This window comes from Runella limosa DSM 17973 (assembly GCF_000482465.1).
GTDB lineage: Bacteria > Bacteroidota > Bacteroidia > Cytophagales > Spirosomataceae > Runella > Runella limosa.
Genome location: NZ_AXVJ01000042.1, coordinates 115344 through 156367, shown reverse-complemented (window position 1 = coordinate 156367; position 41024 = coordinate 115344). Strand labels below are relative to the sequence as shown.

The window sequence follows — 41024 nt, the reverse complement described above, 5'->3', positions numbered from 1 at the left end:
AAAATAGCCCTGTTTAGGAAGCCAAGAAGGAGCACCAACCATCGTTTTTTTTTCAGGAAGCAGTTCAACTAAAGATGCCCAATCAATAGTTTGATAAATAGCTCCTAAATCAGTACAATTCTTGAAAATGTACAATTGGGAAGAGTTTGCAGAATTAACGTCGAAAAGTGTATCTTGCACCTGTATTTCAGTTTTGTGGTAAAAACAAAATACACAAAAACCCCGAAAATTGCCAATTTTGGTTCTTTTTCGGGGTTAATTTATTTGCAAATAAACTGTATATCAACAAGTTAAGCCTATAAAGGGAAGCCTACATAATTCGTAATTTTTCATCACAGCCTCACCACTTCTCCCACACCTGCTAATTGAATAAACCCCTGATTTTCTGGCTTTTTCTGTAATTCTTGCAACACCCGATAAGGATCACCCAGCGGCTCGTCTGATAGGTCAAACGTTCCGTAGTGCATTGGAATAAAGCGTTTTGCTTTGAGTTCATGGGCTGACTTGACGGCATCTTTAGGGCCCATGTGGCTGGCCGACATAAACCATTCGGGTTTGTACGCACCTACGCCCAACAGCGCTACGTCAACGCCTCCAAACAGTTGACCTAACTCTTGGTAATGCACCCCGTAGCCCGAATCTGACCCAAAATACACACTTTTTCCGTTAGCCCGAATCAAGTACGAACCCCAAAGGTTTTTATTGGTATCGTTGAAATAGCGTCGCCCCCAGTGACGAGTAGGCAAATAAATGACTTCAATTTTTGTGGAATCGGTTTGATACGCCTGAAACCAACCCGCCGACTGAATTTTTGCACTTTTTACCCAATCTCCAAATACCGTTTCTACCCCCAAACCCGTCAAATAAACCGCATTGGGGTTTTGAGGAGCCAGCGCTTTCAGGCTTTGCTCGTCGCAGTGGTCGCGGTGATCGTGCGAAACGATGATGTAATCCAAATTTTTGAGGTCTGAAATAGCCACGGGAAGTTCGCTAAAACGTTTCATCAAAAACGAAGGACTGTCGAGGACAGGGTCGGTCAAAAAAGTGACCCCATTGAGTCGGATAAAAAACGTAGCATGCCCGAGCCATACCACACAATCTTCGTTTGAATGTAGGAAATCCGAATTTTTGGTAACGCTCAGGCGAAACGTATCCGTTTTCTTTTCCTGTTTTTGTGGGTTTGTTTCCGTTTGCCAACGCCAAAGTTCACTAAAGGAAGGTAGCGGATTGAACGGGTCGTTCAAAAAACGCCCTTGAGGATTGATAGGATTTCCTTTCCAATCGGCTCGAATAGTTTTCAAGTTTGGATTTGAACGAAAACCTGCGACTTTCCAGTCAAATTTTTCGTACATAAAAAAATAAAATACGCTCCCCAAGGAAGCCACAACCACCAAGGTAACTAGCATTTTTTTTGACCGAAGAAAAGGTATCAAAGTACAAAGAATTAGTAGTATCAGAAACACCCTTGATAAGTTCATAGTTCGCCAAGGTTATAAAACTCTTTGCATTACCTTTTTGCACCAAATCCTTTTCTCTCTCATGGCACAAACTATACCTAACCGAATTTCGTCCGTTGACGCGTATCGGGGCTTTGTGATGTTCTTGATGATGGCCGAAGTTCTCGAATTTGGGCACATTTCCAAAGCCCTTCCCGAAAGCTCTTTTTGGGCTTTTTTAGCCTTTAACCAAGACCACGTCGAGTGGGTCGGCTGCTCGTTGCACGACCTTATCCAGCCGTCGTTTTCATTTTTGGTGGGCGTGGCGTTGCCCTACTCCGTCGCGAGTCGGGTGGCCAAAGGGCAGGTCTTCCGCGATATGTTTGGCCATACGCTTCAGCGGTCGCTTATTCTTATTTTCTTGGGGGTGTTTTTACGCTCCATGCACCGTGAGCAAACCAACTTTACCTTTGAAGATACCCTTTCACAAATCGGGATGGGCTACCCATTTTTGTTTTGGTTTGGCTTCAAGTCGGTTCGTACCCAGTTGACTGCATTGGCTACTATTTTAGTAGGCTATTGGCTCTTTTTTGTCCTGTATCCACTACCCGATGCCAATTTTGACTACGCTGCCGTAGGCGTCACTCCCGACTGGGAACACCACTTGAAAGGATTGGCCGCTCATTGGAACAAAAACACCAATGCCGCTTGGGCATTTGATCAATGGTTTATGAACCTTTTCCCGCGTGAAAAACCCTTTATTCGTAACGGTGGGGGGTATTCTACGCTAAGTTTTATTCCTACCCTTGGTACTATGACGCTGGGGCTATTGGCAGGACAATGGCTCAAAGACGAAACAAGCCCCAAAGAAAAAGCCCTGAAATTTGTGGCCATGGGTGTTAGTTTGTTAGTCATTGCACTAACCCTCAACTGGTTGGGTATTTGCCCCAATGTAAAACGCATCTGGACGCCCACATGGGTATTATTCAGTGGTGGCTGGTGCTTTATTTTATTGGCTGCTTTCTTTTGGTTGGTCGATATTCAGGGTTATCGAAAGGCTTTCTTTTGGTTAATTGTGATTGGAATGAACTCCATTGCGGCCTACGTAATCTCCCACACCATAGTAGAGTTTATTCATCACTCTATTCAAATTCACATCTCAAAAACGTACGACCAAGCCTTTGGAACGACCTACGAATCGCTCGTTCGAGGTGGGCTTATTCTTTTTGTAGAGTGGTCAATTTTGTACTGGATGTATAAAAATCGGATTTTTGTAAGAATTTAATCAGATTTTCACACCCTTTTTTGGACTATTCAAATAGAGCACCTACTTTTGTGATGCCGTTCCGAAAGGGCGGCATTTAATTTATGCAAAAAAGTCTATATAGATTATATACCATATCTGGAATTAGGATTATTAGTTTTATTGTCCTTCAGGCAGTAGGTTATAAAACGATAGCACAGCAAAAAGAAGTAACCCGTCAAACTTTGTACTGGACGCGCTACTATAATCAGTTGAATTTTCACCCAAGATGGGCTTGGCACAATGAAATCGACAATCGTAGGTTTTTACAGGCCAACACCCAACATCACTTGATTATACACAGCCATCTTCATTATAAAGTTTTGCCTAATATTGACATGGCAGCGGGTTTTACGTATTCGCGGCAAAGTCCCCAAAATCCTGACGCAACGGTACATTTGGTAGTCCCTGAGCTTCGGCCTTTTCAGGAAATAAACCTAACAATGCCCTTTGGAAAACGGCTGGTATTGGCCCAGCGGCTAAGAGTTGACGAGCGGTTTATTCATAGAAATAACGGAAAGCAATTGTTGGATGGCTATGATTTCAATTTTAGGATACGACTACGGGCGCAAGCCATTGTGTCATTGTCGAAGCAAAGTGCCGACCATAATACCTATCTTAAAATAGCCAACGAATTGATGGTCAATGCTGGAAAGAACATTACCCTCAACCAATTTGATCAAAACCGAATTTACGTTGGGCTTGAACAAAACCTTGGAAAAAAGTTAGCCGTCGAACTAGGCTATTTACACTGGTACCAGCAACGAAGCAGTGGGTACCAGTTCTTTAATCGAGACATTACGAGAGTTACGATATACCACCGAATTAACATAAAATCCTGATGAACCCAGCCACAAAAACGGCCCCTATTTCAGAAAAAAAGCCCCAATTCGACTCCGAAAAGTGGATGTGGATTGGAATTCCTGTGACATTGCTGACCCTCACCTTTGGGTATCTTCTCATCAAACACGGGTCTGACTTTTCTATCGAGAATTTAAAGGCGGGATTTAACTCTGACTTTGCTTTTTTCCTTCTTGTGGGGATTTTCGCCCAGCTCGTGGATGGAGCATTAGGCATGGGTTACGGAGCCAGTGCTACCTCTTTCTTACTAACATTAGGAGTGCCTCCCGCCGTGAGCAGTACCAGTGTTCACTTATCAGAAATGTTCACCACGGGTGCATCGGCTATCTCGCATTTTAAGTTTAAAAACATCAATAAAAAGCTCTTTCGCACGCTTTTGATTCCTGGCGTAATTGGCTCAATAACAGGCGCTTATTTATTGTCAGACGTTATCGACGGGAACGTCATTAAGCCGTATATCTCCGCCTATATGGTCGTGCTTGGCTGTATCATCGTCAGCAAAGGGTTGAAGAAAACAACCGTTAAAAAACCAACCAAACGCCTTGGTGGATTGGCGCTTTTTGGCGGGTTTATGGACGCCGTTGGCGGTGGCGGGTGGGGGCCTATCGTTACCTCTACACTTATCGGTCGCGGACGTGACCCTCGCTACACCATTGGCTCGGTCAATGCAGCCGAATTTGCCGTTGCATTCGCAAGTGGCATTACTTTCTTGCTCTTTGAAGGAATCAACAGCTGGCAAGTGGTGTTAGGTTTAGTATTAGGAGGGGTTTTAGCTGCGCCTTTTGGGGCCTATTTGGTCAACAAAGTCAACCGTAAACCGCTGATGGTCATTGTAGGTTGTTTGGTCATCTTCTTGGGCTTACGCGTAGTTTTAAAAGCGATATTGTAGTATAATGTGTAATTTTGCGACCTCATTCAAAAAGGTCTTTGTACTGGTAGCCAAACACCCACTTGTTTTGCTACCCTAATTTCTAAGAAAATCATGAAACGTCAGACGAAAGCGATTCGTACGCAAACGAAAAAAACGCAGTACCGCGAACATTCAACGCCCCTTTTTCTAACCTCAAGTTTTTCATTTGAGTCGGCAGAACAAGGTAAGGCATTGTTTGACGAAACAGAAGAAGGCAATATCTACAGCCGCTTCTCCAACCCTAGCGTGCAAGAATTTGTGGACAAAGTGTGTATGCTCGAAGGAGCGGAAGACGGCCTTGCCACTGCTACGGGTATGGCAGCCGTTTTTGCGAGTATGGCGGGTATCCTAAAGTCTGGCGATCATATTATTGCCTGTCGCGCCTTGTTTGGGTCAGCGCACCAAATTATTACCCAAATTTTTGCCAAATGGGGTATTACCTATACCTATTTGGACGCCGACGCTACCGAAGCACAGTGGGAAGCGGCTGTTCAGCCCAATAGCCGCATGGTGTACCTCGAAACGCCTTCTAACCCAGGGTTGGAGTTGGTGGATTTAGCGATGATTGGCCGTTTGTGCAAAAAACACAATTTGATATTCAACGTTGACAACTGTTTTGCGACTCCTATCATCCAAACGCCGATTGATTTTGGTGCCGATTTAGTGGTTCACTCCGCTACCAAATTCATGGACGGACAAGGCCGTGTATTGGGAGGGGTCGTGGTTGGTAAAGCCGAATACATCGCTCCAATTCGTTTCTTCTGCCGTCACACGGGGCCGTCGATGTCGCCATTTAACGCGTGGACATTGAGCAAGAGCCTCGAAACGTTGGAGCTTCGCATGGAGAAACACAGCCAAAATGCGCTGAAATTGGCGCAGGCGTTGGAAGCATTGCCTGAAGTCAAAAAAGTAAACTATCCTTTCTTGCCAAGTCATGCCCAATACGAGCTTGCGAAAGAGCAAATGAACGCAGGGGGAGCCATTGTAACGATAGAATTGGAAGGTGGTTTTGAACGCGTAAGCGCCTTTATGAAAGCACTCCAAATTCCGACTTTGTCATCCAATTTAGGAGATACCCGTACCATCATTACCAATCCATTTACGACCACTCACTCAAAATTGAAACCCGACGAAAAAGCGGCGTTGGGAATCACCGAAGGGTTGATTCGGATTTCTGTTGGGTTGGAGTCGATAGAAGATTTGATTGAAGACTTTTCACAAGCAGCAGTAGTAAGTGCAGAAGTACTGGCTGAAAAAATATAGTTATTACCATGACCCTCACCGAAACACATAGTACCGAATCGTTGCTACACCAAATTGAAGGCAAAACAGAAGTCGAAGCTCTTCGCCTTTTGTCGGAGCTTTTTCCTGGACAAGTGGCGTTTTCAAGTAGCTTAGGCTACGAAGACCAAGTCATTACCGACATGATTTTGGCCAATGGCATCGACATTCGCATTTTTACCCTCGATACGGGGCGGATGTTTCCTGAAAGCTACACGACCCTGCAAAAAACCAACAATCGCTACGATACCAAGCTAGAGGTGTTTTTTCCTCAGAGCGCAGGTGTTGAAAAATTACTCACCGAAAAAGGACCACTTAGCTTCTACGAATCCGTCGAAAACCGCAAAGAGTGCTGTTTTATTCGTAAAGTTGAACCCCTTAATCGTGCGCTCAAAGGCGTAAAAGTGTGGGTAACGGGTATCCGTGCCGAGCAGTCAAACAACCGTACAGGAATGCAAGCCATCGAGTGGGATGGAGGACATGACTTGTTCAAATATAACCCTTTGCTTGCTTGGAGTTTTGACGAGGTAAAACAATACGTAAAAGCTCACAATGTTCCCTATAACCCGCTGCACGACAAAGGGTTTGTGAGCATTGGCTGTGCCCCTTGTACCCGTGCTGTTCTCGAAGGAGAAGACTTCCGCGCTGGCCGTTGGTGGTGGGAAGATGAAAGTAAAAAAGAGTGTGGGTTACACGCCAGATAACCAAGCGCTCTTCGATTTAAACGTAAATTATCCAATTCAGACACGATACATCATGTCAAATATTCAAAGTCTATCCTCCGACGCACAACGTCAGGATTACCTAGACCAACTCGAATCGGAAGCCATCTACATCATGCGCGAAGTAGCGGGGCAATTTGAGCGTCCAGCATTGTTGTTTTCAGGCGGTAAAGATTCGATTACGCTGGTACGTCTTGCCCAAAAGGCGTTTGCACCAGGCAAAATCCCTTTTCCATTGGTTCATATCGATACAGGCCACAACTTCCCCGAAGCAACTCAATACCGCGATTGGATGGCCAATGAAGTGGGAGCAAAGTTGATTGTTCGCCAAGTAGAAGATACTATCAAAGCCAAAGGCTTAAAAGAACCAACGGGTAAAAACGCCAGCCGCAACTGGCTTCAAACGTTTACGCTGCTTGATACCATCGAAGAATTTGAATTCGACGCTTGTATCGGTGGTGCTCGCCGCGACGAAGAAAAAGCCCGCGCCAAAGAGCGTATTTTCTCCTTCCGCGATGAGTTTGGACAGTGGGATCCAAAACGTCAACGTCCTGAACTTTGGAATTTGTTCAACGGAAAAATTAGCAAAGGTGAAAACGTTCGTTGTTTCCCGATTTCTAACTGGACTGAACTAGACGTATGGGCGTACATTGAGCGCGAAAAAATTCCGCTACCAAGCATCTATTTCTCGCACCAACGTGAAATGATTTTGCGCGACGGGAACTTGCTCGCCAACGCCGATTTTATCTACAAAGACGACTCCGACGTGATTGTTAACAAAACCGTTCGCTTCCGTACCGTAGGTGACATGACTTGTACGGCTGCCGTTGAATCAGAAGCTAGTACCATTGAACAAGTGGTGGCCGAAATTAAGGCTACGCGCATCAGCGAACGCGGCGAAACGCGTATCGACGACCAGCAGACCGAAGCAGCGATGGAAGACCGTAAAAAGGGAGGATATTTTTAATAATGTCGAATGTCGAGTGCAGAATGTCGAATGAAAAAAACTTATTCGACATTCTGCACTCGACATTCGACACTCAACTTTGATACTATGGATATTTTAAGATTTATAACCGCAGGTAGTGTTGACGACGGGAAAAGTACCCTCATCGGACGCTTGCTTTACGATACAAAAAGTATTTTGGCTGACCAACTGGAGGCCGTGGAAAAAGCCAGCAAAACGCGGGGCGATGGCGAAATCGACCTTGCGCTGTTGACCGATGGCTTGCGCTCGGAACGCGAACAAGGCATTACCATTGACGTGGCTTACAAGTACTTCCAAACGCCTAACCGTAAGTTTATCAGCATTGATGCCCCTGGGCATATTCAATACACCCGCAACATGGTGACGGGTGCGTCCAATGCCGATTTGGCGATTATTTTGATTGACGCCCGCCAAGGAGTGGTAGAGCAAACACGCCGCCACTCGTTGATTACATCGATGTTGGGGATTCCTCACATCGTCGTGGCCGTCAATAAAATGGACTTGGTGGGTTATTCGGAAGATACGTTCTTGCAAATTGCGCAAGAATACCAAAAACTCGCCGACAAGTTGGCTATTAAAGACCTGAAAATCATTCCTGTAAGCGCTTTGGCGGGGGATAACATCGTGGACAAGTCAGAGGCGATGCCTTGGTACACGGGCGAAACCATGCTGCATTTTTTGGAAAATGTGGATGTGCAGCACGATTTGAACCTCAACGACGCTCGTTTCTCGGTACAATACGTGATTCGCCCTCAAACGGAAGAATTGCACGATTACCGTGGCTACGCAGGACGTGTACAGAGTGGCGTATTCCGCAAAGGGGATACCATCACTGTTTTTCCATCAGAGCAAACGTCTAAAATCGCTAAAATTGAAGTATATGGTCAAGAAGTAGAGGAAGTTTCGGCGCCTCAATCTGCGACGATATTGCTTGAAACCGACGTTGACATTAGCCGTGGAGACTTGATCAGTGGTACGGGCAACTCTCCCGTCCTTAGTCAGGACGTGGAGGCAACTATTTGCTGGATGGACGACCGCAAAGAGCTAAAAGTTGGCAATAAATATACCCTTCAACACGGTACTACTCGCGTTCGTTGTTCGGTAAAAGGCATCGAATACCGCGTGGATATTAGCAACTATGAGCAATTGGAAGACATCGAAAGCCTCAAGCTAAACGATGTTGCAAAGATTGTTCTTCGTACGGCCAAACCTATCGCTTATGACGCCTACCAAACCAACCGCGCCAACGGTGCGGCGATTTTGATTGACGAAACCTCTAACGTAACCGTAGGGGCTTGCATGGTGGAAGCGTAAGCATTTTTTCCTTATTTCATAAACCCTCAGCTTTTGCAAGTTGGGGGTTTATTTTTGTCAGTAAAATCAACTGCCGTATATCTTCTGGTACATATATTCTTCCCATATCTTTTTCTTTCACAGGTGGGTACGGGAATGTTACGTAGTCGAATATCTCCAATTTTGTACCAAACCTATCATTGAATATGAAACCTTCTATCTTCCACTCGCTTGCCGCTTCTACGCTCCTTGCGGCTTGTTTTTCGATAACTGCATCGGCCCAACGTAACGTAACCAACGCCAACGACTCCAACACGCCTTTGCATTTGCTTCAACCCGACTACCCTGTGCCTTATGGAATCTCAAAAGTCAACGACATCAAGGCAACGTTAGACCGTATCCATGGGTATTTGAATAACGTCACTCCTACTGCGTTTGTCAACTCCAAAACGGGCGAAACCGTCAGTGATTTGTCCAAAATTGATGAAAATACTGCCTTACAAAAAGGAGACTTTCGTTTGGTTAGCTACGAGTGGGGTGTCACTTACGGTGCTATGCTTTTGGCTAGCCAAATCACGGGCGACGGCCGCTATAAAGAGTACGCGGACAAACGCTTGGAGTTTATCGCCAATGCCGCGCCTTATTTTAAAAAAACGACCGAAGAACACGCTGACTGGGGAACAAAAGGGCCGTTGCGCGGTTTGTTAACCCCACATGCCCTCGACGATTGCGGTGCCATGTGTGCAGCCATGATTAAAGCCACGCGCGGAGGAAACACGTCTAAGCTACGTCCACTCATCGACAATCACATCAATTATATTTTAACCAAAGAACACCGCCTCAGCGACGGTACGCTAGCTCGAAACCGTCCTCAACCCAATACCCTTTGGCTCGACGATTTGTTTATGGGAGTACCTGCCCTAGCCCAAATGGGAAAACTCACGGGCGATAAAAAATACTACGACGAAGCCGCCAAACAGATTTTGCAGTTTGCGAAACGGATGTTCAATAAAGAAAAAGGCGTATATATGCACGGCTGGGTCGAAGGTATGACCGAGCATCCACAATTCCACTGGGCAAGGGCAAACGGCTGGGGGCTTCTCACCAAAGTAGAAGTACTCGATGTTCTTCCTGAAAATCACCCTGCTCGCCCTGAAATCATCGCTTTGTTAAAAGCCCACGTCAAAGGCTTGGCCTCCTACCAATCGGGTTCTGGGTTTTGGCACCAATTGCTCGACCGTGAAGATTCTTACTTAGAAACTTCAGCGACGGCTATTTACACGTATGCCATCGCTCACGCCATCAACAAAGGCTGGATTGACGGCCTTGCCTATGCTCCCATGGCCTTGCTAGGCTGGAATGCCGTTTCGACCAAAGTCAACGAAAAGGGTCAGGTAGAAGGCACTTGTGTAGGGACAGGCATGGGCTTTGATCCCGCATTTTACTATCACCGCCCCATCAGTCCATTTGCCGCTCACGGCTATGGCCCCGTAATTTTGGCTGGGGCAGAGGTTATCAATCTACTGAAAAACAAACAGTTTGAGATTAACGACAGTTCGGTACAGTTGTTACAGAAGAAGTAATGCTGATAAGAACTTGTCCAATGGAGGCTTATCTATAAAAAGGCCACAAACGGCAACAAAACTAATTTTGAGAAATTCATTTCTTTGCAGATTGAGAATTGAAATACCAAATTACAAAAATGACTGTAACAACTTAACATACAGACAATATCATGAAGTTTTTAAAGACGTTTATTGGCATTTTCATTTTTACGACCACTGTTTTTGCCCAAAAACTACCCAAAAAGAAAGACGTCTTAAAAGCCATGACCTCGGCCAATGTGTATTTTATGAACAAATGGTCGGATGTGGGCAAACCTATTGTGGGTAAAGACCGTACCCGCCCCAGCAATATCTGGACCCGTGGCGTTTACTACGAAGGACTAATGGCGCTTTACCAAATTGATCCTCAAAAACAGTACCTCGACTATGCTATTTCGTGGGGAGAAGCCCATAAATGGGGACTTCGGAATGGCATTACCACCCGCAATGGCGACGACCAATGCTGCGGACAAACGTACATTGACCTTTACCTCATGGATAAAAAAGAGGAACGTATCCGCGACATCAAAGCGTGCATGGACAACATGGTCAATAGCGAAAAGAAAGACGACTGGTCGTGGGTGGATGCCCTGCAAATGGCGATGCCCGTTTTTGCCAAGTTGGGGGTAATTTATAACGACAATCGCTACTACGAAAAAATGTACGACATGTACCTCTTCACCAAAAACCAGCACGGCGATAAGGGGCTTTACAATCCTGCCGAAGGGCTTTGGTGGCGCGACAAAGATTTTGACCCACCCTACAAAACCCCCGCAAATAAAAACTGCTATTGGTCGCGTGGGAATGGCTGGGTGGTAGCGGCACTGGTACGGGTGCTTGACATTATGCCCAAAAACGCCCCTCACCGCGAAGAATATCAGAAGACTTACCTCGAAATGATGAAAGCCCTCCCTGCCCTTCAACGCCCCGATGGTTACTGGAATGTAAGCCTAACCGACGAAACGGATTTTGGAGGAAAAGAACTCACTGGTACGGCGCTTTTTGTGTATGGAATGGCTTGGGGAATGCGTAACGGTCTTTTGGATAAGAAAACATACCAGCCCATCGTTGCCAAAGCCATGAATGCCATGCTGAAAGAATGCGTACACCCCAACGGCTTTTTAGGCTGGGTACAAGGCACAGGAAAAGAGCCCAAAGATGGCCAGCCCCTCAGCTACGAAAAACAACCCGACTACGAAGATTTTGGCTTAGGCTGTTTTCTTTTGGCAGGCACCGAAGTTGTGAAATTGTAACAACTAACTGCAAATCAAGCTTGTTAGCAACCAACGCTGTTTATGGGCCACGCTACCATTTTAAGTAAAAAAACAGCCCGTAAAATTTTACGGGCTGTTTAAAAACCATCTGTTCCTCTCAGTAAAAATTCTTATTCTCTCTCCAGGCGGGTTGTGAGCAACCCTCATCCAAACACTCGACGCTCTGCATCACACAGGCGCCCCCGTCGCCCTTCGACACTCCTCCCGAATCGGGTTGTGAGCAACCCTCTACACTCAAAGTGACCCCCTCCGAATCATGTAAAATGGGTTCTTTACTTTTATTCGTTGTTTGTTCAACAAAAGCGATGCCGCCGTACGCCCCATGGTCTCAAAATCGGTACTGACGACTGTGATTCCTAGCAACTCCTTGAGTGTTGTTTCATTAAACGAAATCAACCCAATTTCTTTGCCCAGCGTATATCCTGCCTGTTTTACTTTTTTGGCCAACTCCGCCAAGTCATTTTCTTCTACGACGATGTAGGCCGTTTTTGTCTCCAGTATTTCGTCGTTAATGGTATCCTTTACTTCAAACTTTTTATGGTAATTGATGCAGAAATTTCGCACGCCCTGCACAATTTCCACGGGATAATTTCCATCCGACGGAAAAACCAAGGCTATTTTTGAGTATTTCGAAAGCAAATCATTGGCACTTTCCAATGCTTCAAAAATATCCTTATCAAAACGCTGATAAATGCTTAATGGATTAGAGGTCAGTTCAGGAATATCACGGTCTAACAACACTAACTCATTCTTTGGAATGCTTTTCAACGTATCCAAATAATCGGCTTTTTCGAGGTCTTGGGTAAAATGCGGCATGACTACATAATAGTTGTAAGCCCCCAAATTTTGCTCGATGATTTCCTGAAAACGACTTGCACTGTAATGATGTACCTGCAAATCCACAATCGCAGTGTCACCAAGCGCTTTTAAAAATGAGTAATAAATTATCTTTTTGTAAGAACTTAATTTATTGAAAATCAGCAATATTTTAATTTTCTTATCACTATCCGACTGCACATAATACCCTTTTCCTTGTACCGATATAATGAGCCCTTTCGCCCTCAGCTCGCGGTACGCTTTTTCTACAGTGTCGCGAGCCAGCAAATACTCAATGCTCAGTTCGCTTATCGAAGGAAGCTGATCTCCTTTTTTCAAAACCCCTCTCTCGATATCCCGCATCACCGATTGCACAATTTGCTTGTACTTCGGCACTTTATCAAAAGGATTAATTGAAATTAGGGCACTGTTCATCTTATTTCCTATTTACAATTGTCTTTTTTTGAGAAATACTAAAAGACGTATTTTTTGGGTAGTTGACTTGGTAATTGAAATATAGGAAGTTGCTATTAAATTTTTGATTGCTTTTTACGTATTTTTTTATGCAATCGTTATCGGGAACGTTACCAAAATAGTAGGTTTTGAAGAAATAGTTGTAATTTTAACTATCAGGCACGTACCAAACACTTGTTTGTAGTGCAGAAGTAATGGTCAAAAGAAATTGTACTTTATACATATATCATCAACAAATACGGCTTTTGTAACGCTTTTTTCTGAACCAAACCAGTTGCTGAGGCGTTTTGGCTTTACGTCAGAATAAAGATAGTTTTGTATTCTAAATCCATCTGTTTGTGAATTATTTTTCGTCGTTTACGCTCGTAGCGTTCGTTGGTCTATTATTTGTTGGTTGCAATATGGAAAGACGTGTCAATGGCTCCAAAGAAGCCGTTGAGAAGGTAAAAAGTATGCAAATCAAACGAGTAACCACGCAACAAGTCGTGACTATTGTGGATGACTGGGGCCAGAGAATTGTAAAACAAGCACAAGCAAACCTCGAAAACTCCCTAGCGAAGTCCCCTTCAGATGCTGCGGCTTTGTGCCAATTGCAAAAATTACCACAACTAGATTCGTTGGAAAAGTTATATACCGCAGAAATCAACCTCTTAGGCACAAAAGACCTCAAAAACCCCACATTGTCGGCCAAAGAGCAAGAAATCCTTGATGCTTACGTATATAATGCCGAAAATAAACTCTCTCAAATCCCTAATATCCAAAAATTAGGCGACTCTGCACTGGTGTATAATGCACCCGTTTCGCTGCAAAGTAGCATTTGTCACAAATGTTTTGGGGAAGATGCCACACATTTGGCCGTTTGGCGCGTAAAGTTTAAACGAAACGAAGTCATACGAAAAGTAAACGCCAAGTCGTTGCAAAAAATTAAATAAAACTAACCGTTATCTATAACGTACTTTATGAAAAGTGTAATCAGTGCTCTCTTAGTACTCTTGACCCTAACAACCTTTGGGCAAGTCCAAAATCACGCAAAATGGAATGTCGATTCACCCAAAAAAGAGGTAAAAGTAGGAGACATTGTCGAAATTAAGTTCATTGCGGCTATCGACCCCACTTGGCATTTGTACTCCACGGAATTTGAGGTAAAAGATGGCCCCAATCCAACTGAGTTTAAGTTCAAGCCCAACGATACGTATCAATTGGTGGGTAAAATCAAGCCCGTTGGGTTTCACAACTTTTACGAAGAGGTATGGGGGGGAAATACAAGCGTAGCTGAAGGCACGGGTTCTTTTGTACAAAAAGTAAAGATTCTCAAGGCCAACCCTCAAATCGAAGTAGCAATTGATTATCAAACCTGCCAAAACGATGGTCTTTGCACCATGGGAAGTGCTGATTTTAAAATTACCGATATTAAAGTAGCCGCCGACGCAGCTGCGACAATTCAGCCTACAGCGAGCCAGCCAACAGAGCAAGTCACAGCAACGCCAGCCAAAGACAGCAACACCGTTGCCGCAACTCCAGCTCCTGAAGCAACGTCGGAAGCAACCGCTGCACCTTCAGAAACGACGACTATTCCCGAACCCGCCGAGGAAGAATCGTTGTGGAGCTTCTTATTGGCTTGTTTCTTAGGAGGTTTGGCGTCTATTTTCATGCCTTGTATTTACCCCATCATGCCGATGACGGTGAGTTATTTTACCAAACAAGAGCACGGCACCAGCAAGGCTTTGTTGTATGGCCTTTCCATCGTTTCTATTTTTACCTTGCTAGGTTTTTTAGTGTCCCGTATTGGAGGAGCACAAGCTGCTAACTTTATCAGTACCCACTGGGCGCCCAACGCCATTTTCTTTGTGGTATTTATCCTATTTGGTTTATCATTTTTGGGTTTGTTTGAGATAGTATTGCCGAGTTCATTTGTAAATAATGTGGACAAACAAGCCGATAAAGGCGGTCTCATAGGGATTTTCTTTATGGCCCTTACACTCGTTGTGGTTTCGTTTTCGTGTACGGCACCGATTGCAGGTTCGCTGTTAATTTTGGCTTCCAAAGGCAACGAAGTAATGCGTCCCGTGCTTGGGATGATTGCTTTCTCAATGCCTTTCGCCGTGGTGTTTACGGGCTTGGCCATGTTCCCAAAATTCTTGAAAAGCCTTCCGAAATCAGGAGGTTGGCTCAATGAATTTAAGGTTGTATTTGGACTGTTGGAGTTTGCGTTAGCCCTCAAGTTTTTGAGCAATATCGACTTAGCTTACCGCTGGAACGTCCTTGACCGCGAAATTTTCTTGGCAATTTGGATTGTCCTGTTCACCATCATTGGTTTTTATGTCCTTGGCAAACTCCGCATGGACAAAGACTCTCCCGTGAAAGGAGTAACGATTCCGCGCTTGTTGATTTCGTCTTCGACTTTTGCTTTTGTGGTCTATATGCTTCCAGGGATGTTTGGGGCGCCTCTTCGGGCGTTGTCGGGTTGGTTGCCTCCTGAGCAAACCCAAGACTTTTTCTTGACCAACGCCGTTGGTGGAACAAGTACGGGAAGTACGGCCAAACTCGATCGCAGCAAACCTCACTTGCCACATGGCCTTGAAGGCTACTTTGATTACGAGCAAGCCTTAGCCCAAGCCAAAGCCACAGGCAAACCCGTATTTGTTGACTTTACAGGTTTCAACTGTGCCAACTGCCGCAAAATGGAAGCCAACGTTTGGCCACAACCCGAAGTGTTGGATCGTTTGAAAAAAGAATTTGTGATTGCTTCGCTGTACGTGGATGATAAAACAGAGTTGCCTAAAGAAAAACAGTTTGTATCAACTTACGATAAGCGCGAAAAAACCACCATCGGCGACAAAAACGCGGATTTGCAAATCACGAAGTTTAACAACAACGCCCAGCCTTTTTACTGCGTCATTAGTCCCGACGGTGAGCTACTCACCAAGCCGATTGGCTACGCGAGTACCGAGGAGTTTGTCCAATTTTTAGACTCAGGACTTTCTAAGTTTAAGCGTTAAATAATCTAAAAACCGCTCGCATTAAACGAGCGGTTTTATTATTTTAGTAGCTTTGTGTAAAAACATGAAAACCCCACTTACCAAATAGTGGTCAGCATGGTTTAGTAAATAGAATCAAAGATTTAGACGACTGCAAGCACCATGGAAATCAAAATCAATATTCCTAAAGGAAGCAGTTTAGAAGAAACTGTACGAAAAATGATGAGTGATAAAAACGAAATTCACCAAGAATTGAGTAAGGGTAACACATCTATCATTAACAAAAAGGGCCGCAAAATTGTTAGAATTTCCCTATCCCATCATTGAGCAACCTGATGGGACGTTTTCGTTTACATCAGACTATGCCGTTAACTACAATATCGCGTTATTCGATGCCTCGTTCCATTTTAATCACCTAGAGATTCCTAATGGCGCAATCGTTGAATTTAGTTTCGGGGCAGATAAAGAACTGCCTGTTGACGCAAGAGTTCCTTCTACGATTTTATATTTTTTATCCAATTTTTTCGAAAACCAGCAAAATGTGCTGATTTATGTTTGCGAAAGTATCGATAAGAAACAATTTGCACGAAAAAGAGTCTTTGACAAATGGTTCATAAAATTCCGTACTACTGACCTCGAAAAGTACGATTTTTCGTTTTCATTAGACGATGTTGTTATTTTAGGCGCTGTTCTAATCCATCGAAATAACACCGAACGGGAGAACCTCTTAAATGCTTTCTTAGAAAGCTATCAAATGTACTCTGATTATAAATCATGAAACTATTAGACCGCTATATTCTTAAAAACTTTCTGATTACTTACGTTTTCACGGTTCTCATCACGTTGCTTATTATCTGCGTGATTGACTTCACCGAAAAAATCGACAACTTCCGTAAGTTCAACCCGCCTGCAAGCGAGATTCTACTTGACTATTACGCCAACCTGATTCCCTATTACGCCAACTACCTAAGCCCATTGTTGGTATTTATTGCCACCGTTTTCTTTACGGCTCGCATGGCGGCTCGCACCGAAATCATTGCCATTTTTAGCAGTGGCGTAAGTTTTTTGCGAATGTTGGTTCCTTATTTTATTGGCTCCGCGATGTTAGCGTTATTTACGTTTTATATGGTAGGTTGGGTGATTCCACGGGCGAACAAAATCCGCTTGGGTTTTGAATACAAATACATCGAAGACCAATATTATTTCAATCAGCGTAACTTTCACATTAAAGTAGCTCCTAAGCTTTATGCTTACCTCGAAAGTTACAACAACGCTTCACTGACAGGGTATAAGTTTACATTAGAACGCATCGAAGGCAATCAATTAAAGGAAAAGCTCACTTCTGACCGCATTGTTTGGGAGCCTAAAAAGAAGAAATGGACGGTTTACGACTATCGAATCCGCAAAATTGACGGCCTAACGGAAACCATTACCAAAGGGACACAAATTGACACTACGCTCAACCTCAGTCCCAAAGACTTTGAAAATGATAAGAATCGCTTTGAAGAGCTAACGCTGACGCAACTCAATGACTATATTGACCTTCTCCGACTACGCGGAGCCGACGGGGTCGAAACCTATTTACTCGAAAAATACACGCGTTTTACGCACCCCTTTGCCTTTATCATCCTGACCATCATCGGAGTAGTGGTATCAGCGCGAAAAAGTCGCCGTGGTTCAGGCTTACAAATTGCGTTTGGGTTTATTTTGGCCTTCGTCTATCTGTTGTTTTTTATGTTGGCCAAAGGAATTGCTGAATCAGGTACGATTCCCGCTATCGTGGCGGTATGGCTGCCTAATATCATTTTTGCCGCGATTGGTTTTGTGTTGTATAAGACATTACCTAGGTAAAAAATAATTTCTTACTTTTGGTTGTAAACAGCTCAAGTCATGCGAATCATCATAGAAACGAAAGAACGTCATCGCAATTTGTTTTTAGAAATGGCCAAGGCCGTCAAAGCAAAAGTCAAAATAGAAGATGATGACCACGACCGACCACCTACCAAAGAGGAATTTTTGGATAGCCTCGAACGGTCTTTCCACCAAGCGGAACTTCACGCTCAGGGGAAGATTAAGTTAAAAACAGCTAGAGAACTTTTCGATGAGCTTTAAAATTGTAGCCGTTCAAGACTTTGAAAAAGAGCTTAAGCGCTTATCTAAAAAATATCATTCTTTAAAGTACGATTATTTATCTCTGATAGAAACACTGGAAGAAAACCCTCTTCAAGGCACTTCTATTGGTAAAGATTGCTATAAGATTCGTATGCCTATTCGCTCCAAAAACAAAGGTAAAAGCGCAGGAGCACGAGTTATCACGTACGTTAAAATCATAGACGAAACTGTTTATTTATTAAGTATTTACGATAAAAGTGAACAAACTACCATTTCAGAAAAAGAAATCATTATTCGACTTAACTCAATCAACAAACCCCAATGACTAGGTTTTTTATCCCTCTCTTGTGCTGCTTACTCGGCGCACTTTCACCGCTTATTGCCCAGCCCCCCGCGGCAAATTACCACGCCAATTCTCGTTTTGAGCAAATGGGAACTGCCCTGCCAACTCCCAACACTTACCGCACCGCATCAGGAGCACCAGGCAAAGAGTATTGGCAAAATCGCGTTGATTATGACATCAAAGCGGAAATTGACGACGAAAAACAACACCTGACAGGCTCAGAAATAGTAACGTATTTCAACAACTCACCCGACGAACTACGGTATTTGTGGATTCAGCTTGACCAAAATCTTTTTGCTAAAAACTCAATGGCCAATCAGACGCGGACGAGTTCTATCAACGAAAAAGGAATGCCTGCTACGTCGATGACGCGTTCGATGATTGACAAAGATTATGGTCATAAAATTACGGCAGTGAAAGACCCTAAGACGGGTCAGGCCCTCCGTTATCGTATCAATGAAACCATGATGCGCATCGACTTGAATGCTCCTATCCGCTCAGGACAATCGGTCAGTTTTCAGATTGATTGGAATTTCAACATCACCGATTTCCGTTTTGCCCAAGGCGCTCGCGGTGGAGCCGAGTTTTTTGCCAAAGACGGTAACTTCATCTACGAAATCGCGCAGTGGTTCCCGCGCGCTTGTGTGTATGACGACGTAAACGGCTGGCAAAACAAGCAGTTTTTGGGTCAAGGTGAGTTTACATTGCCATTCGGAAATTATAAAGTAGCTATCACCGTTCCTAACGACCACATTGTAGGGGCAAGTGGTGAACTTCAAAACGCTTCGCAAATCCTTTCGTCGGAACAAATGAAACGCTTAGAAAAAGCCCGCGCCACGTTCGACAAGCCCGTTTTGATTGTAAACCAAGACGAAGCGACTAAAAACGAAGCCAATAAACCAAACGGTAAAAAAACGTGGGTGTTCAAAGCGGACAACGTTCGTGATTTTGCGTTCGCTAGTAGCCGTAAGTTTATTTGGGATGCGATGAACGTAGAACTAAACGGCAAAAAAGTGCTTGCGATGTCGTTTTATCCTAAAGAAGCTAATCCACTTTGGGGGCAATATTCGACCATGTTGGTGGCACACACCGTTAAAATGTACTCGAAATTTACCTTTGATTATCCATACCCCGTCGCTCAGTCAGTACACGGCCCAGTAGGTGGGATGGAATATCCGATGATTTCGTTCAACGGAGCGCGCCCCGATGCTGACGGAACCTATTCGGAAGGTATCAAAAACTTTTTGATTCAGGTGGTTATTCACGAAGTAGGGCACAACTGGTTCCCAATGATTGTGAACTCGGATGAGCGCCAATGGTCATGGATGGACGAAGGTTTGAACTCGTTTATGGAATATTTGACGACCAAAGAGTGGGATCGTAACTTGGGTGGAGACGTGGCCGAACCGCAAAATATCACCGAATACATGCGTACCGAGCAAAGCAAGCAGGTACCTATCATGTCGAGTTCGGATAACATTATGGGCTTTGGCCCCAATGCCTATACCAAACCAGCTACGGGCTTGAACATCTTGCGTGAGACGGTGATGGGACGTGAATTGTTCGACTATGCGTTTAAAGAATACGCTAACCGTTGGAAGTTTAAGCACCCAACTCCCGCTGACTTCTTCCGCACGATGGAAGATGCTTCGGGTGTAGATTTGGACTGGTTCTGGAAAGGTTGGTTCTACGGCACCGAACCCGTTGACCAAGATTTGGTCGAAGTGGAATGGTTTGCCTTAGACACGCAAAACCCAGACATCACGAAAGCAAACGCTAAAAAAGAAGCTGAAGACAAACGCAACACGGTAGCTCGTCAGCGTGATAAAGACTTTATAAAAGAGTCGGTGGTAGAGAAAAACCCTGACATGAAGGATTTCTACAACTCGTATGATCCTTATAAAGTAACGGATGCTGACAAGAAGAAATACGAAACCTACTTGGCAAGTTTGACTCCAGAAGAGCGTAAATTGGTTGAATCAGGCATGAACTTCTATACGTTGAAGGTGAAGAACAAAGGTGGTTTACCGATGCCCGTAATTGTGAAAATGCAATTTGAAGACGGCACGGATTCGGTAGCACGCTTCCCAGCGGAAATCTGGCGTTTGAACGACCAACAAGTGTCGAAAGTCGTAACGACGAAGAAAAAAGTGGTTCAGTGGACATTGGATCCATTCCGTGAGATTGCGGACATCGACGAAGAGAGCAACAGCTTCCCACGTCAGCCGACGCAACCAACGCGTTTTCAATTGTTCAAAGGTGGAGGTTTCCAACGCGGAGGTACCAATCCAATGCGCGAAGCCCAACAAGCCCAACCGCCCAAAGCAGGTCAGCAAGGCGGTGCTAAAAATGAGTAGTTTTTTTTACCCATCAATACATACATAAACGAATGTCACAAAGAGTAAACCTCTCCACTGGAGCCCCTTGGGAAGCAATTATTGGCTATTCCCGCGCTGTCCGAATCGGCAATATTATAGAAGTCACGGGCACCGTAGCTGCCGACGAAAATGGCCCCGTAGCCGTCGGAGACGCCTATGGCCAAACAAAATTTATCATTGAGAAAATTGAGAAAGTGCTCGTTCAAGCAGGAGCTTCACTCAAAGACGTGGTTCGCACGCGTCTTTTTGTGACTGATATTGCTCAGTGGGAAACCTACGGACGGGCGCACGGAGAGTTTTTTGGGGAGATTCGTCCTTGTACAACGATGGTAGAAATCAGCAAACTCATCGCTCCTGAATACCTCATTGAAATTGAAGTAACGGCTATCCTTCAAGAAGCTTAAATACCAACTTCCCGAAAGCTTCAAGCTTTCGGGAAGTTTTTTTTATTAAATATACTGATTTCCAAGCGCTTTCGCATCTGCTACAAAATCCCGCACGCGCTGTTCTTCGTCGATTTTACAAATCATAAGTACCCCGTCGTTTTCAGCGACAATGTACCCTTCCAACCCCTGCACCACCACTAGCTTATCTTTCGGGGTTTTAATGATGCAATTTTTGGTATCGTAAAGCATCAGTTTACCATCTGCCGCGTTTCGTTCTTCGTCCTTGGTCGAAATATCGTACATCGACTTCCAAGTTCCCAAATCAGACCAACCCAAATCGCTCAAAACAACAAATACATTTTCTGCTTTTTCCATGATACCAAAGTCAATGGAAATATTTTTGCAAAGCATGTACGCCTTTTCAATAAAACCTTTTTCGGTGTCGGTATAATAGTCGCTTTTTCCTTCGGCAAATACCTCTGCTACCTCGGGCAAGTGCGCTTCAAATGCCTTGATAATCGAACGCACCCCCCAAATAAAAATCCCCGCATTCCACACAAAATCACCACTTTCTAAAAACTTAACGGCGATTTCATGTTGAGGTTTTTCGGTAAATGTTTTTACTTTTTTCACCAAACCCTCCGAAGGCAAATACTGAATGTAGCCATAGCCTGTGTCGGGGCGCGTTGGCTGAATACCCAGCGTAATGAGCACCTCACTCTGAGAAGCCACGTCGAGGGCTAATCTGACTTTTTCTTTGAATACTTCTTCTTTCAGGATAATATGATCAGCGGGAGCGACAACCACCGTTGCTTGCGGGTCTTTGGCTGCGATTTTGTAACACGCATACGCAATGCACGGCGCAGTATTACGGCGGTTGGGTTCAAGCAGAATTTGGTCATCACTCAAAAACGGCAACTGTGTTTTGACCAATTGATAATATTCTGTACTCGTAACGATGTAGATATTTTCATCAGGACAAACGCCCTCAAAACGGCTTGCTGTTTGCTGAAGTAATGTTTTTCCCGTTCCTAATACATCATGAAACTGTTTTGGATTATTGTTGCGGCTAAAAGGCCAGAAGCGTGTTCCGACACCTCCTGCCATGATGATGACGTATGTATGTTGATTCATTAATCTAAAGTCAAAATGAGATGAATAGGTGTAATTGAAGGCGTTAGGGCGTTACTTCCCCGCATTCTTCCAGTAATTTTCTATACGCAAAGCTACGTTTTCTCGGATGCTCTGCCAAAAAAGATTCATATCAGCACTGTGCCAAACCTTGGTGCGTAGCAAAAACCGCCCTTTGACGTAAGGCTTGTGTATCCACAAAAGCCCTTGATGAACTTGGGCATCGGCCAGTTGAGGATAGAACGAGAACCGTAACCCAACGCCTCCTTTATTGAGGTTTTTAGGGGCATAAGTTTCGTCTAGTCGCCAAGTCAACGGATTGGTACAAACGGCCGTCGAAAAATGGTACATTTGGTATTTTTCGGGGAAATAGTCGCGTAAATACGTATGCCAAGACGCAAAACCACCTACTTCTTCGGCAGAACGCGCAGGTTTAATAAATTCAAACTCGTTGGGCTGTGCAGGTGGCCCTGCAATGTCGCCTACGAGATAGGCAAAAACGAGTTTTTGTTGGAGCGGTTTTCCGTCAAAAAACTCTTTGAGCAGACGTTTTGCGTGCAACGTTCCTTGGCTGTGCGAAGCAATGACAATAGGACGTCCATCTTGGTATTGTGCTAAATAATATTCAAACGCTTTTTTAACGTCTGCGTAGGCCAAATCAAGCGCTTGTTGTCTATCTTCTTGGTTTGGCGTAACAAAAGCGTAGTAATGTGCTTGCCGATACCTCGGTGCATACACCCGACATGAGCCATTAAAAATTGACGCCTGATTCAAAATCGTTGACTCATCCACCTTCTTATTTAGGGCCGCATCGTTGATATCTGCATTCCATTCAAAAACTCCTTCTGCGGGTTTCTGCGTATAAATAGTGGGGTGAATAAAGAAGACATCCGCTTTTGCTTCAGCTTGTCCATCGGTTAATCTGGGCGATTTTAGGGGCAAATTGTCGGCGGCATCTTTTTGGGTAGGCAATGCTGCCCAGCTCGTTGTGAGCGAATAATCTGGCGCCATCGGAACCGTTCCAACACCGTATGAATTTCGCAAAATTACCTGCGCTTCTACGGTCGGATATATCTCAATTATTCCCACAATTGTCCAAAATAAGCATTTTTTCAAAAAGTCCATTTTGTATTTTTCAAATAATTATGCGTGCATAACAGTTTTATAATATGAATATACATGGTATAAATTGTAAATTATCTTTAAAAGAGCGAATATTACGCAGTAAAATTATCACAAGAGCAATCTAAAACCAATTAAAAACCTATGAGTAAATCACTACGTAATGCCGTGTTTTATTTAACGGCATGGTTAGTCAGTGCAGGCGCGTTACTGGCACAAACCAAATTATCGGGAAATATCACCGATGCAACTACACGTGAGGGCTTAGTGGGAGTAAGTATTCAGGTAAAAGGAAAAGTAATTGGTACCATCACCGACTCCAAAGGCAATTTTTCTCTTACAACCAGCACTCCTACACCATTTGCTTTGGTTGTGTCCTCAGTAGGATACGAAACCCAAGAAATACAAGTTACTGGCGACCGCTCCGACATCAAAGTTTCGCTCAAAGAGCAAGTAATGTTAGGCCAAGAAGTGGTCGTATCGGCCTCACGGGTGGAAGAAAGTGTTCTACAATCGCCCGTGACAGTTGAGAAAATGGACATCAGAGGGATTCGGGAAACGCCCTCTGCTAATTTTTATGATGCTATTCGAAACCTAAAAGGAGTGGAGGTAAGCACGCAATCTTTGATGTTTACTTCAATTAACACACGGGGCTTTACTGGCAATGGAAACAGCCGTGTCGTCCAGCTCATTGACGGTATTGACAACCAAGCTCCAGGATTAAACTTCTCAGTTGGTAACATTGTTGGGATTTCAGAACTCGACTTGGAAAGCGTTGAACTACTTCCAGGAGCAGCATCGGCTTTATATGGCCCTAATGCTATCAATGGCTTACTGTTAATGAATAGCAAAAGCCCTTTCCTCTACCAAGGTGCAAGTGCGTCGGCTAAGATGGGAATTATGAGTGCTGACAATCGCTCTACCAAAACTACCCCTTTTTATGATGTTGCATTTCGGTACGCAAAAGCATTCAATAATAAGTTTGCCTTCAAGTTAAATGTGGGCTACATAACTGCCCAAGATTGGCAAGTAAGCGATTACCGTGACCAAAGTTTCCGAGGAACTACGCCACTAAACGGTAGCCGCTCTAACCCTGGATTTGATGGTGTGAACATATACGGTGATGAAAACTCAAGCGGTGCTGGTTTAGCAAGTTTACGCCCTACTTTTACCCAACTCCTTGGCGTGCCACTTGCACAGTTGAATGCCATAAGTGCTCCATTAGCACAACTTGTAGGCGGAATTAATCAATTTTCTGCGGCTACAAAAATTCCTGCCTCTCAGCTCATCAACGACATTTTATTACCCAACGTTGCCGTGTCTAGGACAGGTTACAACGAGTTTGATTTGGTAGATTATCGAACCCAAAGTCTTAAACTAAATGCAGCGCTTCATTATAGAATCAACGATAGAGTTGAAGCGATTATTCAGGCAAACTGGGGCTCTGGCTCGACCGTTTATACCTCTTCTGACCGTTATCAGCTCAAAAACTTTACCATGGGGTTGTACAAAGCAGAGCTTAGAGGCTCAAACTTCTTCGTTCGTGGCTATGTAACTGCCGAAAACTCTGGAGATACGTACGCGGCTGGGTTACTAGGGACTTACATCAATGAAGCTTGGAAACCTAGTGTTCCACCTGCATCGGCAGGATTGGCTGGTTTGGCCCAAGGGTGGTATCCCCAATACGCTTTGACGTATGCTGGCGGTGCTTTCCAAGCGTTTGTTCCTGCTTTCCAAGCTGCCTTGCAAGCGGGACAAGCCCCACAGGCTGCGTATGCAACGGCCCTCGGAGTCGTAAACTCTAATGCTGGTGCTTTCCACAATGCCGCAAGAGGAGTGGCAGACCAAGGACGCGTACTTCCTGGAGACCCACGATTTGCTCAAATCGCCGACCAAGTAAAAGCGAACCCTATTCCTAATGGCGCTTTGTTTGTAGATAAAACGCGGCTCTACCACGCTGAAGCAATGTACAACTTCAACAAAGTGATAGACCCTAAAGTATTAGAAATTATCGTCGGTGGTAATTTTAGACAGTATGCCCTCAACTCAAACGGAACGCTATTCTTAAAAAAATCAGATGGCAGTGAGTACAGCATCAGCGAATTTGGTGGATATGCCCAAATGAGCAAGAACATCAATGATGTATTGAAGCTAACGGGTTCTGTTCGTTACGACAAAAACGAAAACTTCGCAGGCCAATGGAGTCCTCGATTCTCGGCAGTTTATACAGTAAACAAAAACCACAACATTCGTGCTTCTTATCAAACAGGGTTTAGAATTCCGACCAACCAAAATCAGTACATTAACCTAAATACCCCTGTGTCGCTCTTGATTGGTGGCTTACCAGCTCTTTGGGATAAATATAAACTCCGCGAAGGAGGGGGCTCTATCAACATAGTAACCGGGCAAGCTTGGAATTTCCCAGAGTTTAAGCCAGAACGTGCAATAAGCTTTGAGTTGGGCTACAAATCAATGATTGCCAAAAAGTTGCTGGTTGACGCCTATTACTATAACACCACGATGAAAAACTACAAAAGCGGTGTCTTACTTCGTAATGCGGCCATTCCACAGATTATTTCTATGTCAACAAATTACACTAGTGATATTAAAACACAAGGATTTGGCATCGGCATCGACTATATTCTACCTAAAAACTTCACGGTGGGAGGTAATATTTCTAACAACACGCTCAATGCTGGTGGCGTAAAAATGTTTGATGGCAAGAAAAATCTTAATACTTTAAGTGATGGTTTCCAACTCGATTTTAACACGCCAAAATATCGTTACAATCTAAATTTTGGTAATCGTAACTTTAGAAATTCTGGCTGGGGCTTCAACATCGTCTGGAGACATCAATCTGAGTTTGACTGGTCAGACCTCATTCAACCTACTTTGGCTCGATTGCCTCAAAATAGTAATCAACTTACTATCCCTGCCTTCGGAACGCTTGATGCCCAAGTGAGCAAAAAACTCTCAAGTATCAAGTCCATCCTAAAAATTGGAGGCTCAAATATTCTTGGAAAACAATATACAACAGGATGGGGTAACCCTACTGTAGGCTCAATGTACTACGTTTCATTAACATTCGACGAGCTACTTAACAAGTAATATTCTCTCTAACAAACAAAAAACGGCTTCGGGGTAACTCGAAGCCGTTTTTTGTTTTATACCAATAAATCTCTATTTCCCATTCAGTTTATTCACTAACCAGCCCGTCATCCGTTCGTTTTGTTCAGGGTAGGTCCAATGTCCTGTTTCAAGTGCTAAAAACAACTCTTTGGAAGCCGAAATAACGTTGTAAGAGGCGTACATCGAGGTTGGCGGGCAGGTTTCATCGTTGAATCCCCACGAGTAATACCCTGGCACTTTGACCCTCCGTGCAAAATTCACTACATCATAATAGCCAATCGTCGCAATTTTGTCGGGTTTATTGCCAAACAAAATGGTGTTTTTATCAAAATAATGCGGCCATCCTCCCGCACGTCCTTTCAAGTATCCAGTCACATCTGATAACGCTGGATAAAATGCCCCTAACCACTTCACTCGACTGTCTAAACCTGCCGTTACAATCGACAACGCTCCGCCTTGGCTTCCGCCCGTTACGGCCAAATTCGAGCCATCGTATTGTGGCAAACTCGTCAAAAAATCATTGGCACGCACGCAGCCTAAATAGACCTTTTTATAATAAAAACGGTCGCGGTCGTCCATGTTATACGCCCAGTAACCATTAAAAGCCCCTGCTCCTAAATCGGTGTAAACGGTGGGTTCCATCGTCACTGGAATGCCGTGAATGCCAATTTGCAACGTAATGATTCCTTTTTCGGCATTGGCAATATCTCCGCCGTACGGGCGCACACCCGCGCCTGGTACGTGAAGCAATGCGGGATATTTTCCTTCTTTTTTGGGAACGCACAAAATCCCATAAAGGCGCGCGCCCATTCGGAAATTTTGAATATTTACGTGATAAACGTTTACTTTTTCCGTGCAGCGTTCGGGTAAAAGCGTCATTTTCGCGTCTAAAGGAATTTTGGCCAAATCTGCTTTTGCGTTAGTCCAAAATGTATCAAAATCCGAGGGATTATCCACCGTCGGCTGAATACTCAGTGGGTCAAAGCCCGCCGTCGCTAGCCCTTTGTATTCTTTACCTTCTATTTCCGCAAATGCGATACAGCGCAGAAAACCAGCCGTTTTCATCGTGCCAGCATCTACCGTCAGCGAGCCTGTTGGGAGTGAAAGGGTTTCTTTTTTTGTCGGCTCCATTTTTTCGGGGCCAACTTCGTAGCGAATACGGGCATTTTTCACCAAATTTCCATTTTGGAGGACAGAAATGGTAAATTTTACATTTTCACCCGTTTTGTACGTCCAGTCGAAGTGATCAGGAGCCACTATCACTTTATAAAATCGTTCGGCGGGTTGGCCTAACGCCACCCAGCTCATAAAAAGGTAAAAGGATACAAAAATGGTCTTTTTCATGCGGAAAAAACTAAGTTTACAAATAAATTGAGATATAAAAAGAACGTTTTTATAAAAGAAAGTCTGCCTCTTTTTCTATGCACATTTTGTACTTTTGTTCCCTACAAGACCTAATCTAGCGTTTCTCTTGACCTCTGACCCACTCAAAGTCGTCGTTTTACCCGATGCTGGCCCTGAAAACCCCTTTCAGTACGAGCTAGTTCGTTATTTGCGAGAAAAAGGGTTTGACGTGGTTATTGGAGGAAAATATACCATTGGAAGTACACTAAGGGCTATTTTCGCACATCGCCCCCCAGTAATTTACTACGATTGGGTACATAGTTTTATTCTTGGTAAATCTCGCTTGTGGACGTACTTAAAATCGTCCGTTTTTGTCGCCGAAATCTTGGCCGCACGCTACCTTTTCAAGGTTCGTTTTGTTCATACACTGCACAACCTACAAAACCACGCAGGACTGTGGCTTCGTTGGGAACGCCGTATCTATGGGTTTTTTCTCAGAAAATGCCACCAAATCAGGGTGTATTCGGAAGAAACTCGCCAAGCTGCCATTGAGCGTTTTTCGCTCCAACCCGAACGCGTAAAGGTGATTCAGGATTTGCCGTATCATTTTTATTACCCCAATACCCTTTCTAAAAATGAATGTCGAAAACGTCTGAATCTTGACGACGATAATTTTGTATATTTATTTTTTGGTGAAATCAAACCTTATAAAGGTGTTAGCAACTTAATCGACGCTTTTGCTGAAATTTCTCGCCCCAACGACCGTTTGTTGATTGCGGGCAAAAGTTACGACGCCACTTTTTTTGCACCTATTGAGAAGGCCACCCAAGCCAACTCCTCTATACATCTCCACCACCGTTTCATTCAAGACGACGAAGTCCAAGTATTTTTCAACGCCGCCGACGTGGTGGTGTTGCCATTTGTTCGCATCGACCATTCTGGTTCGATCGACTTGGCGCTCTCGTTTCGTAAACCCATCGTTACGCTAAAAACCGATGCTACCACTCGGTTGTTAACGCACCAATCCATACTTCTGTTTGAAACACCCTCCCAACTCCCCACTTGTCTAAAAATCGCACCCGAGTTACCCCTCGAAACGATTGGCGACAAAAACTTTGCCATTGCTGATTCAACCAATTACCGCGACCTTACCTTACTTGTGACCCTATGAAAGAAAAATTAAAAACCCTGCTTCGGCAAAACCTCGTTTATCAGCTCAATCAGCTACGATTACAGTGGCGGAGTATTCCCTATCGGCTTGGGGATGAGGTGGAATGCCCTATTTGTCAGAGCCATTATCGGGCTTTTATGCCTTTTCGGTATCGCACCAATGCCTATTGCCCCAATTGTAAATCACTTGAGCGACACCGTTATATTTTTTTAGCCCTGCGCGATCGCCTTGGTTTTTTCTCAGCTCCCCGCAAAAAAGTGCTGCACTTTGCACCAGACATCTGCCTGATTCCCAGAATCAAAGCGTCCCCGTACATCGACTACGTCACGGCCGACTACATGACGTCTTTTACGAGTAGCATTACCGTAAAACCCGACTATATAATGTCGATTGATGACATTAAATTTGACAATGATACGTTCAACGTAGTAATTGCGATCGGAATTTTAGTGATGGTCCCTGACGATACCAAAGCCATGCGTGAAGTACTGCGCGTACTTAAACCCGATGGATACGCCGTTTTTCATGATCCCATCAACAAGGATTTTCCAATCTCGTTTTCGGATGCTCGATTGACCAAAGAAGAAAAACAAAAATTGTATCACGGCCATGACCAACGCTGGTATTACGGCGCTGATTATGCTGATCGCTTGCGCGCCCAAGGGTTTAGCGTAGAGGATGATACTTTTGTCCAAACCATTGATTACAAACGCTATGGCATCTCGCCCACAGAACGGGTATATATAGCTCGAAAAACCGCATGAAAATCGTATTTTGTACCAATGCTTTTGAAAATGTAACGAATGGCCCCGTCCGATTTGCGAATAGTATTCTCGAAATCAACGAGTGCTTTCCCGAACATGAGCTACGGATTTTGACCGAAGATGTGTCTGACGAGCGGCTTGCATCGCTTCGCTATGTTCACAAAGTTCCCGTCAAAATTCCTCGTTTGTTAAAGCCGCTTGGGCAAATTTTACGATGGTTTATCTATTATCGCCACGTCAAAGCATTGGAGAAGTCATTTGATTTTGACGTACTGGTTTATATCAATTCCTTCAATGGAACTTGGGCGAGCTTGGTCTCCGACAAACCTACCGTGGGTATGATCAATGACGAAAAAAACATGCTCGCTCACTGGGGAAACTTTGAATGGAAATCGCTGTGGTTCAAACGATTTGTGTTTCAGCAATTTGAGCGTTTGTCGGCCAAAAAGCATCAACTCGTGATTGCCAATTCGGAGTTTTTGCAAGACCGTATTCGCAAAACCTACCAATTGCCCGCCTCGAAAGTAACGAAGCTCTATAAAACCATTCCGCTCGATGGTATTGAGTTCAACCCCCAACGCGCTTTTGGAAATCCTATCAAGGTGCTGTTTGTGAAAGCCGATTATTTGGTAGGACAATTGCCTTTGGTGGCGGCGGCGCTCAAGAAGCTCCCACAGTATTCTTTTTTGTTGACCGTTATTGGCCCCGAACCTTGGTTTACCAGCCACGTCCGTTCGTTTTTTGAGAATATTTCCAACGTCCAGCTCGACTATCAAGGGGCGCAACCTCAGGCACGCGTGTATGAAGCGCTGCGTAGCCACGATATTTTTTGCGTACCGTCCTATACCGAAGCATTTGGTGTTGCCAATATCGAAGCCCTTGCCCACGGAATTTCGGTCGTAAGTTCACGCGTTGGGGGTATTCCAGAGGTGGTTGACAATGGCAACAACGGTTGGTTGATTGAATCAGGCAATGTAGAAAGTCTGGCTGTTGCCTTGGTTGAATGCATCGAAAATCCTCAGTTGCGGCTAAAAAAAGCCGAAAATGGACGGAAATTCATCCAAAAGTTTTCCAAAGACGAAATGTTGCGCAACTTTGTACAAATGCTTGAGTCGGTAGTCAACGCACACTGATTGGCGCCGAACGATAAACTATGCAATGGCGAAGGATTTTTCGAAACAAGGCACTCTTGGATTGGCACTTGGTGATGTATTTCCTCAACACCTTTCTGGTCATTTATGGATATGGGTTGAGAGGGGGGGCATTCCAAACGGCCAAATTGCTTCGTACGGGCTTAGTGGTGGTTTCGTTAGTTGGTATTCTGTTTGTTCAAGGCCAAATAAAGTACATTTTTAACCAACAAAAGAATTGGGCACTTTATGGCTTTATTGGCCTCAACGTAATCGTTTTGCCCTTTAGTGTCGATTTTTTTCGGAGTTTTGAGCGACTCTCCGCCTGGATTCCTTTTTTGATTTATACCAACTACTTCGTCGTCTATCTTTTCAAACATTATTCCAAAGACGAGGCCAAAATCAAACTGCTACAAATTTTCAGTTTAGCGTATTTTTATCCCGTGGCAATGATGCTCTTCACTGGCGTTGCCTTTCAATCTACCAACGTTTACGGCCAGTACGTCGGGGTGTATAAAGCCAACGTCATTGGTTGGTCTTGTACGCTCTTTATTGTATCTAGTTTTGATCTTTTCGCCAATAGCCCCATGAAAAAATGGGCACAATACCTCTTTTTTTTCATTGCTTTTCTGACGCTGTGGGGCATTGTTCTCACGGGTTCACGAAGCAGTTATGCGGGTTTGGCGCTGTCTTCGGCGGTTCTCATTGCCCGTAACCGAAAAATTTCCATTTACCTCAAAGCCGCCGCTCTTACTTGTATTTTAGCTTTTGCGTACTACATTGTGATGAGCCCCGACTCGGTCATCAACCTGCGTTCAAAATACGCAGGAATACGCCGCCAACGCGGAGAAATCCGTTTTCAGTTGGCCCAAAAAGCTTTTGAAGTATTTACCAATGACCCAGGCGTTTTATTGACAGGTTTTGGATTTGATAATTTCAAAGCAGGATTGGAAGTATATGCCGACGTCCACACTGATTTAGCTTCGCACAATTCGTACCTTGAAATCTTATTTTCAGGCGGGCTCCTTTCCTTTCTTTTTTTCTTGATTTTTTACGCCATCAACGCCTTTTGGGTCTATGTACGCTACGATAGTCCGTACTTTGTTTTTCTGCCATCGTTGATGATTATACCTTACTTTGAGTCCAACCTAAACGCGGGGCAGTTTTTGTTTTTTCCGTGGATGACCGTCTTGTTTTACTACATCCACGTTCGTTCATTGCAGATTCCTGTACACGAAATGAGCCTCAATAACACACAAAAAAGGGAAGCCTAGGCTTCCCTTTTTTGTATTCCTGCAAAGCAGTTGACTATTTTTTCTCTTCTTCGCTGCCCCCAAAAAGTCCTTTGATAAACCCTGTTGCTTTGTCGAGTGCTTCGCCTGCTTCTTCTTTGAGGTCTTCAAATTTTTCTTGAGCTTCGGCAGCCAACTCTTCCGCTTTGGCTTTGGCTTCTGCCAATGCTTCTTCGGCTTCAGCTTTCATTTCTTCAGCTTTTGCGGCCGCTTGCGCTTTCAAGCCTTCTACATCAACGCTTTGTATTTTCTCCGTGATTTCTTCTTTCAATTCTTGAAATGTTTCTTGTGCGTCTGAAGCTAATTCTTGCGCTTTGGCTTTGGCTTGTTCAGCTGCATTTTTCAATTGATCTTCCATGATTACTCGTATTATGTGGTTTAAAATAAGTGATTGTAAGTTGCTACAAATTTAAGAGAAAGCAAGCGGGTTGGTTCACCGCTCATCACATTAATTTTCAGCGAAACACCGTTCCCAAATTGGATTTTTGCGAGTTCGTTTCTTCATTCAGACGCGGGCATTGGGCATCAGTAACACCCCTAACTCTTTGAAATTGAGTTAGGAATTTTTATTTTTGTACAAAATTTATTTGAAAGCTGTATTTAACTCTAAAAATAGCATAATTAAGTGGATATTTTCGAGAAACTACGTAGTAACTGGGGACCTATCGGGGCGGCCGCAAAAGCCCTCAATAGCCACCACTATTTTTCATTTCCAAAGCTAGAAGGGGAAATCGGCCCGCATATGAAATTTCGTGGAATGGACGTCCTCAACTGGAGTTTGAATAACTACCTCGGTTTGGCCAACCATCCAGAAGTTCGTAAGGCCGATGCCGAAGGCGCAGAAAAATGGGGATTGGCATATCCAATGGGCGCCCGTATGATGTCGGGCAACTCTGATTTACACGAGATTTTCGAGAAAGAATTGGCGGAGTTTGTTGGCAAAAAAGAAGCTTTCTTGCTCAACTACGGCTACCAAGGAGTAATGTCGGTGATTGAGTGCGTGTGCGACCACCGCGACGTTATCGTCTATGATGCCGAAGCTCACGCGTGTTTGATTGACGGTATCCGACTCCACAAAGCCAAAATGGGGCAGTACTACAAGTTTAACCACAACGACATGGCAAGCTTGGAGAAAAACCTCATTCGTGCCACCAAGTTGGCCGAAGAAAAAGGCGGTGGCGTTCTTGTCATTACGGAAGGCGTTTTCGGAATGTCAGGAAAAGTAGGTAGCCTCGACAAAGTTGTTGAATTGAAGAAGAAATATAATTTCCGTCTTTTGGTGGACGACGCGCACGGTTTTGGAACCATGGGCGCCAACGGAGGCGGAGTAGCCGAACTTTTTGGTGTAGCAAAAGAAGTAGATTTGTACTTTTCGACTTTTGCCAAATCAATGGCCGCCATTGGTGGATTTATCGCCGCCGATGATCCAGACATCATCATGTACCTCAAGTACAACATGCGCTCACAAACCTACGCCAAAGCCCTGCCAATGCCTTACGTGGAAGCGGGTCGTAAGCGTTTGGAGCTTATCAAAGCGCATCCCGAACTTCGCGAAAAACTCTGGACGATTGTCAATGCCCTTCAAAACGGTCTCCGCGACCTTGGATTTAACATTGGCGAAACGACCTCTCCTGTAACGCCCGTGTTTATGCAGGGCCTTCAAGGCGGTCTTCCCGAAGTGACTAACATGGTACGCGATTTGCGCGAAAACATGGGCATTTTCTGTTCTATCGTCGTTTATCCTGTGATTCCAAAAGGACAAATCATTTTGCGTTTGATTCCAACTGCGGCTCACACGCTCGAAGACGTAGATCGTACCTTAAAAGCTTTTGACGACATGCGCTCCAAACTCGACGCAGGCGTATATCGCGCTGGCCTCGAAGTGGTTGCCTAAATAATTTTGGTTTTGTATTCCAAAGCGAGTGCCTCTTAGGAGGTTACTCGCTTTTTTTATGGCAAAAAATGGGGAGTTTTGACATCAATTTTCTTTTACTAAAAACACCCTTCTCCTATGAAATCGCTGCAAGTTTTTCTCTTACTGATTATTAGTAGTTTATTGGCCGAAGCCAAACCGCTTCGGTTGGGTGTGGCAGGATTTACCCACGACCACGTCCATCAAATTCTAAGTCGCCCCGACAAAGGGGATGTCGAAATCGTGGGAGTGGCCGAGCCTAATCGCGAGTTGGCGATGCGTTATTTGAAACGTTATAAATTGTCAGAAAAACTGTGGTATCCGTCGCTCGAAGCCATGATTGCCGCCACGCAACCCGAAGCCGTTTGTGCTTTTAATAGCATTTACGAACACAAACAAGTGGTGGAAATCTGCGCACCAAAAGGCATTCATGTGATGGTTGAAAAACCGTTGGCCGTGAATAGTGAACACGCTGAAGCCATGGTTAAGCTGGCCCAAAAGCACAAAATTCAGTTGTTGACCAACTTTGAAACAACCTGGTACGCCAGCCACCAAGAAGCCTATCGAATGATTAAAGAACAAAATGCGTTGGGCGAAATTCGGAAGGTGGTGGTTCACGACGGGCACAAAGGCCCCCGCGAAATCGGTTGTTCCGAAGATTTTTTGTCGTGGCTCACCGACCCTGTGATGAATGGAGGAGGAGCCATCATTGATTTTGGGTGCTATGGTGCCAACCTAATGACGTGGCTCATGCAAGGCGAACGCCCGCTGTCGGTCACGGCCATTACCCAACAAATCAAACCTGCTGTTTACCCCAAAGTGGACGACGAAGCCACTATCATTCTTACCTATCCGCACGCCCAAGCCGTCATTCAGGCTTCGTGGAACTGGCCTTTTGACCGCAAAGACATCGAAATTTATGGGCAAAAAGGGTACGTTGTCTGTGATAAAACCCTCCAAATGCGCGTTCGGCAAGGAGACGGCGCGCAACGCGACGCCCCCGAAAAATTGCAAACGCTTACGCCACTTTCGGCACCATACAACGACCCATTTTCTTACTTTGGTGCCGTCATCAAAGGCGAAATCACTCCCAAGAAAGATTTATCTTCCCTCGAAATCAACCAAGTGGTGGTTGAGATTTTGGATGCTGCGGTACAATCTGCCAAAACGGGGAAGACGATTTCTTTGAGATAACATAGGAGGGGTTGTGAGCAACCCCCTCCACTATGGCACAACGACTAATTTCCCCATTGCTCGGCGTTCGAGCATGTCGTACAGCGCTTGCGGGGCTTCTTCGAGCGAGTATGTTTTCTGAATATGGGGTTTGAGTTCGCCCGTTTGGTACCATTGAAACAACTCCGTAATGTTCTGAAAATTGGCTTTAGGCTCTCGTTCAGCAAAAGCTCCCCAAAACACGCCAACAATAGCACAACCTTTTAGCAATGCCAGATTGAGCGGAATCGACGGTATTTGTCCTGCGGCAAAGCCTACCACCAAATATCGTCCTTTCCAGTTCATCGCGCGCAGTGCAGGTTCGGCATATTTATCCCCTACAGGGTCATAAATCACGTCCACCCCACCGCCCGTTATTTCTTTTAGGCGTTCGCGCAGGTCTTCTTTTGAATAATTAATCACGGCATCAGCACCGTACGATTTGCAGAGCTCCAGTTTTTCCTCACTCGACGCCGCTGCAATCACCTTTGCCCCCATGATTTTACCCAAATTGACTGCCGCTAACCCTACACCTCCAGCCGCACCAAGTACGAGCAGCGTTTCGCCCGCTTTCAGTTCGGCACGGTTTTTCAGGGCATGATACGAAGTTCCGTACGTGTACATCAGCGAAGAAGCCACTTTATAATCCATTTTAGGCGGCATCCTAAATACTCGGTTGGCCTTAACAGCCAGTTCCTCCGCAAATCCGCCCCAGCCTGGCATGGCAAATACATCGTCTCCAGCTTTGAGGTGCGTTACGCCTTCGCCTACTTCTTTGACCACTCCTGCCACTTCACCACCAGGCGAAAAGGGAAACGCTGGTTTAAACTGGTATTTTCCTTGAATGATAAGGGTATCAGGAAAATTAACCCCGCAGGCTTTGACCGTAATAACCACCTCACCTGCCTTGGGAGTAAGTGGTGCTATGTCTTCAACGAGGAGGCTATCGGGCGTTCCGTACTGTTTGCAGAGAAGTGCTTTCATGGGAAAAGAGGGTTTGTTTTCCCCTAAAAGCAAAAAAAATTACCGCCTTACTTTTTTGACGGTTATCGGAACGCACATCGTCCTTTGAATGTCCAAACGAGCAGGTGTTCGACCCAAACTTTTACATCCAGAATCAAGGCGGCGGGTTTCGGCATAATACATACCAGAGTTAGTCGGAATATACTGTAATATTCCTTTTGCCAACAATGTCCCACCCGTTGGTTTATCATACCAATCGACGGTTTCATTGTCCTTTGGGAACGCAATTAGGGGAGGAATAGGCTTTCCTTCGCAGGTACTTTGGCTAACAGCCAAGGGAGCATCGGGTAAAATGGGGTCGCAAATGGGGAGCGGAATTACTTCTTGACGGGCGAGCTCGGTGGTGTCGTTTGGCCGAATTGTCACCACTACTTTATAGTCAAAACTAGGGTCAATGTCCACGATGGTATCATTTTGAATACGGCCTTTGTTCGTACTGATTTCAGCATCTATCAAGCTGAAAACAATTCGATAACGGCTTTCTCCCTCGCACACTTTAGGGCATATTATTTCAGTTACTTTGAAACTAACTTTGCCTTGAGAAAAGGTGTGAGTGACGGATACAATCATCAAAAGGAAGCCCAGCAAAGGGCTTCTTCGACATAATAAATTCACTTATGAGTAGGGTATAATAGAATACAAATTTAATGGCTTCTATTATACCCTCCAAAAAAATAAAATTAAAATTAGCTGATTAACAGCGAATTACAAATTTGGTTTATTTTTATATCCCAATAGAAATATACCAATTCTAGCGCAAAATCTGTACTTCAACGGCACTTGAAGCGCTTTTTTGGTGATAAACTGTGTGCGTTGCTTTGATAAAATCCGAGTCGTTTGCAACGTAAATATTAGGCACAAATTTTTGAGGATTTCGGTCAAAAAGTGGAAAAGCGGTACTCTGAACTTGGATCTGAATGCGGTGTCCTTTCTTAAAAGTATGCAGTACATCCTGCAAGCGGAAGTTCACGTCGGTTACTTTATTAGGCACCAATGCTTCTGGTTTTTCAAAGGAATTTCGGAAGCGAGCACGCATAATTTCGCTGCGTACCATCTGGTGATAATTGCTTAAAATGACGTTCTTATTAGGCATAAAAGCATGATTAGGTTCATCGCTAGGATAGACATCAATTAGCTTCACAAAAAAGTCAGCATCCGAGCCTGTCGTGCTAATCTTGAGTTTGGCCATTATTTCCCCTCCCAGGGTTACATCTTCAGTAAGTGGCTCGGTCTGAAACGTCAGCACATCCGTACGGCGCGCCGCAAAACGCTGATCTTCCGACATGTAATTAAACGGCGTGAAGCCCATGGTTTCGGTATTGTCTTCGATGTATGGCACTGGCTTGAGCGGGTCGCTGATGTAGGCTGTCTTTGATGCGGCTTGGGAAGGCGCTTCAAACGACAATTTACCATTGGCGTGGAAATACAAGGTTTTCTTTTCGGCAGCAGCGGCAGGCCAACGTTCAAATTTCTCCCATTGCTTCTTGCCAGTATTAAACAAGTACGCGTCGGGCAAACCCGTTTTTCCGTCGCCCGCGCCTTTCAAAAAGTGGTTGAAAAACGTACGCTCAATTTCTCGTTGATAAAACGTAGCAACACTATCTCCAAAATACACATTGCTGTGCAGCGTATGACCCGTTTCGGCCGACCAACGACCGTGGCCAAAAGGCCCCATCACCAGCGTGTTGTAGGTCGAAGGATTATTTTTTTCTAGGGTTTTATACACCGTCAGCGGGCCGTACAAATCTTCGGCATCAAACCAACCTCCCACCGTCATCACAGCGTGTTTCACATTTTTCAAATGCGGAATAATACTGCGTTTCTGCCAAAACTCGTCGTAGTTGGGGTGGTCTTTGTGTTCTTGCCAAAAGAAGTTGTCTTTGTAATACTTGTCAAAATGTTTGAGTGAGCCCAAATCAAGGTTAAACTGATAGCCGTCTTTGGTTTTTTCCTGAATCATCTGCGGCATCCACCAGTGCGCCGTGGTGGGTTTTTCGTGCTGAATCCCAAACACAGGAAACGTCAAGAAATAACCTTGCGTAAAAGCACCATTGTGGTGAAAATCATCAAAATAAAAGTCTGAAACGGGCGCTTGAGGTGACGAAGCCTTGAGGGCTGGGTGTTGGCTCAACGCCCCTGCCACCGTATAAAACCCTGGATAACTGATGCCCCATTGGCCGACGCGACCATTGTTATTGGCCACGTTTTTCACCAACCAATCTATCGTATCGTACGTATCCGACGATTCGTCCACCTGCGTGGCTTGGGTTTTGTTAGGAATTTGTGGAGTCATGTTTGTCCACTTCCCTTCGCTCATGTAACGCCCACGAACATCCTGATAGACAAAGATATACTTGTCTTTCATCAAGAATTTACTGGGGCCTAGCTGGCCAGGGAATTTACCTTCACCGTAAGGCGCTACGCTGTAACACGTGCGTTGCATCAAAAACGGATAGGTATTAGAAGCCGACGCGTCTTTGGGCGCATAAACGATGGTATGCAGTTTCACTCCATCACGCACTGGAATGTCGTATTCGGTTTTGGTGTAATTTTCTTTTACCCAATCAACTTGGGCATAGACGGTGTGTTGCAAGGCCACAACGCACAAAAGAATCCACTTTTTCATGGTTTGAGGGTTTGTTTGATGAGTAAATAATCTCCTATAGAATTGGTTGAAAGCTTTTTAAATCCTAACGAAGCTTGATTTTCCAAAAACGCCTGAAAACCTGCATCTTTCGCAAAATACGCTTGCATGTCTTGGGTCATCAAAATGAAATTAATGTTTTTGGATTTGACAAACTCTGTAAAATTACCCGAAGTATATTCTTCTACATGAATCCAATCAGATTCCTCTTTGAGAAAAACCCGATACCAATCGCGTTCAAGAACCCGTAAGCGCGCCTTAGGCTGAATGGCTTTGATAAAACGAACGTTATCAGCAATGGGAGTGGGGAGAGGTTGAGAATAAGGAAAATACCGAATTCCCACAAATACCAGCAAGGCGCCCAAAGCGACCGTTCCTTGTGGAAGTTGAGTGAAGAATGAAAACTCTCGCAACGAAATCGGCTTTATAACTTGGGCCAACAGCCAAAAAATGAGAATCAAATGAAATACCAAGTAATGTGTACGCGGATAAATCAGCACGGTAGCGATGAGCGATGGCAGCAGCAACACAAGCACGGCTACAAAACTCCAAAAATCGACTGAGGTTTTCTGAAAGTTTTGAAAAGTGCGATGGTAATCCACCCAAGCAACAAATATCAAGGCAATTAAACCTACGAAAACCGTTCGCCAGCGCGAGTACCATCCCCGAAAAAGGGTTTGGTAAAACGTATCTACCGCATTTTTTACGTTGGCAGTTAGGCTGTGTGTGATATTCGTAAAAACGTGTTTAAATGCCCATTTAGGCTGTTTTTTGACCGCATCGGCAAAGGTTTGTACATCATCTCCCAATACTTTATGAAATAGCTTTAGTTGCGATTCAATTGTACTCGGCTCAGGCTGATGGTTCCATGCACTGTAATTTACCACAAAATGCTGTTGGAACGCCACTGCGCTACGGCTGTCGTCTCCCCCAAACAAGGGATTTCCAAAAAGTAAATGTAAGACCAACGAAGCTACCACAAAACTTCCCAAAGGCAACCAACGAGGTTTTTCTTTGGGCGCTTCTTTCCACAACCACCCCAACGCAATGGCCGTACCACCAAGAAACGATACGTAAAATTCGGGGCGAATGTAGGAGCAAACCAACCCTGTGAATGCCACCACTAAAAAGCGCAAATACTGAGGCCATGCGTTGAAATGAACCAGCGCAAGTGCGCCTAAAATCAGGCAGAAGGGGGCAATAGAAATCTTGGGATTGAGAGGTAGATTTTGGTTTGAAAATAGAAACAGCACCGCCAACCATGCGCTCACTGCCACGGATACCTTCAGTGAGCGAAACCACAAAAAGCTAACAACGCCCGCTATAACGCTTAAAATAGTCCAGTTGGCGTAGTACAAATCGAGGCTATCGGGGATAAACAAATGCCAAAAAGCATACCAAGCAGCATACAAAGGCCCCCATTGTACCCCTCCAATAAATGGCACAGAAAATGTCAGACCTGAGCCCAAATAGGTGGTTTCATCTCCAAATTCAACATCCTTCCAGGCGGTTATGTCATAAACAAGTACCCACCCCGCAATCAACACAATAAGTACTCCAAGCCAATGTAAACGCATATAGAAAAAAATTGTCGAAGCGCTGATGCCTCGACAATGTATTTTTTGGGTCAATAAATTAAATCGCTTTAGTCGTATCCACAGGAGCCGTTTGTGGTTCAGGTTGCGGCGTAGGTAGTACCTGTCGAGGAACGTTTGGGGCAGGAATTAACTCCACCGAAATGACGAAATACTCTGTATCTCCATTCCAAGGAAGCTTAAAAAACTTCTCTTCGTAATGAAGCGACACCCTTTGCCCTGTCCGCTGCGACTCGTTTAGGGCATTTACCACCGCTTCATTGTCTCCATCCACTGAAAAATCCCAAGTGGTAGAATTAAATGTCCCCGTTCCATCCGACATTCCTCCTACCATCAACTGACCTTCGTAAGTTTTAAAAACGTATCCTTTGCGGCTCAATTTTACCAATGAGCCTA

35 protein-coding genes and 1 pseudogene (1 of these 36 only partly in view) are annotated in these 41024 nt (G+C 44.6%); 24 read left to right on the top strand and 12 right to left on the bottom strand.

Features of this window, described 5'->3' with window-relative positions; genetic code table 11:
* Window positions 1-180: pseudogene (locus K339_RS37665) on the bottom strand (DDE transposase); the annotation flags it as partial.
* A 152-nt stretch (window positions 181-332) separates the two neighbouring features.
* A complete protein-coding gene (locus tag K339_RS0103930; RefSeq protein WP_229598690.1) occupies window positions 333-1406 on the bottom strand; it encodes an MBL fold metallo-hydrolase in 1074 nt (357 codons plus the stop codon).
* 133 nt (window positions 1407-1539) lie between these two features.
* Here K339_RS0103930 and K339_RS0103925 point away from each other — a divergent pair, with 133 nt between their 5' ends.
* The 9 genes from K339_RS0103925 to K339_RS0103885 all read left to right on the top strand — a co-directional run bounded on the left by K339_RS0103925 (window position 1540) and on the right by K339_RS0103885 (window position 11651).
* Window positions 1540-2721, top strand: a complete 1182-nt coding sequence (locus tag K339_RS0103925) for an acyltransferase family protein (RefSeq protein WP_028522451.1) — start codon at window positions 1540-1542, stop codon at window positions 2719-2721.
* 83 nt (window positions 2722-2804) lie between these two features.
* Window positions 2805-3581, top strand: coding sequence for a DUF2490 domain-containing protein (locus tag K339_RS0103920; RefSeq protein WP_028522450.1), 777 nt, complete (start codon window positions 2805-2807; stop codon window positions 3579-3581).
* Window positions 3581-4489, top strand: coding sequence for a sulfite exporter TauE/SafE family protein (locus K339_RS0103915; RefSeq protein ID WP_028522449.1), 909 nt, complete (start codon window positions 3581-3583; stop codon window positions 4487-4489). The genes K339_RS0103920 and K339_RS0103915 overlap by 1 nt, the downstream gene beginning before the upstream one ends.
* Before the next feature lie 93 nt (window positions 4490-4582).
* Window positions 4583-5773, top strand: coding sequence for a trans-sulfuration enzyme family protein (locus K339_RS0103910; protein ID WP_028522448.1), 1191 nt, complete (start codon window positions 4583-4585; stop codon window positions 5771-5773).
* 8 nt (window positions 5774-5781) lie between these two features.
* Window positions 5782-6495 carry a phosphoadenylyl-sulfate reductase gene (locus tag K339_RS0103905; RefSeq protein WP_028522447.1) on the top strand — a complete coding sequence of 238 codons (714 nt, stop codon included), beginning with the start codon at window positions 5782-5784 and terminating at the stop codon, window positions 6493-6495.
* A gap of 52 nt (window positions 6496-6547) precedes the next feature.
* Window positions 6548-7480: a sulfate adenylyltransferase subunit CysD gene (cysD, locus tag K339_RS0103900; protein ID WP_051397792.1), complete on the top strand. Its 933-nt coding sequence runs from the start codon at window positions 6548-6550 to the stop codon at window positions 7478-7480.
* An 87-nt stretch (window positions 7481-7567) separates the two neighbouring features.
* The gene (locus tag K339_RS0103895) at window positions 7568-8815 is read left to right on the top strand and encodes a sulfate adenylyltransferase subunit 1 (protein ID WP_028522445.1); all 1248 of its coding nucleotides are present in this window, start codon (window positions 7568-7570) and stop codon (window positions 8813-8815) included.
* Between the two features lie 185 nt (window positions 8816-9000).
* Window positions 9001-10377 (top strand): glycoside hydrolase family 88/105 protein, encoded by a 1377-nt coding sequence (locus tag K339_RS0103890; protein WP_037299154.1) that lies wholly within the window; start codon window positions 9001-9003, stop codon window positions 10375-10377.
* A gap of 152 nt (window positions 10378-10529) precedes the next feature.
* Window positions 10530-11651 carry a glycoside hydrolase family 88/105 protein gene (locus K339_RS0103885; protein ID WP_028522443.1) on the top strand — a complete coding sequence of 374 codons (1122 nt, stop codon included), beginning with the start codon at window positions 10530-10532 and terminating at the stop codon, window positions 11649-11651.
* Between the two features lie 255 nt (window positions 11652-11906).
* Here K339_RS0103885 and K339_RS0103880 read toward each other — a convergent pair whose 3' ends face one another.
* Complete coding sequence (locus tag K339_RS0103880; protein ID WP_028522442.1) at window positions 11907-12923, bottom strand: GntR family transcriptional regulator; 1017 nt, start codon at window positions 12921-12923, stop codon at window positions 11907-11909.
* Window positions 12924-13363: 440 nt separating this feature from the next.
* Between K339_RS0103880 and K339_RS0103875 the strand changes: the two genes are divergently transcribed.
* The 8 genes from K339_RS0103875 (at window position 13364) to K339_RS0103840 (ending at window position 21177) form a co-directional block, all read left to right on the top strand.
* Entirely contained in the window at window positions 13364-13894 is a 531-nt protein-coding gene (locus K339_RS0103875) for a hypothetical protein (RefSeq protein WP_051397788.1), read from the top strand.
* A gap of 27 nt (window positions 13895-13921) precedes the next feature.
* Window positions 13922-15961, top strand: a complete 2040-nt coding sequence (locus K339_RS0103870) for a protein-disulfide reductase DsbD family protein (protein WP_028522440.1) — start codon at window positions 13922-13924, stop codon at window positions 15959-15961.
* 277 nt (window positions 15962-16238) lie between these two features.
* Window positions 16239-16718 carry a DUF6169 family protein gene (locus tag K339_RS0103865; RefSeq protein WP_028522439.1) on the top strand — a complete coding sequence of 160 codons (480 nt, stop codon included), beginning with the start codon at window positions 16239-16241 and terminating at the stop codon, window positions 16716-16718.
* A complete protein-coding gene (locus K339_RS0103860; protein WP_028522438.1) occupies window positions 16715-17791 on the top strand; it encodes an LptF/LptG family permease in 1077 nt (358 codons plus the stop codon). Before K339_RS0103865 ends, K339_RS0103860 begins: the two co-directional genes overlap by 4 nt.
* A 39-nt stretch (window positions 17792-17830) precedes the next feature.
* Window positions 17831-18052 carry a hypothetical protein gene (locus K339_RS0103855; protein ID WP_028522437.1) on the top strand — a complete coding sequence of 74 codons (222 nt, stop codon included), beginning with the start codon at window positions 17831-17833 and terminating at the stop codon, window positions 18050-18052.
* Window positions 18042-18377, top strand: a complete 336-nt coding sequence (locus K339_RS0103850; protein WP_028522436.1) for a type II toxin-antitoxin system RelE/ParE family toxin — start codon at window positions 18042-18044, stop codon at window positions 18375-18377. The genes K339_RS0103855 and K339_RS0103850 overlap by 11 nt, the downstream gene beginning before the upstream one ends.
* Window positions 18374-20752, top strand: a complete 2379-nt coding sequence (locus tag K339_RS0103845) for a M1 family metallopeptidase (protein WP_028522435.1) — start codon at window positions 18374-18376, stop codon at window positions 20750-20752. Before K339_RS0103850 ends, K339_RS0103845 begins: the two co-directional genes overlap by 4 nt.
* Window positions 20753-20784: 32 nt before the next feature.
* Complete coding sequence (locus K339_RS0103840) at window positions 20785-21177, top strand: RidA family protein (RefSeq protein ID WP_028522434.1); 393 nt, start codon at window positions 20785-20787, stop codon at window positions 21175-21177.
* A 45-nt stretch (window positions 21178-21222) separates the two neighbouring features.
* On the opposite strand, the gene K339_RS0103835 is transcribed toward K339_RS0103840, so the two are convergent.
* Window positions 21223-22293 (bottom strand): mannose-1-phosphate guanylyltransferase, encoded by a 1071-nt coding sequence (locus K339_RS0103835; protein WP_028522433.1) that lies wholly within the window; start codon window positions 22291-22293, stop codon window positions 21223-21225.
* 51 nt (window positions 22294-22344) lie between these two features.
* Window positions 22345-23415: a DUF3089 domain-containing protein gene (locus tag K339_RS32480; protein WP_051397787.1), complete on the bottom strand. Its 1071-nt coding sequence runs from the start codon at window positions 23413-23415 to the stop codon at window positions 22345-22347.
* A 141-nt stretch (window positions 23416-23556) separates the two neighbouring features.
* Here K339_RS32480 and K339_RS0103825 point away from each other — a divergent pair, with 141 nt between their 5' ends.
* Window positions 23557-26520: a TonB-dependent receptor gene (locus K339_RS0103825; RefSeq protein WP_028522432.1), complete on the top strand. Its 2964-nt coding sequence runs from the start codon at window positions 23557-23559 to the stop codon at window positions 26518-26520.
* 72 nt (window positions 26521-26592) lie between these two features.
* On the opposite strand, the gene K339_RS0103820 is transcribed toward K339_RS0103825, so the two are convergent.
* Window positions 26593-27885 (bottom strand): acetylxylan esterase, encoded by a 1293-nt coding sequence (locus K339_RS0103820; protein ID WP_028522431.1) that lies wholly within the window; start codon window positions 27883-27885, stop codon window positions 26593-26595.
* Between the two features lie 127 nt (window positions 27886-28012).
* On the opposite strand from K339_RS0103820, the gene K339_RS0103815 reads away from it, so the two are divergent.
* The 4 genes from K339_RS0103815 to K339_RS0103800 are packed head-to-tail and all read left to right on the top strand — an operon-like array spanning window position 28013 to window position 32224.
* Window positions 28013-29056: a glycosyltransferase gene (locus tag K339_RS0103815; RefSeq protein ID WP_028522430.1), complete on the top strand. Its 1044-nt coding sequence runs from the start codon at window positions 28013-28015 to the stop codon at window positions 29054-29056.
* Window positions 29053-29820: a class I SAM-dependent methyltransferase gene (locus K339_RS0103810; protein ID WP_028522429.1), complete on the top strand. Its 768-nt coding sequence runs from the start codon at window positions 29053-29055 to the stop codon at window positions 29818-29820. The genes K339_RS0103815 and K339_RS0103810 overlap by 4 nt, the downstream gene beginning before the upstream one ends.
* The gene (locus K339_RS0103805) at window positions 29817-30953 is read left to right on the top strand and encodes a glycosyltransferase family 4 protein (RefSeq protein WP_028522428.1); all 1137 of its coding nucleotides are present in this window, start codon (window positions 29817-29819) and stop codon (window positions 30951-30953) included. The genes K339_RS0103810 and K339_RS0103805 overlap by 4 nt, the downstream gene beginning before the upstream one ends.
* 20 nt (window positions 30954-30973) lie before the next feature.
* Window positions 30974-32224 (top strand): O-antigen ligase family protein, encoded by a 1251-nt coding sequence (locus tag K339_RS0103800; RefSeq protein ID WP_084332099.1) that lies wholly within the window; start codon window positions 30974-30976, stop codon window positions 32222-32224.
* Between the two features lie 34 nt (window positions 32225-32258).
* Here the strand turns inward: K339_RS0103800 and K339_RS32475 are convergent, their stop codons facing one another.
* Window positions 32259-32600 carry a hypothetical protein gene (locus K339_RS32475; RefSeq protein WP_051397786.1) on the bottom strand — a complete coding sequence of 114 codons (342 nt, stop codon included), beginning with the start codon at window positions 32598-32600 and terminating at the stop codon, window positions 32259-32261.
* Between the two features lie 267 nt (window positions 32601-32867).
* Between K339_RS32475 and K339_RS0103790 the strand changes: the two genes are divergently transcribed.
* Together K339_RS0103790 and K339_RS0103785 are read left to right on the top strand one after the other, a co-directional pair.
* Window positions 32868-34136, top strand: a complete 1269-nt coding sequence (locus K339_RS0103790) for an aminotransferase class I/II-fold pyridoxal phosphate-dependent enzyme (RefSeq protein ID WP_028522426.1) — start codon at window positions 32868-32870, stop codon at window positions 34134-34136.
* 117 nt (window positions 34137-34253) lie between these two features.
* Window positions 34254-35348 carry a Gfo/Idh/MocA family protein gene (locus tag K339_RS0103785; RefSeq protein WP_028522425.1) on the top strand — a complete coding sequence of 365 codons (1095 nt, stop codon included), beginning with the start codon at window positions 34254-34256 and terminating at the stop codon, window positions 35346-35348.
* A 30-nt stretch (window positions 35349-35378) separates the two neighbouring features.
* On the opposite strand, the gene K339_RS0103780 is transcribed toward K339_RS0103785, so the two are convergent.
* The 5 genes from K339_RS0103780 to K339_RS0103760 all read right to left on the bottom strand — a co-directional run.
* Window positions 35379-36350 (bottom strand): NADPH:quinone oxidoreductase family protein, encoded by a 972-nt coding sequence (locus K339_RS0103780; RefSeq protein WP_028522424.1) that lies wholly within the window; start codon window positions 36348-36350, stop codon window positions 35379-35381.
* 39 nt (window positions 36351-36389) lie between these two features.
* A complete protein-coding gene (locus tag K339_RS0103775) occupies window positions 36390-37004 on the bottom strand; it encodes an immunoglobulin domain-containing protein (protein WP_157607465.1) in 615 nt (204 codons plus the stop codon).
* A 136-nt stretch (window positions 37005-37140) separates the two neighbouring features.
* Window positions 37141-39015, bottom strand: a complete 1875-nt coding sequence (locus K339_RS0103770; RefSeq protein WP_028522422.1) for a CocE/NonD family hydrolase — start codon at window positions 39013-39015, stop codon at window positions 37141-37143.
* The gene (locus K339_RS0103765) at window positions 39012-40610 is read right to left on the bottom strand and encodes a hypothetical protein (protein ID WP_028522421.1); all 1599 of its coding nucleotides are present in this window, start codon (window positions 40608-40610) and stop codon (window positions 39012-39014) included. The genes K339_RS0103770 and K339_RS0103765 overlap by 4 nt, the downstream gene beginning before the upstream one ends.
* Window positions 40611-40668: 58 nt before the next feature.
* On the bottom strand, window positions 40669-41024 hold the 3' portion of the coding sequence (locus K339_RS0103760; protein ID WP_028522420.1) for a DUF8785 domain-containing protein. The gene runs 94 nt beyond the window's last position; the window shows 356 of its 450 coding nt (coding positions 95-450); its start codon lies beyond the right edge, outside the window — the gene reads right to left on this strand; it ends in the stop codon at window positions 40669-40671.

Excerpts from the sequence above, each read along its gene's own strand:
- K339_RS0103930 (WP_229598690.1), bottom strand. The coding sequence starts at position 1,406 with ATGCTAGTTACCTTGGTGGTTGTGGCTTCCTTGGGGAGCGTATTTTAT.
- K339_RS0103925 (WP_028522451.1), top strand. The coding sequence starts at position 1,540 with ATGGCACAAACTATACCTAACCGAATTTCGTCCGTTGACGCGTATCGG.
- K339_RS0103920 (WP_028522450.1), top strand. The coding sequence starts at position 2,805 with ATGCAAAAAAGTCTATATAGATTATATACCATATCTGGAATTAGGATT.
- K339_RS0103915 (WP_028522449.1), top strand. The coding sequence starts at position 3,581 with ATGAACCCAGCCACAAAAACGGCCCCTATTTCAGAAAAAAAGCCCCAA.
- K339_RS0103910 (WP_028522448.1), top strand. The coding sequence starts at position 4,583 with ATGAAACGTCAGACGAAAGCGATTCGTACGCAAACGAAAAAAACGCAG.
- K339_RS0103905 (WP_028522447.1), top strand. The coding sequence starts at position 5,782 with ATGACCCTCACCGAAACACATAGTACCGAATCGTTGCTACACCAAATT.
- cysD (WP_051397792.1), top strand. The coding sequence starts at position 6,548 with ATGTCAAATATTCAAAGTCTATCCTCCGACGCACAACGTCAGGATTAC.
- K339_RS0103895 (WP_028522445.1), top strand. The coding sequence starts at position 7,568 with ATGGATATTTTAAGATTTATAACCGCAGGTAGTGTTGACGACGGGAAA.
- K339_RS0103890 (WP_037299154.1), top strand. The coding sequence starts at position 9,001 with ATGAAACCTTCTATCTTCCACTCGCTTGCCGCTTCTACGCTCCTTGCG.
- K339_RS0103885 (WP_028522443.1), top strand. The coding sequence starts at position 10,530 with ATGAAGTTTTTAAAGACGTTTATTGGCATTTTCATTTTTACGACCACT.
- K339_RS0103880 (WP_028522442.1), bottom strand. The coding sequence starts at position 12,923 with ATGAACAGTGCCCTAATTTCAATTAATCCTTTTGATAAAGTGCCGAAG.
- K339_RS0103875 (WP_051397788.1), top strand. The coding sequence starts at position 13,364 with ATGGAAAGACGTGTCAATGGCTCCAAAGAAGCCGTTGAGAAGGTAAAA.
- K339_RS0103870 (WP_028522440.1), top strand. The coding sequence starts at position 13,922 with ATGAAAAGTGTAATCAGTGCTCTCTTAGTACTCTTGACCCTAACAACC.
- K339_RS0103860 (WP_028522438.1), top strand. The coding sequence starts at position 16,715 with ATGAAACTATTAGACCGCTATATTCTTAAAAACTTTCTGATTACTTAC.
- K339_RS0103855 (WP_028522437.1), top strand. The coding sequence starts at position 17,831 with ATGCGAATCATCATAGAAACGAAAGAACGTCATCGCAATTTGTTTTTA.
- K339_RS0103850 (WP_028522436.1), top strand. The coding sequence starts at position 18,042 with ATGAGCTTTAAAATTGTAGCCGTTCAAGACTTTGAAAAAGAGCTTAAG.
- K339_RS0103845 (WP_028522435.1), top strand. The coding sequence starts at position 18,374 with ATGACTAGGTTTTTTATCCCTCTCTTGTGCTGCTTACTCGGCGCACTT.
- K339_RS0103840 (WP_028522434.1), top strand. The coding sequence starts at position 20,785 with ATGTCACAAAGAGTAAACCTCTCCACTGGAGCCCCTTGGGAAGCAATT.
- K339_RS0103835 (WP_028522433.1), bottom strand. The coding sequence starts at position 22,293 with ATGAATCAACATACATACGTCATCATCATGGCAGGAGGTGTCGGAACA.
- K339_RS32480 (WP_051397787.1), bottom strand. The coding sequence starts at position 23,415 with ATGGACTTTTTGAAAAAATGCTTATTTTGGACAATTGTGGGAATAATT.
- K339_RS0103825 (WP_028522432.1), top strand. The coding sequence starts at position 23,557 with ATGAGTAAATCACTACGTAATGCCGTGTTTTATTTAACGGCATGGTTA.
- K339_RS0103820 (WP_028522431.1), bottom strand. The coding sequence starts at position 27,885 with ATGAAAAAGACCATTTTTGTATCCTTTTACCTTTTTATGAGCTGGGTG.
- K339_RS0103810 (WP_028522429.1), top strand. The coding sequence starts at position 29,053 with ATGAAAGAAAAATTAAAAACCCTGCTTCGGCAAAACCTCGTTTATCAG.
- K339_RS0103805 (WP_028522428.1), top strand. The coding sequence starts at position 29,817 with ATGAAAATCGTATTTTGTACCAATGCTTTTGAAAATGTAACGAATGGC.
- K339_RS0103800 (WP_084332099.1), top strand. The coding sequence starts at position 30,974 with ATGCAATGGCGAAGGATTTTTCGAAACAAGGCACTCTTGGATTGGCAC.
- K339_RS32475 (WP_051397786.1), bottom strand. The coding sequence starts at position 32,600 with ATGGAAGATCAATTGAAAAATGCAGCTGAACAAGCCAAAGCCAAAGCG.
- K339_RS0103785 (WP_028522425.1), top strand. The coding sequence starts at position 34,254 with ATGAAATCGCTGCAAGTTTTTCTCTTACTGATTATTAGTAGTTTATTG.
- K339_RS0103780 (WP_028522424.1), bottom strand. The coding sequence starts at position 36,350 with ATGAAAGCACTTCTCTGCAAACAGTACGGAACGCCCGATAGCCTCCTC.
- K339_RS0103770 (WP_028522422.1), bottom strand. The coding sequence starts at position 39,015 with ATGAAAAAGTGGATTCTTTTGTGCGTTGTGGCCTTGCAACACACCGTC.
- K339_RS0103765 (WP_028522421.1), bottom strand. The coding sequence starts at position 40,610 with ATGCGTTTACATTGGCTTGGAGTACTTATTGTGTTGATTGCGGGGTGG.